Origin of the sequence: Pseudomonas sp. MM213 (genome assembly GCF_020423045.1) — a bacterium.
GTDB lineage: Bacteria > Pseudomonadota > Gammaproteobacteria > Pseudomonadales > Pseudomonadaceae > Aquipseudomonas > Aquipseudomonas migulae.
The window spans coordinates 5,211,209-5,268,879 of the sequence record NZ_CP081943.1 but is presented as its reverse complement, the minus strand read 5'-3'; the positions used below and the strand labels follow the sequence as shown (position 1 = coordinate 5,268,879).

Sequence of the window (57,671 nt, the reverse complement as noted above, 5' to 3'; positions counted from 1 at the left end):
CGCTGGGCGACTTCGACAATCGCACGCTCGGCGTTGCCGTAGAGCAGGATATCGGCGCAGGCGTCGATCAGAATCGAGTTGCGCACCCGGTCCTGCCAGTAGTCGTAGTGGGCGATGCGGCGCAGGGAAGCTTCAATACCGCCGAGCACGATCGGCACGTTCTTGTAGGCTTCCTTGCAGCGCTGGCTGTAAACCAGGCTCGCGCGATCCGGACGTTTGCCCGCCAGGCCACCGGGGGTGTAGGCGTCGTCGGAGCGGATCTTCTTGTCGGCGGTATAGCGGTTGATCATCGAGTCCATGTTGCCGGCCGCGACACCGAAAAACAGGTTCGGCTCGCCGAGCTTCATGAAGTCGTCTTTGGACTGCCAGTTCGGCTGGGCAATGATCCCGACGCGGAAGCCCTGGGACTCCAGCAGCCGGCCGATGATCGCCATGCCGAACGACGGATGGTCAACGTAGGCATCACCGGTGACGATGATGATGTCGCATGAATCCCAGCCGAGCTGATCCATCTCCTCCCTGCTCATTGGCAGGAATGGCGCTGGACCGAAGCATTCGGCCCAGTACTTGGGATAGTCAAATAACGGCTTGGCTGTTTGCATGACGATGACCGGTGTTGAGATGAAAAATCGCGGGCGCGGAATATAGCACAAAAAATGACCAATTCCGACGGTTATGGTCGGAAATTGGTGGCGACCTCATTCGCAGGCAAGCCTCGCTCCTACAGAGGAATGTGATCCCCTGTAGGAGCGAGGCTTGCCCGCGAATGAGGCCCTGACAGGCGCTACATAATTTACTCGTCGTCGAAGTTGTAGCTACCCGGCGCCAGGTTTTCGAAGCGGGTGTACTTACCGATGAACGCCAGTCGCGACGTGCCGATCGGGCCGTTCCGCTGCTTGCCGATAATGATTTCGGCGATGCCTTTGTGTTCGGTTTCCGGGTGATAAACCTCATCCCGGTAAACGAACATGATGACGTCGGCATCCTGCTCGATCGCTCCGGATTCCCGGAGGTCGGAGTTGATCGGCCGTTTGTTCGGTCGCTGCTCCAGGGAGCGGTTGAGCTGGGACAGCGCCACCACCGGGCAATTGAATTCCTTGGCCAGGGCCTTCAAGGAACGCGAGATCTCGGAAATCTCGTTGGTCCGGTTGTCACCACCGGAACCCGGAATCTGCATCAATTGCAGGTAGTCGATCATGATCAGGGCGACATCGCCATGCTCACGCACCAGACGCCGGGTCCGCGCGCGCATTTCCGACGGGCTGATACCCGCCGTATCGTCGATGAACAGCTTGCGGTCGTTGAGCAGGTTGACCGCCGATGTCAGGCGCGGCCAATCGTCGTCGTCCAGGCGACCGGCACGGACCTTGGTCTGATCGATACGACCGAGGGACGACAACATACGCATGATCAGCGATTCGCCTGGCATCTCGAGCGAGTAAACCAGTACGCACTTGTCGCTGCGCAACACGGCGTTTTCCACCAGGTTCATCGCAAAGGTGGTTTTACCCATCGACGGACGGCCAGCGACGATGATCAAGTCGGCCGGCTGCAGGCCGCTGGTCTTCTCGTCGAGGTCGGTGTAACCGGTGGACAAGCCAGTGATGGCGTTATCGGTGTTGAACAAGGTGTCGATGCGGTCGATGGCCTTGGTCAACAGGTCATTCACGCTCACCGGGCCGCCGGTTTTAGGCCGGGCCTCGGCGATCTGGAAGATCTGCCGCTCGGCTTCGTCGAGAATCTCTTCAGCAGTGCGACCTTCCGGGTTGAAGGCGCTGTCGGCAATCTCGGTGGCGATGCCGATCAACTGCCGCAACGTCGCTCGCGCGCGGACGATCTGCGCATACGCCTTGATGTTGGCGACGGACGGCGTGTTTTTCGCCAGTTCACCGAGGTAACCGAGGCCACCGACCTGCGAGGTCTGACCTTCCTTGTCCAATTGCTCGGCAAGGGTCACGACGTCGATCGGGGAGTTCTGGTCGGCGAGTTTGGCGATCGCGCGGAAAATCAGGCGGTGGTCATGTCGATAGAAATCGCCGTCGGAGACTTGATCGAGCACGCGCTCCCAGGCGTTGTTGTCCAGCATCAAACCACCGAGCACGGCCTGTTCGGCCTCGATGGAATGCGGCGGCACCTTCAGGGAAGCGGTTTGCAGATCGTATTGCTCGGGAGCGGAGATATCGTTCATGGCCACTTGAATAGTTGTGAAAATCAGGAACTGCAGAAAGACAAAGGGCACGACCTGTAAACAGGATCGTGCCCGATGTTACCGGCAAGCACCCGAGGGTGCCAGCCGACAAGTGCTGCTTAAGCTGCTACCACGACAACGCGTACGGTGGCTTCAACTTCGGCGTGCAGGTGCACGGCTACGTCGAATTCGCCTACGTTGCGGATGGTGCCGTTCGGTAGACGAACTTCGCTTTTTGCAACTTCAACGCCAGAGGCGGTCAGTGCATCAGCGATGTCGTGAGTACCGATCGAACCGAACAGCTTGCCTTCGTCACCAGCGGTGGCAGTGATAGTCACTTCCAGCTCAGCCAGTTGGGCGGCACGGCTTTCAGCCGAAGTTTTACGGTCTGCTGCGGCTTTTTCCAGCTCAGCACGACGCTCTTCGAACGCAGCCAGGTTGGCTGGGGTCGCGGCGGTAGCTTTGCCGTAAGGCAGCAGGTAGTTACGACCGTAACCAGCCTTAACGTTTACTTTGTCACCCAGGTTGCCCAGGTTGGTGACTTTTTCCAGAAGGATCAGTTGCATGTGAAAATCCTCTTAACTTTTAACCTTCACCGTTCGCGCTATCGACGTCTTTCGGCGTCGAACGACCGCGAAAATCAATCAGGCTGTCGACGATGGCCAAGACCACCAGCAACGGATAGATCAGCTGCATGAACAGCAACAGCGTGACGTACAACCCCACCAGCCAGAATCTGGCCAGTCGCTTTTGCGCCACCAGCCCGTGAATCAGGGCCAGCCCGGCGAACACCAGCGGTACACTGCACAACGGCGTCAACATGGCCATCTGCGGACCGATGTTCGGCCCCAGAAGCATGAACGCCAGCAGTAACATCGCCAGCCCCAGCGGGAATCGGATGGCGCGAAATTCGCGACCAAAACCACCCGGGTTGTACAACAACGCCTGCCAGTAGCGCCCGACAATCAGGCTCAGCACACTGACGATTTGCAACAAGGCCGCAATCAGGCCAGTCAGGACCGGTGCAATCAGGGACGCAAAATGCGCTTGCTCGTCTACCGACAACTTCTGGTAGACATCACCGAGTAGCGACGGCATGACCTTTATCAAGGCCTGCGCCAGCATCTCGATTTGGGGAGCAAAAACTGTCCCCAGCACCACTGCAAACACCACTCCCATCGCTATGCTGACCAGCAGCACGCGGTTCCAGGACTCGCTTGCGCGCAAAACCAACGCAAGGCTCGAAGACCCCAGCAGCACCAGAAGTGCCCGTGGGTCATCGGAGTAAAGCCACCAGATCAACGCCGGCAGCAGCCCCAGAGCAAGTACGCCAAGGGCGTCCTTCAATCCGCGCCGCAGGAGCACAAGGCATCCGGCGGCAGCACCCAACCAATACAACAACGGCAATGTTGCGCATCCAGCCACTACGAGAGTGGCCTGCATACGGCCGCGCATGATGAACTCAGCTATGGCACGCATGCATTCAATCCTTTGCTACGTGTCGACTGCCCGGTCTCAGCGGCCGTGGCTGTCGGTGTAGGCCAGCAGGGCCAGGAAGCGGGCGCGCTTGATAGCGGTGGCCAGCTGACGCTGATAACGAGCTTTGGTACCGGTGATGCGGCTTGGAACGATTTTGCCGGTCTCGGATACGTAGGCTTTCAGAGTGTTGAGATCTTTGTAATCGATCTCTTTCACGTCTTCAGCGGTGAAGCGGCAGAATTTACGACGACGGAAGAAACGTGCCATGTAATAGGCTCCTCAAAAGGTCCGTGGATTACTCGTCAGCGTTATCGCTGTTGTCGCTGTCATCACCATCAACGCCTTCGGCGTCGGAGTGCTCAGGACGGTCGCGACGCTCACGGCGCTCACTGCGGTTTTCTTCAGCCTTGAGCATCTCGGATTGGCCGGTAACGGCTTCTTCGCGACGGATGACCAGGTTACGGATCACTGCATCGTTGTAGCGGAAGTTGTCTTCCAGCTCGGCCAGGGCCTTGCCAGTGCACTCAACGTTCAGCATCACGTAGTGAGCCTTGTGAACATTGTTGATTGCGTAGGCCAGTTGACGACGGCCCCAATCTTCCAGACGGTGGATTTTGCCGCCGTCTTCTTCGATCAGCTTGGTGTAACGCTCAACCATGCCGCCGACTTGCTCGCTTTGATCCGGGTGGACCAAAAAGATGATTTCGTAATGACGCATGAATGCTCCTTACGGGTTGTAGCCTGCCGCTCAAAAGCGGTCAGACAAGGAGTGAATGACACTTATGGACTTGCTTGCGATAGACACATGCGTGCCTGCCGTCACAGCAAGGGGCGCAATTGTAGAGAAGGGACAGAAGAGGTGCAAGGCAATTGGTGATTATTTGAACAGCTGGCTCAGTCACCCTTTTTTGGGCACGTCACAAAACACTGTGGGAGCGAGCCTGCTCGCGATGAGGGCGCAACATTCAATACTTATGCTGAATGTTACAACGCCATCGCGAGCAGGCTCGCTCCCACAGGGATTACATGCGAATCAGGACTTTTTGGCGGATCCGGCGGCTTTTACGCTGCGCTGGCGCTGCGCTTCAAACAGGCAGACACCGGTGGCCACGGACACATTGAGACTGCTGACGCTGCCGGCCATCGGCAGGTGCACCAGGTAGTCGCAAAGATCGCGGGTCAGGCGACGCATGCCGCTGCCTTCCGCGCCCATGATCAGGATGGTCGGCCCGGTCATGTCTTGCTGATACAGGCTCTGCTCGGCTTCGCCCGCCGTACCGACAACCCACAAGCCGCGCTGCTTGAGCTTTTCAAGCGTACGCGCCAGGTTGGTCACGGCGACCAACGGAATCACTTCCGCCGCGCCACACGCAACCTTTCGTACCGTTGGAGTCAGCGTGGCCGACTTGTCTTTCGGCACGATCACCGCTAGCGCACCGGCCGCATCGGCCGAACGCAGGCAAGCGCCAAGGTTGTGCGGATCGGTCACGCCGTCGAGCACCAGCAACAGCGGTGCGCCATCAGTGCGATCGAGCAGCTCGTCGAGCATTGCCTCGCCCCAGACCTGGCTCGGACTCACGTCCGCCACCACGCCCTGGTGCACGCCTTCAACCCAGGCATCCAGCTCGCGACGTTCGGCATTGCCGACGGCCACGCGGTTTTCGGCCGCGAGCGCGATCAGCGTCTGAACCCGCGGATCACTGCGGCCTTCCGCCAGCCAGATCTGCTTGACGCGTTTCGGGTGGTGACGCAGCAATGCTTCTACCGCATGCACGCCGTAGATTTTTTCCAACTGACTCATGACTTGGCCTTAGGTTTACGCGCCCCGCCGCTTTTGGCTGGGGCCGAGCCCGCTTTTGGCGGGCCTTTACGGTGTTTGCTTGGCTTGCTGCCGGTGGCCTTGTCAGGCGCCGACCGCCCGGTCTTTCCCCCAGACGCCGCTTTACCACCGCTTTTCGCTTCAGACAGCAACGCCTGCTTCAGTTCACGGCTTTTGCGCAGCTCGGCGTTTTTCGCCGCGGCATCGCTCGGGCGATAGGCCTCGACAGCCTTTTCCTTAGCAGGACGACGGCCGGTTTTCGCCGGCGCCGGTTCTGCGGCGGTTTTGGCCGCAGGAGCAGCCGTTTCATGCCCGCGCTTCTTGCGGCCGATCGGCGCGCTGATGGTTTTTTCAGCCATCTCGAAGTCGATCTTGCGCTCGTCGAGGTCGACGCGCATCACGCGCACTTCAACGGTGTCGCCAAGGCGGAAGCTACGACCGGTGCGCTCACCGGCGAGGCGGTGATGCACAGGATCGAAGTGGTAGTAATCGCCCGGCAGCGCGGTGACGTGCACCAGGCCTTCGACGTAGATATCGGTCAGCTCGACGAACAGGCCAAAACCGGTGACGGCGGTGATCACACCCGGGAACGACTCGCCCACGCGGTCTTTCATGAACTCGCACTTGAGCCAGTTCACTACGTCGCGGGTCGCTTCGTCGGCACGGCGCTCGCTCATCGAGCACTGCTCGCCGAGTTGCTCCAGCGCGGCTTCGTCGTACGGATAGATGCGCGCCTTCGGAATGGTCATCGCACCGGCACGGCGAACGTGCGGGGTGTCCATTTTCGAATGAATGACGCTGCGGATCGCCCGGTGCGTGAGCAAGTCCGGGTAGCGGCGGATCGGCGAAGTGAAGTGGGTATAGGCTTCGTAATTCAGGCCGAAGTGACCCTGGTTATCAGCGCTGTACACCGCCTGACTCAGCGAACGCAGCATGACGGTCTGGATCAGGTGGAAATCCGGACGGTCCTTGATGCTTGCCAGCAAGGCCTGGTAATCCTTCGGCGACGGGCCGTCCTTGCCTTTGTGCAGGGACAGGCCGAGCTCGCCAAGGAAGGCGCGCAGTTTTTCCAGACGCTCCGGTGGCGGACCATCGTGGACGCGATACAGCGCAGGAATTTCGTGCTTCTTCAGGAATTCGGCAGTGGCCACGTTGGCCGCCAGCATGCATTCCTCGATCAGCTTGTGTGCATCGTTGCGCACGGTCGGACGGATTTCGGCAATCTTGCGCTCGGAACCGAAGATGATCCGGGTTTCCTGCGTTTCGAAATCGATCGCGCCACGCACATGACGGGCCGCCAGCAGCACCTTGTACAGCGAATACAGCTGCTTGAGGTGTGGCAGAACGTCGGTGTATTCGCCGCGAAGCTGGCGAGCCTCGGTAACTTTCGGCGTCTCCAGCATGGTGCTGACCTTGTTATAGGTCAGACGGGCATGAGAGTGAATCACTGCTTCGTAGAAGCAGTAGTCGGTCATCTCGCCGGATTTGGAGATGGTCATCTCGCAGACCATGGCCAGACGATCGACATGTGGATTCAGCGAGCACAGGCCGTTGGACAGCTGCTCAGGCAGCATCGGCACTACGCGCTCCGGGAAGTAAACGGAGTTGCCGCGAACCTGGGATTCGTTGTCCAGCGCGGAACCGATTTTCACGTAGCTGGAAACGTCGGCAATCGCCACGTACAACTTCCAGCCACCGGAGAACAGGCGCAGCTTGCCCGGTTTGGCTTCGCAGTAGACCGCGTCATCGAAGTCGCGCGCATCTTCACCGTCGATGGTCACGAACGGCAGATGGCGCAGGTCGATGCGCTTCTCTTTGTCTTTTTCTTCAACTTCCGGCTTGAGCTTGGCGGCTTCTTTCAAGACCGCTTCAGGCCAGACGTGCGGAATATCGTAGGTGCGCAGGGCGACATCGATTTCCATGCCCGGCGCCATGTAGTTGCCCACGACTTCGACCACGTCGCCTTGCGGCTGGAAGCGTGGCGTCGGCCAGTGAGTGATCTTCACTTCGACGAACTGACCGACTTTGGCGTTGGCATTGCGGCCCGGCGTCACCAGCACTTCTTGCTGGATCTTCGGATTGTCCGCCACCACGAAGCCGATACCGCCCTCTTCGAAGTAACGACCGACGATGGTTTCGTGAGCGCGCGAGACCACTTCGACAATCATGCCTTCGCGACGACCGCGACGGTCCAGACCGGAAACACGGGCCAGCGCACGGTCGCCATCGAACACCAGACGCATTTGCGCCGGGCTCATGAACAGGTCGTCACTGCCGTCGTCCGGGACCAGGAAGCCGAAGCCGTCACGGTGACCGCTGATGCGGCCCAGGATCAGGTCGAGCTTGTCCACCGGCGCATACGTGCCACGACGGGTATAGATGAGTTGAGCGTCGCGCTCCATGGCGCGCAGGCGGCGGCGCAGGGCTTCGATCTGGTCTTCTGTGATCAGACCAAACTCTTCGACCAGTTGCTCGCGGTTAGCAGGCGAACCCCGATCAGCAAGGTGCTGAAGGATCAGTTCGCGGCTAGGAATAGGGTTTTCATATTTTTCCGCTTCACGAGCGGCCTCGGGATCGAGGGACTGCCAATCGGCCATTAGAGAGTTTTCACCTTGTCTATATGCGGGTTAGTTTGGCATAGGCGTAATGAAACGGGAAATTTCAGGCTACGAGAGCCCATCTAAAGCCCTTTATCGACAGCGCAAAGCTGATTTAAATGCCGCTGGTAAAATTTTCCAGGTTTTTTTGACGCTGGGGGTTTACAGTTAAAAAGACGCTCCGTATAGTGCGCGCCATCGACGACGGAGACGTTGCCGATACTGCCCAGATGGTGAAATTGGTAGACACGCCAGCTTCAGGTGCTGGTGACCGCAAGGTCGTGGAAGTTCGAGTCTTCTTCTGGGCACCAATTCAGAGCTTGAGATTAGATCAATTTCAAGGCTCGCACAAAAACCCGCGAAAGCGGGTTTTTTGCATTCTACGGTTCTGATTTATTAAAACCAAATCAGGGGTTTACAGATCAAACTGCTCTCCGTATAGTGCGCCACATCAACAGCGGCAACGCTGAAGATTATGCCCAGATGGTGAAATTGGTAGACACGCCAGCTTCAGGTGCTGGTGACCTTACGGTCGTGGAAGTTCGAGTCTTCTTCTGGGCACCAATTCAAATTTCAGAGCTTGCTCTGGAATTTCACAAAAACCCGCGAAAGCGGGTTTTTGCGTTTCTGGCATTCGAAAAACCACACCCCCCTGTAGGGGCGAGCCTGCTCGCGATGAACTCACAGGCGCCGCGTTTGGCCTGACAGCAAGCGTCATCATTCACGTCCATCGCGAGCAGGCTCGCTCCTACAGGAGTTTGACCACCCTCCGCAAGGCGCACTTGAGAAACAATATCGTTTATCATTGTTTCAAGTTTTTGCAATGCGACAGTGAGGAACCCTGCGAATGACGTTTCGAAATACCCTGCGCCGCGGCCTGACCATCACCCTGCTCGGCCTGGCACTCGCTACTCCCCTCACCCAGGCTGCTGATACAGTTTCCCTGACACTCTACAACGGTCAACACAAGGAAGTCGGCGACGCCGTCGCCAAAGCTTTCGAAGCCAAGACCGGCATCCACGTCAACGTGCGCAAAGGCAGCAGCAACCAGCTTGCCAGCCAGATCGTCGAAGAAGGCGATCGCTCCCCGGCCGATGTGATCTACACCGAAGAATCGCCACCGCTGAACAAACTCGGCGAGCAAGGCCTGCTGGCGCAAACTGATGCCGCCACCCTCGCCGTTCTGCCGAAAGACTACGTCGCCGGCAATGGCACCTGGATCGGCATCACCGCACGAGTCCGCGTGGTTGCGTTCAACCCCAAACTGATCGATGAAAAAGACCTGCCTAAATCGGTGATGGAATTCTCCGACCCGAAATGGCAAGGCAAGGTTGGCTTCGTGCCCACCAGCGGCGCGTTCCAGGAACAGGCCGTGGCAATCATCAAAGTGCACGGCATGGATGCAGCCGAAGAATGGCTGACTGGCTTGCGCGCATTCGGCAAGACCTACAGCAACAACATGGTCGCTTTGAAAGCCGTGGAGAACGGCGAAGTCGCGACCGTGCTGGTGAACAACTACTACTGGTTCGCCCTGCAACGCGAAAAAGGCCAGCTCGACTCGAAACTGCATTACTTCACCGGCGGCGACGTCGGCGGGCTAATCACCGTTTCCAGTGCAGCCGTGCTGAAGTCCAGCAAACATCCAAAAGAAGCCCAGCAATTCCTCGCCTACATGGCCAGCGAAGAAGGTCAGCGCGTGATCACCCAGACCACCGCCGAATACCCGCTGCACAAGGGCATGGAATCGGACCGCGGCCTCAAGCCGTTCAGCGAGCTTGAAGCACCGAAAGTCACGCCAGCCGACCTCGGCAACGCCGAAGAAGCCCTGGACCTGGAACGCGACGTTGGCTTGAACTGATGAGCGCACCGCTCTCTGCCCCAGCCATGCGCGAAAGCTACGTGCCACGGCGCAAGCGGCCGTCGATCTGGCTGCTGCTGCCGGTTTTGCTGTTGGTACTGCTCAGCGTGTTGCCGCTGGTGTATGTCGGGCTCAAGACCTGGCAGGCCGGTTGGGCCCAAGCACTGCATTTGCTGTGGCGGCCCTACGTGTTTGGCTTGCTGCGCAACACCCTGGAGCTGATGGTCGGCGTAACGGTCGCCTGTGGCGTGATCGGTTTGTCGCTGGCCTGGCTGCTGGAACGCAGCAATCTGCCAGGCCGTCGATTGTGGGGCGTGATCCTGTGCTTGCCGTTTGCGGTGCCGGCGTTTGTCAGCAGCTTTACCTGGGTCTCGCTGAGCGCGCACTTCGAGGGTTTGGGCGGGGCGATTCTGGTAATGACCCTGTCCAAGTACCCGCTGATTTTTCTGCCGGTGGCGGCGACCCTGCGCAATCTCGATCCCTCGCTTGAAGAGTCCGCGCGCACGCTCGGGCAGAATCGCTGGGGTGTGTTTTTCAGGATCACCCTGCCACTGCTGTGGCCGTCGCTGCTCGCCGGTTCACTGCTGATTGCACTGCACATGCTCGTTGAGTTCGGCGCGTTGTCGATTATTGGCTTGCAGACGTTCACTACGGCGATCTATCAGCAATTCGAACTGGAATTCAGCAATGCCAATGCGGCGATGCTTTCCGCCGTGCTGCTCGCGCTGTGCCTGATGCTGTTGTGGCTTGAGCTGCGAGCCCGTGGCAAGGGTCGGCACGTGCGCACCGGCCAGGGCGCGGCGCGGCAGGCGGAACAGGTGCAGCTGGGACCCTGGGGGGCTGTTGGGCAGATTTACTGTCTGGCACTGGCGATCATCGGCAGCGGCATTCCACTGGGGATGCTGGTGTACTGGCTGGCGGTAGGTTCGTCGGCAGCGTTTCCGGTGGCGGCGATCAGCGAGGCGCTGCTGTCGTCCCTTGCGCTTTCGCTGGGTGGCGCCGCGCTGTGCCTGGTGCTGGCGGTGCCGGTGGGCTTGTTGGTCGTGCGCTACAAAGGCCAACTGGCGATCTGGGCCGAGCGCTTGCCGTACCTGTTGCATGCGCTGCCAGGCCTGGTGATTGCGCTGACGCTGGTGTATTTCGCCCTGCACTATGTACCGGCGCTGTACCAAACGTCGGCGTTGCTGCTGATCGCTTATGCGCTGCTGTTTCTACCATTGGCGCAGGCACCGATTCGCACGGCACTGAACAAGGCTGCTCCGCAGCTGGAAGAGGCGGCTCGCACGCTGGGCGCCTCGTCGTTCAGCGCGTTTTGCCGGGTGACGCTGCCGATCATCTTCCCGGCGCTGGGCGCGGCGTTTGCGCTGGTGTTTCTGGATGCGATGAAGGAACTGACAGCGACGCTGCTACTGAGTCCGACCGGGCTCAATACGCTGGCGACAGAGGTTTGGGCGCATACCGCGAATGTGGAGTTTGCGGCGGCGGCGCCTTATGCGGCGTTGTTGATTCTGGTGTCGGGGTTGCCGGTTTACCTGTTAACAACCCGGATGTATTTGAGCCGCTGAAAAGCTTCGCGGGCAAGCCTCGCTCCTACAAGGATTGTGCAACCCCTGTAGGAGCGAGGCTTGCCCGCGAAGACGTCATACCTGCCAATACAAATTTTAAGCCCTGAACTGCCCCAGGCTCGCCTTCAACTGCGCCGCCAGGCCATCCAGCACCTTGCCGCTGGCCGTGGTTTCCACCACCGCCTGAGCCGCCTTCTCAGCCTGTGCATGAATGGTTTCAACCCGACCCCGCACCGCTTGCGCACCTTGCGCCTGATGGGCCGCTGCTTGCGTCGCCAGACCAATTGCCGCATGCACCTGCTCGACCGACACCTGCACCGATTGCTGCAACTGCGCACTGTCACGCAACACCAGCAAACCCTCGCTGGCCTGACGCCCGGCCTGGCCGATCACTTCCACCGCCTCACGCGCACCTTGCTGCAACGCCACGATGTGCGCCTGAATGTCGCCCGTGGAACTCTGGGTCTTGCTCGCCAGTGCCCGTACTTCGTCCGCTACTACGGCAAAGCCGCGACCGGTCTCACCGGCACGCGCCGCCTCGATGGCAGCGTTCAGTGCCAGCAGGTTGGTTTGCTCGGCGATCCCGTGAATCACGGTCAGCACCACTTCAATCTGCTCACTTTGCTGCGCCAGTCGTTCGATGACTTTCGCGCCGGTATCGACTTGCCCAGCCAACGCTTCGATCAGGCTGCCGACCTTCGCCGAGGTCCGGGTGTTTTCATCGGTGGCCGAACGGATATCCACCACTTGCTTCAAGGCTGCCTGCATGGCGTGGCTTTCAGATTGGGCCTCATCAGCCATTTGCGACAAGGCGCGCAAACTTTCGGCCACTTCGTCACGCTGCATGCCCGCCGCCGCATCGGCACCGGCGTTACGCAGGGTCATGGCGCCGATTTCCACGCCGGTACGCTGGGCCACATCGCCCGCTTCGCGCACGATCGGCTGCAACTTATCCACAAAGCGATTGACCGCCGAGGCCATGTCGCCGATTTCGTCCTTGCTGTTGATCTGCACGCGTTTGGTCAGGTCGCCCTCGCCCGCCGCCAGGTCGTCCATCGCGGCAATCAGCAGCTTCAAGCGATTGACTACGCGCCGCCCCAAAACCACCGCCAGCAACAGCAGCACACCGCAACCGACCAGTGCCAGGCCCATACCGATGCGCCAGCGCAAGGTCGCCGCGGCTTCCTGCACGGTGCTGGTGGTGTTGGCTTTCATTTCCGAGGCGGTGGACTGAGCAGACGTCAGACGCGCCCGCATCGCCGTGGCGCTATCAGCCGCCGCGCCTTTGAGACTGTCGCCGACCAGTTGATCACTGCTGGAGATCAGTGCAGAGAAACGCTTGTCCAGCGCCACCAGATCGGTTTCCACCGAGGCGGTGGAGACGCCCATCAAGACTTTGCCGATTTCCACGCCATTAGGGTTGATCGAGGCTTCGACGTAGTAGACCGATGGATCGTTCTTCGCCGCATCCAGCACTTTATCCAGCGCACGCTCGCCCTGACCTTTCTCCAGAAGAGCCTTGTTGATCGGGTTTTCGCGGTTGAGGTAGCGCGTCAGGTGTTGCCCCGTTGCGTCGTCATAGATCACGAACAGCACGTTGGGATTGCGCTGGGCCCGGCGGGCGAATTCGGACAGGGTGGGAACGTCACTGTCCCACATGGCGCGGGGCGCGACGGAAGCAAGAAGCTGCGCCATATCATTGGCGGAGTCCTTCAGGTCCTTTTCCAGGGTCGCACGCAGCTGCACCTGCTCGTCCTTCAGCCGCGAGGACAAACCGGCCGTGAGGCGCTGACGCGTGCTGGTGGAGAGGTTGTCGAGGCTCGACGTGACTTCGCGTCCCGCCTGCTCCAGCTCGCCGGAAAGTTTTTGACTGTCGGCACCCAGGCGCACACCTAAATCAGCTTCCAGCGCAGTCACTGTGCTCCGCGTCAGAGCAACAGCCACCAGCACCTGCACCAAAAGGGCGATACCAAGGGTAACGAACACAGGCCGCAATAGACGGCTTTGTAACAATGAGAGAACCGCCGACACTTGATATCCCTCTGCATTGACGCCATTAAATTGATGGCACGCCAGAAGACGCGCTCTTAATGAAGATCACAGCAAAGGTCATGCCGTCCAACAGGCATAAACGACAAAGGGCCCGATTAAGGGCCCTTTGTTTTTTACATCAACGACTTATTAAGCGAACGGGTGACGCAGAACGATGGTTTCGTTGCGGTCCGGGCCCGTCGAAATAATGTCGATCGGCGCACCGATCAGCTCTTCGACGCGTTTGATGTAGGCGCGTGCGTTAGCTGGCAGCTCTTCCAGGGCTTTGGCACCCACGGTCGACTCGGTCCAGCCCGGCACTTCTTCGTACACAGGCTGCAGACCCACGTAGCTATCAGCGTCAGTCGGGGCAACAGCGTTACCTTCGGCATCTTTGTAGCCGACGCAGATGTTGATGGTTTCCAGACCGTCGAGTACGTCCAGCTTGGTCAGGCAGATGCCCGAGATGCTGTTCACATCGATAGCGCGACGCAGGATAACAGCGTCAAACCAGCCACAACGACGGGCACGGCCGGTAGTCGCACCGAACTCGTGACCTTGTTTGGCCAGGTGTGCACCGACTTCGTCGAACAGTTCAGTCGGGAACGGACCCGAACCTACACGCGTGGTGTAAGCCTTGGTGATGCCCAGGATGTAGTCGAGGAACATCGGGCCAACACCCGAACCGGTAGCAACGCCGCCAGCGGTGGTGTTAGAGCTGGTCACGTACGGGTAGGTACCGTGGTCGATGTCCAGCAACGAACCTTGGGCGCCTTCAAACATGATGTCTTTGCCGGCGCGACGCAGGTCGTGCAGCTCGGCCGTCACGTCCAGCATCAGCGGCTTGAGCAGCTCAGCGTATTCTTTGCATTCGGCCAGGGTCTTTTCGAACTCGATGGCCGGCTCTTTGTAGTAACCCACCAGCATGAAGTTGTGGTAATCCACCAGTTCACGCAGCTTGTCTTCAAAGCGCGGCATGTTGAGCAGGTCGCCGACACGCAGGCCACGACGCGCAACCTTGTCTTCGTAGGCTGGGCCGATGCCGCGACCGGTCGTACCGATCTTCAGCTCGCCACGGGCCTTTTCACGGGCCTGGTCCAGCGCAACGTGGAAGGACAGGATCAGCGGGCAGGACGGGCTGATACGCAGACGCTCACGCACCGGTACGCCTTTCTCTTCCAGCTTGATGATTTCCCGCAGCAGAGCGTCAGGTGCAACCACCACGCCGTTACCGATCAGGCACTGCACGCCTTCGCGCAGCACGCCCGACGGGATCAGGTGCAAGACGGTTTTTTCGCCATCGATCACCAGGGTGTGACCAGCGTTGTGGCCACCCTGATAGCGCACTACGGCGGCAGCATGTTCGGTCAGCAGATCAACGATCTTGCCTTTGCCCTCATCACCCCATTGGGTGCCCAGGACTACGACATTCTTACCCATAACACTTGTCCTCATTCGCGCAAACTTGGTGCCGGCCAAGGGCCGGCAGGAAAACTCAAGAAGCCAGTGGCGATACTTGCCAAAGCCCGTTCTGCTGAATCAATTGCCGGTCGCAGTCCGCTTCACGGGCGGCGGCCAAAGGTTGCCCAGGCAATGCCTGAACGACACGCTGACCCTCACTGCGCAACTGGCAAACCTGCTGCCAGAGTGCTGCATCCGTACTGTCAGGCATCCAGATACCGCCAGACGGTAGCTCGATTTCAGCACGCCCCAGGGTCACCAGGGTTTTCAAATCGGTAGAGAAGCCGGTTGCCGGACGAGCGCGACCGAAGTCAGCGCCGATGTCGTCGTAACGACCGCCCTGAGCGATGGACTGACCAACGCCCGGCACGAACACCGCGAACACCACACCGGTGTGGTAGTGGTAGCCGCGCAACTCGCCCAGGTCGAAATACAGCGGCAGTTCCGGGAAACGCACGGACAAACGCTCGGCAATCGCCAGCAAATCGTCCAGTGCCGCCAAAACCGGCGCCGGCGCATTCGCCAGACGCTCGCGAGCAGCGCTCAACACTTCACGGCCGCCACACAAATCGACCAACGCACGCAGCATGCCCGACAGATCGGCAGGCAAACCTTCGGTCAAGGTAATGACCTCGTCGATGGCCTTGCGTTGCAACGCATCGAACAACTGTTGTTCAACTTCACCGGACAAACCGGCCGCGCGGGCCAGGCCACGGTAGATGCCGACATGACCGAGGTCCATGTGCACTTCCGGCACGTCGGCCAGTTGCAGCATGGCCAGCATCAGGCTGATGACTTCCACGTCGCTGCTCGGGCTGGCATCGCCGTACAACTCGGCGCCCAGTTGAATCGGGCTGCGCGAGGACGACAAGGCGCGTGGCTGAGCGTGCAGCACGCTGCCGGCATAGCACAGACGGCTCGGACCTTCGCGACGCAGGGTATGCGCATCGATGCGCGCCACTTGCGGCGTGATGTCGGCACGGAAACCCATCTGCCGGCCCGATTGCGGGTCGATGACCTTGAAGGTACGCAGATCGAGGTCCTGGCCCGCGCCGGTCAGCAAGGATTCCAGGTACTCGATATGGGGAGTCACGACAAACTCGTAACCCCAGCTCTGGAACAGATCCAACACCTGACGACGCGCGACTTCAATGCGCGCCGCTTCCGGTGGCAGTACTTCTTCGATGCCATCTGGCAGCAGCCAGCGGTCTACCGTTGCCATTACGCCATTCCCCTATGGTCCGGGCGGCAAGCCTATGGGCGAGCCTTGAGTGAAGCAGAAAATGATCGGCTTTGTTTACAAGCCACCCATAAACAACGCGGCGAAAAGCCTGAAAATAAGCTTCGCCAATCACTTTCCTCGAAAAACCTGTCGAGTCATTCAACTCGGGCGCCTGCATAAACAACAGCAATCAAACGTGCAGACGCAAAAAAGCCGGGAATTTCCCGGCTGCCGCATCATACACACGTTTTCCCAAAGGATCACCCCGCCCGAGGCTTTAGCCGCCAGGCGGGGGATGATTCAGGTCAACGTCGTATCAAGGCTTGGCTTTTTCCAGGTAACGGAAGAAGTCGCTGCTTGGGTCCAGGACCATGACGTCGGATTTGTTCGCGAAGCTTTCACGGTAGGCACGCAGGCTACGGTAGAAACCGTAGAACTCCTGATCCTGGCCGTAGGCCTTGGAGTAGATCGCAGCGGCCTGGGCATCGCCATCACCGCGAACCTCTTCGGACTCACGATAGGCTTCAGCCAGCAGCACGCGGCGTTGACGATCGGCGTCGGCACGAATGCCTTCTGCCAGCTCGTTACCCTTGGCGCGGTGCTCGCGAGCTTCACGCTCACGCTCGGAGCTCATACGCTCGAACACACTGCGGTTTACTTCTTTCGGCAGATCGATGGCCTTGACCCGAACATCGACCACTTCGATGCCCAGCTCTTTTTCCGCCATCTTGTTCAGCGAAGCGGTGATATCGGTCATCAGCGCATCGCGCTCACCCGACACCACTTCGTGCAGCGTGCGTTTACCAAACTGGTCACGCAGGCCCGATTCCAGACGACGGGAAAGACGTTCGTCAGCAATCTGCTTGAGGCCGGAAGTCGCGGTGTAGTAACGCTCAGCGTCCTTCACGCGCCACTTGGCGTAGGCATCGACCATGACTGCTTTCTTTTCCAGCGTCAGGAAGCGTTGTGTCGGTGCATCCAGCGTCATCAGGCGCGAGTCGAACTTGCGCACCTGGTTAACGTAAGGCACTTTCACATGCAGGCCCGGCTGAACATCGGTCTGAACCACGCGACCGAACTGCAGCAACACCGCACGCTCGGTCTGAGCCACGATGTAGAAGCAGTTCCAGGCTGCGATCGCCACGACGACGCCGACAATAAGGGCGATCAGCGATTTATTGCTCATCAGCGACTCTCCCTGGTACGTGCAGGCTGTTGCTGCAGATCAGCTGCCGCACGTGCATTCGCTTCATTGCTGGTGGCTGCCGCACCGGTCACCGAAGTGCTGGTGTTGCGACCACTTTCGACCATCTTGTCCAGCGGCAAGTACAGCAGATTGCTCTGGCCATTCTTGTTGCCGGTCACGAGAACCTTGCTGGTGCTGCTGAAGACTTCCTGCATGGTGTCCAGGTACAGACGCTGGCGGGTGACTTCAGGTGCCTTGCGGTACTCGGCGACCAGTTTGGTGAAGCGATCGGCCTCACCCTTGGCGCGCGAGACGGTTTCGTCACGGTAGCCGTTGGCATCTTCGATGATGCGCTGGGCCTGACCACGGGCTTCCGGTACGACGCCGTTGGCATAGGTTTCAGCCTGGTTGCGCGAACGCTGCTCGTCTTCACGGGCGCGGATCACGTCATCGAAGGCTTCCTGTACTTCACGCGGTGCCGCTGCGCTCTGTACGTTGACCTGGGTGACGGTGATGCCGGTGCGATAGGTATCCATGAAGCGTTGCAGACGCTCCTTGATCTCGCTGGCCATCAATTCACGACCTTCGGTCAGCACCTGGTCCATCGCGGTGGAACCCACCACATGGCGCAAGGCACTTTCGGTCGCGTGCTGCAGGCTGATTTCCGGCTGATCGACGCTCAGCACGAAGTCTTGCAGGTTGCTGATCTTGTACTGCACGGTCAGCGGTACTTCGACGATGTTTTCGTCTTCAGTCAGCATTTGACCCTGCTTGGTGTACGCACGCTCACGCGTGACGTTTTCCAGGTACTTGCGATCGATCGGCGGGAAATAGATGTTCAGACCCGGGCCGACGGTTTCGTAGTACTTGCCGAAGCGCAGCACCACGGCTTGCTCCTGCTCGTCGACTACATAGACCGCGCTGTACAGCCACACGGCCGCCAACACGACCAGGCCGATGCCGAGCAGGCCGCCAAAGCCGCCACTCTTGCCCGGACCACCGCCGTCATCACCGCGTTTCTTACCACCACCGAACAACCCATTCAGGCTTTCCTGCAGCTTTCGGAAGGCCTCGTCGAGATCCGGTGGTCCCTTGCGGTCGCCGTTATTGCGACGCTTGCCACCCCAAGGATCCTGATTATTCGAGTTGCCACCCGGCTCATTCCAAGCCATAGCGCTCTCCATCTGATAAAGCAAAGACGCACCCACGGCGCGCCGACCAATGCTACAGAATGCCTGTCACCGCGGCACAACCGCTTTCTCAGGCTTTTATTGCAAAGTGTGTTGTTCGATGAACTCTGTCGGCACAACGCCTTCACGGCTGACCAGCCGATTGAGCTCCGAGCGTGGCAATCGAACGGCCAGCAAGCTGACACCTTCTTCGTCGTGTTCTTCTTTCTGCACCGCTCCGAGTTCGAAGAACTGCGCACGCAGTCGAGCGAATCGTTGCGGCAAGCGCAAGGTACCGATAAACATCTCACTGCCCAGCAACTCGGCAATGGCTTGTTCGAGCAATTCCAGACCACTGCCATCACGCGCCGACAACCAGACCCGTTGAGGCTTGCCGCTTTCGTCGCGCTGGATCTGTGGTTCAACGCCTTCAAGCAAATCGAGTTTGTTATAGACCTCGAGGATCGGCAAGTCCTGGGCACCAATCTCGCCCAGCACCACCATCACCTGCTCGATCTGCAACATGCGATCCGGTTCGGCCGCATCGATCACGTGCAACAGCAGGTCGGAGTTGCTCGACTCTTCGAGCGTAGACCGAAATGCCTCGACCAGCTTGTGGGGCAAGTGACGAATGAAACCCACGGTGTCGGCCAGGACAATCGGCCCCAGGTCGGCCAGTTCCAGACGGCGCAAGGTCGGGTCCAGCGTGGCAAACAACTGGTCAGCCGCGTACACGTCGGATTTCGTCACGTTATTGAAGAGCGTGGATTTGCCGGCGTTGGTATACCCCACCAGAGACACGGTAGGGATATCCGCACGCGTACGGCCACGTCGCGACTGTTCGCGCTGGCTGCGCACTTTTTCCAGTCGGCCCTTGATCTGTCGCAGGCGAACCCGCAGCAAGCGACGGTCGGTCTCCAGCTGGGTTTCACCCGGGCCACGCATGCCGATACCGCCACCTTGACGCTCAAGGTGAGTCCAGCCACGAACCAGCCGGGTGCTCATGTGGTCAAGCTGGGCCAGTTCTACCTGGAGCTTGCCTTCATGGGTACGGGCGCGCTGGGCGAAAATATCGAGAATCAGACCGGTGCGGTCGATCACGCGACACTCGAAAACACGTTCGAGGTTACGTTCCTGACTGGGCGTAAGCGTGTGATTGAAGATCACCAGATCGGCTTCTTCGGCATGGACCAGGTCGCGCAGTTCCTCGACCTTGCCGCTACCGATCAGGAATTTGGCGGTTGGCCGATGACGCGGCACGTTAAAAAACGCAACGGTCTCGGCGCCGGCCGAATTAGCCAATTCCTGAAACTCCTGCGGATCTTCGCGCGCCTCAGGGTCCTGTCCATCCAAGTGAACGAGGATCACTCGCTCACCACCACCGTGGCGCTCAAAGAACAAAGGAGACTCCTATCAGGCGTTACCTGGCTCAGCGTCGCCTGCTTCGGATTCGGTTGCGCTAGGCAGACGAATTGGACGAACCGGCACCACTGTAGAGATAGCGTGTTTGTAAACCATCTGGCTGACGGTGTTCTTCAGAAGGATAACGAACTGGTCGAAAGACTCGATCGTGCCTTGCAGTTTGATCCCGTTGACCAGGTAGATGGACACCCCAACTTTCTCTTTACGTAAAGTATTCAAGTAAGGGTCTTGTAGCGAATGCCCTTTTGACATGTGCCGCACTCCTTTAAGGATTCAATATAAAAAATAGGTAAACAGATGGCTTGTGGCCGTCACACCCCCAAGGATAGACGGCAATTGCAAGGACTCAGCTCAATATGGAGATGGTCCCCAGGTATTTCAAGGCGCGCGGCAGATTGTCGCAATCCAGGCTGTCCAACCAGTGTAAATCAGCCCAACTGCGCAGCCAGGTGAACTGACGTTTTGCCAATTGGCGCGTGGCAATGATTCCACGCTCCTGCATCTCGGCTTGCGTCAGCTTGCCATCCAGGTAGTCCCAGACTTGTCGGTAGCCTACTGCACGTATAGACGGCAACCCGGAATGCAGGTCACTTCGCTTACGCAGGGCTACGACCTCGTCGATGAATCCCTGTTCCAACATTAAAGTGAATCTTTGCTTAATTCGCTCATGCAGTACCTGACGATTTGCCGGAGCAATGGCCAAGTTCGCGACAGTATAGGGCAATTGTTGCAGTCCCGAAGCGGCTGCTTCAGTACTTTGCGCAGATTGTCTCAGTCTAAGCTCGGTCATGCTCTGACCGCTGACACGATAAACTTCCAGCGCTCGACTGAGTCGCTGCGGATCGTTCGGGTGAATACGCGCTGCCGATTCCGGGTCGATGATCGCCAATTGGTCGTGCAGGGCTTGCCAGCCAAGGCGTGCAGCTTCTTCTTCGATCTGCGCGCGCACTTCAGGATCGGCCGCCGGCATGTCCGCCAGGCCTTCGACCAAAGCCTTGTAATAGAGCATTGTGCCGCCCACCAGCAGCGGAATTTTGCCCCGCGCGGTGATGTCGGCCATCGCTTCGAGGGCGTCACGGCGGAAATCTGCGGCGGAATAGCTCTCTGCCGGATCGAGAATATCGATCAGACGATGGGGAAATTCGGCCAGAATCTCTTTCGAGGGCTTGGCGGTGCCGATGTCCATGCCGCGATAGACCAGCGCCGAATCGACACTGATCAGCTCGCAAGGCAGGACTTTGGTCAGCTCGATGGCCAGGTCGGTCTTGCCCGCTGCGGTCGGGCCCATCAGGAAAATCGCAGGAGGGAGCTGGCTCATCAACGACCGCGCAGGAACAGTTTGTCCAGATCGTCCAGGCCCAATTGGGTCCAGGTCGGTCGGCCATGGTTGCATTGACCGCTGCGCTCGGTGTTTTCCATGTCACGCAGCAGACCGTTCATTTCCGGCAGGGCCAGACGCCGATTCGCCCGAATCGCGCCGTGGCAGGCCATGGTGCCAAGCAATTCGTTCAGGTGCGCCTGAATCCGGTCACTGGTGCCATATTCCATCAGATCCGCCAGCACGTCGCTAACCAATCGATTGGCTTCCGCCTGCTTGAGCAAAGCCGGAATCTGTCGAATGGCCAGTGTTTCCGGGCCGAGACGCTGCAACTCAAAGCCCAGACGCTGGAACCACGCGACGTTTTCTTCGGCGCAATCGCCTTCGCGCTCGCTCACCGCCAACGATTCCGGAACCAACAGCGGTTGACCGCTCAGGCCTTCGCTGGCCATGGCGACTTTCAGGCGTTCGTACATGATCCGCTCATGAGCGGCGTGCATGTCCACCAATACCAGGCCTTGGGCGTTTTCCGAAAGGATGTAGATGCCCTTGAGTTGCGCCAATGCGTAACCCAACGGTGGAATATCGTCCTGACCGGCCGGCAGCGCGACAGCATTGGCTTCCGGCAGCGGCGCAAAAAACTCACGGTAAGCCGCCTGGGCTTCAGCCACAGGCACGCCGGACTGAGGACGCGGCGTGTATTGATACTGATAACCGGCACCAGCGCCCGAGCCCGCCGGCGTGTTGAACGACGGTTGCGCTTGAGGCTGCTCCAGCAGCGCATTGGCCGCCAGGCGCATTTCGCCTTGCGGACCGAATTCACCGGCCTCGAGGCCGCTCGGACGAACGATGGCGGTCGCCACCGGTGCCGCCAGATGATCATCCGGTCGCACATCGCCCAAGGCACGGTGCAAGGTGCCGTAGAGGAAATCGTGGACCATGCGCCCGTCACGGAAGCGCACTTCGTGTTTGGTCGGGTGCACATTGACGTCGACACCGGCCGGATCGACTTCGAAAAACAGCACGAAAGTCGGGTGCCGACCATTGAACAGCACGTCGCGATAGGCCTGGCGCACCGCGTGGGCCACCAGTTTGTCGCGAACGGCGCGGCCGTTGACGAAGAAATACTGCAAGTCCGCCTGGCTGCGGTTGAAGGTCGGCAAGCCCACCCAGCCCCACAAATGCAGGCCGTTGCGCTCGATTTCGATCGGCAGCGCCTGCTCCAGGAACCCCGAACCGCAGATCGCCGCCACACGCCGGGCGCGGGCCGCGTCGTCATGGGCTTCATGCAGACTGAGGATGGTTTTGCCGTTGTGGCGCAAATGGAACGCCACGTCGAAGCGCGCCAGGGCCAGACGCTTGATCACTTCTTGCAGGTGATCGAATTCGGTTTTTTCGGTTTTGAGAAACTTGCGCCGCGCCGGGGTGTTGAAGAACAGATCCCGCACTTCCACGGAGGTGCCCACCGGATGAGCGGCTGGCTGCACGCGGGGCGCCATGTCCCGACCTTCGGTTTCGACCTGCCAGGCCTGATCGGCATCGCGGGTGCGGGACGTCAGGGTCAAGCGCGCCACGGAGCTGATCGAGGCGAGTGCCTCACCACGGAACCCGAGGCTCATCACCTGTTCGAGGTCTTCCAGGTTGCGGATCTTGCTGGTGGCGTGACGGGCCAGGGCCAGCGGCAGGTCATCGGCAGAAATGCCGCTGCCATCGTCGCGCACCCGCAGCAGCTTGACGCCGCCCTGCTCGACATCGACGTCAATGCGCTTGGCGCCGGAATCGAGGCTGTTTTCCAGCAACTCCTTGATCACCGAAGCCGGGCGCTCGACCACCTCGCCGGCGGCAATCTGGTTCGCCAATCGCGGGCTGAGCAGCTCGATACGAGCGCTGTTGATCACGGCCTGATTCATTCTTTGGATGCCAGTTCGGTGCCGGGAATGGTCAGGGTCTGACCGATTTTCAGCTCGTCGGTTTTCAGGTTGTTGGCGCTGCGCAAGGTGGCCGGGGACACCTGATAACGCACAGCGATCATCGCCAGGGTTTCACCCGGGTTCACCCGGTGATCACGCGGCCCCTGGGCAATTTTCCCGGAATCGCGCAGCCAGGCGATGTAAGTACCCGGTGGCGGATTCTGCTGGAAGAACTGGCGTACGCCGCTGCTGATCGAGCGAGCCAGCGCTTGCTGGTGGCTGGACGCCGCGAGTTTCGAGGCTTCGTTGGCGTTGGAGATGAACCCGGTTTCCACCAGGATCGACGGGATGTCCGGCGACTTCAACACCATGAACCCGGCTTGTTCCACGCGCTGTTTGTGCAGAGGTGTAACACGACCGATATTGCTCAGAACCTTCTGCCCGACGTTCAGGCTGGACGTCAGCGAGGCGGTCATCGACAAGTCGAGCAGAACGCCTGCGAGCATGCGGTCCTTGTCGTCGAGGCTGACGTTGCCGGCACCACCGATCAAGTCGGAGCGGTTTTCACTGTCGGCCAGCCAACGGGCTGTTTCCGACGTGGCGCCGCGATCCGACAGGGCGAACACCGAGGCACCGAACGCAGCAGCCGAAGGCGCGGCATCGGCGTGGATCGAAACGAACAGGTCAGCGCCCTTCTTACGGGCGATTTCGGTACGGCCGCGCAACGGAATGAAGTAGTCGCCGGTACGGGTCAGTTCGGCGCGGAAGCCTTTCATGCCGTTGACCTGACGCTGCAGTTCGCGAGCGATGGCCAGCACCACGTCTTTTTCACGCTGGCCGCGAGAGCCAGAGGCGCCCGGGTCTTCGCCGCCGTGACCTGCGTCGATCACGACAATGATGTCGCGCTTGCCGGCCGGCGCGGGCGGCAGTTTGACCGGGGGATCGACCGGGGTGACCGGTACCGGCGCGACGGTCGCAACGTTGGTCGGCGCAGGAATCGGCGCGGCGTCGGCGGCGTTATCGAACAGATCGACCACCAGGCGGTTGCCGTACTGGGCGTTCGGCGCCAGGGTGAAGCTCTTCGGCGTGACGGCTTTTTTCAGGTCGATGACCACCCGCAGGTCGGTCGGCGTGCGTTGGGCCGAGCGCATGGCGGTGATCGGGGTGTTGGCGGTGGACACGTTCAGCGGCGCACCGAGGGTGGCGCCATTGATGTCGATCACCAGTCGGTCCGGGGCTGTCAGGGTAAAAACGCTGTGTTGCACCGGCCCGGTCAGGTCGAACACCAACCGTGTGTTGTCCGGCGCCCGCCACAGACGGACGCTGCTGACCTTCGTTTCGGCCACAGCGTCGACGGTCACCGCCAAAAACAACATCCCTACGGCAGCTACCATCGCGCGAAAGCGCATACCTGACCCCATCATTTAATTGATTTCCAATGCCAAAGCGGCACACCACGACTCGCCACGCGAGCCCTGGGACAAAATTTTCAGCGAACGCCCGCTGTCTTGCGGGCTAATGGTAATGGTCAGGTCGGGCTTTGGCAAAAAGCCTGCACCTTTATCGGGCCACTCGATCAGGCACAAGGCATCGTCTTCGAAATAGTCGCGGATGCCGAGGTACTCCAGTTCTTCAGGGTCGACCAAACGATAGAGATCGAAATGGAAGGCGCGGATGTCGCCAATCTCGTAGGGCTCGACCAGGGTGAACGTCGGACTTTTTACCGCGCCCTCATGCCCCAACCCCCGGATGATGCCGCGGGACAACGTGGTTTTCCCCGCCCCCAGATCCCCTTCCAGAAAAATCAGACCGTGCCCTTCGGTGGTTTTCGCGATGCGGGCGCCAAACGCGGTCATCGCTTCTTCATCAGCCAGGTACAGGGTTACTTCAGACACGGTGCTTGCTCCTCCAACAACTGACGAATGGCTGGAATCAGATCACTGGCCGCCAGCCCACGGCCCGATTTACCTTGTTGCGCACCGGCATTGGCGTGCAGCCAGACTCCGAGGCAGGCCGCATCGAACGCGTCCATGCCCTGGGCCAGCAACGCGCCGACCAGACCGGCCAGCACATCGCCCAGACCGGCAGCGGCCATGGCCGGATGGCCTTGATGACACACCGCCAAGCGGCCGTCGGGACTGGCGACAAGACTGCCGGCGCCTTTCAGAATCACTACAGCTGTATATTTTTTGCTCAATGCGTGAGCAGCGGACGGACGGTCGGCCTGAACCTCAGCGGTACTGATCCCGAGCAACCGTGCCGCTTCCCCCGGATGCGGCGTGATCACGCAGTCCTTGGGCAGGTTCACCAGTTCGTCAGCCAGCATATTCAACGCATCGGCGTCCCAGACTTGTGGAAGCGGCGCATTGGCCGCCGCCGACAGCAGACTGCGTCCCCACGAAGCCTGCCCCAAGCCCGGACCGACCACCAGCACGGAAACCTTTTGCAGCAAACCCATCAGCTGATTCGCCGAGGAAGTGCCCAGCACCATCACCTCGGGAATTCTGGCCAGTGCGGCCGGCACGTGCTCGCTGCGAGTGGCCACCGACACCATGCCGGCGCCACTGCGCAGCGCACTTTGTGCACTCAGCAAAATGGCACCGCCGAAACCGCGATCACCGCCGATCAGCAAGACATGGCCGAATTTGCCTTTATGCGCGGTCGGCGCACGCCCCGCCAGACGCGGCAAGTTACCGGCCGTCAGACGATGAGCACTGATGGCGATCCCGCTCAAAGACTCAGGCGAAGCTTGCAGATCATTAAAGACCCACTCGCCCACCACGTCCGCCGCCTCGCCCGTGAACAGGCCCAGTTTCAAACCAATGAAGGTCACGGTCAGGTCCGCCCGGACAGCCGCGCCGAGCACGCTTCCCGTATCCGCACAAAGGCCCGACGGAATATCCACCGCCGCAACCGCCAGGCCGCTGGCATTGATCGCCGCGATGACACTGGCGTAAGGCTCGCGCACCTTGCCTGTCAGGCCGGTGCCGAGCAAGGCGTCCAGTACAACGCCACGCAACTCCGACTGTGCACTCCAGGCTTGAACGGCGACGCCTTCGGACAGGGCCTCGGCGTGGGCCAAGGCAGCATCGCCCTGCAAACGCTGGGGATCACCGACCGCCAGCACGCGTACATGCCAACCGGCGCGCTTGGCCAACACCGCAACCAGATAACCGTCACCGGCGTTGTTGCCGTGGCCAGCGGCCACCGTCAGTTCGTTGGCCGTCGGCCAGTGCCGGACCAGCGCACGCCAGGTTGCCCGCGCCGCCCGCTGCATCAATTCGAAGCCCGGCGTACCGGCCGCAATCAGGCTCGCATCGAGCGCTCGCACTTGCGCGGCGCTGTACAGCACGTCGGGTAAATCATCTTTAGTGTGCGGCATGCGTCTTCGGGCTCCGATGTCTGGCAGAATTATACGCACCTCAGCTCCGGTTTCTCTCGCCTCATGCCCGCTATTACCACAGACCTGCCCGCCCTCGCCCAATCCATCAAGGACTGGGGCCGCGAGCTGGGCTTTCAGCAAGTCGGCATCAGCGGCCTGGATCTGGCCGAGCATGAGCAGCACCTGGCGCGCTGGCTCGAAGCCGGCTACCACGGCGAAATGGACTACATGGGCGCCCATGGCAGCAAACGCTCACACCCGGAAGAGCTGGTGCCCGGCACGCTTCGGGTGGTGTCCCTGCGCATGGATTACCTGCCGGGCGACACCCAAATGGCGCAATTGCTGGCACAACCGGAAAAAGCCTACGTGTCGCGTTATGCCTTGGGCCGCGATTACCACAAGTTGATCCGTAAACGCGTGCAACAACTGGCAGAAAAGATTCAGGCGGTCATCGGCCCGTTCGGCTACCGCGCGTTTGTCGACAGTGCACCGGTGCTGGAAAAAGCCATCGCCGAAAAGGCCGGCCTTGGATGGATCGGCAAAAACACGCTGGTCTTGAATCGCAAGGCCGGCAGTTACTTCTTTCTCAGTGAGCTCTTTGTCGATCTGCCGCTGCCGGAAGACCCTCCGCACGCCACCGAACATTGCGGCCGCTGCACCGCGTGCCTCGACATCTGCCCGACCAACGCCTTTGTTGGCCCTTATGTTCTAGACGCCCGACGCTGTATTTCCTACCTGACCATCGAACTGAAAAGCGCGATCCCGGAAGATTTGCGGCCATTGATCGGCAATCGGGTGTTCGGCTGCGATGACTGCCAGATCGTCTGCCCGTGGAACCGTTTTGCCCGTCCGTCCGGTGAAAGCGACTTCAAGCCACGGCACAACCTGGACAATGCTGAACTGGCTGAGCTGTTCATGTGGGATGAAGACCGGTTTCTGAGCAGCACCGAAGGCTCGCCGCTGCGTCGGGCGGGTTATGAGCGCTGGTTGCGTAATCTGGCGGTGGGCCTGGGGAATGCGCCTTCAACGATTCCGGTGCTGGAAGCATTGAAGGCGCGAAGGGAATACCCCTCGGAGTTGGTGAGAGAGCATGTGGAGTGGGCATTGCGTCAGCATGAACTGCGCAACGCCTGATTTTGCACCCCACCCGGCGTCAACCTCCTTTTTGCGTATGACCAAACTTGAACATGGTCGCTGTCCGAGTGTCTTTGTTCACATAGAAAAACAGACGCATTCCCTGGTTGAGCCTGATCTCGGTGTAACCGCTGTCATTGAAGTATCCGGGCTCAAGGAGTTGCTTGGGGTTGGGGGATTTGAACGGCACCATTTCGTTGTAGTAGGTTTTTCCGCCTAGCAGTTCGGCTGCCTGGCCCGGTGTCATCCCCTCATCCTTGATCGCGTCCTTGAACCGGAAAAACTTTGCCCTGCTCGCATCATCCAGTGACTCAAAACCCGGAATGTTGCGCTGCGCGTTGTAAGTCTTGTAAACCCACTTTGCGGAGGATGCCTCTGCGGACTGAGTAGATGATCCAGCCCTTGCGCTTCTTCCGCTCATCCCGCTGGTCATTGCCTTGGCCGCCCCTCGCGCATCACCGCTCAAACCCGACCGAAACGCTCCCGCGACCTTGCCGGCGCCCTGAGCGGCCGCCCCTGCCCCCGCCGCGAAAGACGCCAGCCCCAACCCCAGGCTCACGTAGCCGAGGACATCACCCAGCTCCGATTGCGGCATCACTTCGTGGGCAATCTCGCTCGCAATGCCGGCGATCCCGGAAGCCAGCGCCAACGTCAGGCTCGCGACCGCCAGCGGCGTGGTTGTGCCGAAGGTCAGGATGCTGGTCGCGATACTGAACAACGAAAGGCCAACGCCCAAGGCTGATTGCCAGGAAACATGCCCGGTCGGATCAACCCGATTGATCGGGTCACCGAGGCAGTAAGCGTATGGGTTCAATCCACCCGCGCCAAACGGGCTCAAGCTGTCCGGGCTGAGGAAGCGCATCAACGTCGGGCTGTAGGCCCGGTAACCATTGCCCGGCAAATAGAGCCCGGTCAACGGATCAAGCTGCTCAGCGCTGAATCCTGCCTGACTGAATATCCCGCCTTCGGCAGGACGATATCCGTAGGGGTTGTAGGCAACTTCGTCGCGTTGAGTGCCGGACTCGGCGATCAAAACGCTTTGCTGCAGGTCTGTGCCAAACAGCGTCAATCCAGCGCCCGCGCCCTGTTGCTGCTCCCCCAGCAATAAACCGGACTGGCGCCCACAGGTACGACGGTCAGCACCGCTGATCTCGTTGATCACCCGCCCATCATGATAGAAGCGCTGGGCGTCCGGCGCGCCGGGTTGTGCAAGCTCCACCAGACGATCGCGCGCATCGTAGCGATAGCCGCGCATCACCGCCCCGGATGCCGCAGCGATTTGCGTCAATCGCCCCAGTGCGTCGTAGCTCAGCGCACGAGCCTGATCGTCCTGGATCATCTGGCCGTTGGCGTCATATTGCAGCGTAACCGGCGCCGGATAATCCGCGTGAGAGTGCTGAACCTCGATCAGTTGCGTGGGATCGACAGCGCTGTAGGTGAAGGTCGTGGTGTTGCTGCCACCGGGAAAATTGCTTTGCAGACTGACGATGTTATCCAGCGCATCGTAAACGTAGGTCTGCTTGATAATTTCCTTGCCGAAAGGATCGCGTGGCCGCAGCGTTCCGCTACAGGTGTAGTGGCCCAGTCGACCTCGGACGTCGTAGTCGAAGCGTTCGTCGCGCAGCACGTCTTCACCGATGCCCAGTACCTTCTGCGTCAGCTTGCCAGCGAGGTCGTAACTCGATTTCAGGGTCTGAGTAGCAGCGCCCTTGACCTCAAAGCTGCGCGAAATTTCTCGCCCCTGATCGTCGTAGACCAGGCGGGTCGTCATGGAACGCTTGGCCTGCGTATCCTGCGAGTCGACCCGCTCCAGCAGGCCCACAGCGTTGTAGATGAAATCGGCCTTGAGCGAATTCTGCTCAAACGACTTTGCCCGCCCCCATTCGTCGTACTCCGTCTTGTGTGACTGACCGAGCACATCGACGCAAGTCAGTGGCCGGCCACCGAACGTGTACGTGTACGACGCCGTCCGGTCCACGCCAGCGTGCGCAGTGGTTTCACTTTTCAGGCGTCCGGAGGGGTGATACTCGAAACGCGTTTCCCACTCTTGCTCGACACAACTGGCTAACTGACCGTGCAGCGGATTGTAGGTAAATTCGGCGTCCAGTCCGGTCGCCTTGCGTTGCGTCACGCGCCCGCCGAAATCACGCGCATAAACGAACTCGACTTTTTCACCGCTGGCGCTTTTCTGCCAGATCGGTTGCGTGAATCCTGCCGCGTAGCCCGCAGTGACCGCGCGTCCACCCACGGTACTTTCGCTCAAGCGGCCCAAGCCATCGAAGGTCTGCCGCCCAAGGCTTTGGCCCGCCACTTTCACTTCAGTGGCAAGCGACGCCTGGCTGTGCAGCGCGTAGTCGGTCTGCACGGTGTTCCCGTCGGGCAAGACGCTGCGCCGCAACCGATTGAACACGTCGTACTCATAGGTGGTGGTGTTGCCGACAGGATCGGTCTGGCTGATGGCTCGGCCGATGCCGTCATAGCCATGAACGATTGCGCCTTGGGTTTCACCCGCAATATTGAACGACTCGATACGATCAGGCTTGCCGAAAACATTGAGGCCGGTGACAGACTTGCCCATGCCCTCAAGCCAGCGAGTTTCAGTGCGGGCCACAGGGTCGATTGTGCAATGCTCCTTGCGCCCGTCAGCGTGAAGCGTGGTCTTGACCTGCCCCCAGCCATCGAAGACAAACCCGGTCTTGACCGGCCGGGCAACCCCGTCCCACCAGTCAGAATGCGTTTGCTCCACTAACTGCCCCAGCGCATCGTGGCGCGCTGTATAGATAACGAACAACTGGGTCCTGGCCACTTCGTCCGGGTTATCGCAATCCTGCTCTTCGACTGCGACGACGCGCCCGAGGCCGTCGTACACGACTTTTTGCTGAACGCCGGCCACATCCGTCGTGAGCATCGTCGCCGGTGCTTTATTGCTGGCCGCCTGATAAACCATGCGGCGGGTGGCGGCGTTGGCCGTGCCCGGCGAAAACGTTTCGCTCAGGGGCCGGCCAATGGCGTCGAACGTGTAGGCAACCGCTCCCTGGTCTTCGCCGCGCTCGCCCAGCTTCATGCCGTTGAGCGATGAGAGTGTCTGAGCCGCGGTTTTGACGGTGCCATCGAACCCCTTGAGGGTGCTCTGAATTTCAAGCCGGTTGTTGTCGAGCACATAGGAAAACTCGGTAACCGTCGCCAAGGCGTTTTGCGTGACGGTTTGTTTTTGCAGCAAGCCATGGCGCAGCGGGTCATCAGGCTGATTGACGTAAACCCGTTGCGTTTTCGAACGCAGAATTTCAGCGTCTGCGTTCAGCTCATAAAAGCTCTCCTCGACAGGCAGCACGGCGGTCACCGGCGAACCTTGCAACGAGGCGTGCAAGGCATAGCGATAACGCATCACCGTCGAGGCGGCGCTTGGTTTATCCGATGCTTGCGATGCCGGGATGATGGTTCTCTGCTTCTCGAACCGGACAAACCCCAATGGGTCGGCAGGGCACCCCTCCGCTCCGGCAGCGGGATAAAATTCGGACAGGATCGTTACCCCATCCGGTCCGACCTGTTTGAGCAGGTTGCCTGCCCCATCGAATTCGGTGTGGGTAAGCTCTTCGCGCGATGTACCGGCGGTGCGGTTTTCGTAGCGTAACGTCTGGACTTTGGGCAATCGAAACTGCGCAGGTTGCTCGAGAAAGCTCTTGCCAGAATCGATGTGGTACACCGTGGACCGGGTGGTGATCATCTGCTGACAGGTCGTCACCTGCGAAACCAGCAGATGATATTTGTTGTAGGTGCGCACCGTGGAGCTGTGGACCTTTGTGCCCGCCATCAGTTTTTCGGTCGAAGAATACTCATAGCCCGACGAGCTTTTGTAGAGCGTGTCACCGTCCGGGGACCAACGCCTGCCTTCGTCATCGAAGCCCTGAAAGTTCTTCTGCGAGAACTCATAATTTTTTGTGATCGCGGGCTGATTCTGCCGTGGGAATACGGTGTGGGAGATCACATAAGGCATGGAGCGAATCGGCGAACCGGGCGGGAATTGATGCCCCGCTTCCTGATACCCGATTATCTCTCGCGCCCCTAACGGCGAATCGACCTGGGTCAGGCACTGGAGATTGCCGAAAGGCTCATAGGTCAGAAACCAGGACCCGCCTACGGGCAAATCAATGAAGGCCACCGCGTTGTTAGCGAGCGACAACACAAAGCTGGCTTCACATTCGGTGCCGGGGTATTGCGTCAGCGTAACCTTGCCCCTGGTACGGGAAATGCTCAGCAACGTACGTTGTGAGTCCTTCACAGCAACCAGCGCCGGATGCCCGTTCAGGGCGGTGTAGTCGAGCGTGATTGCAGCGCCATTGGCGCCAACAATCCTCATCGGCACCGCGACATCGCTGCCCTCAAAGATCTTCAGCTCTTCACGCATACCATTTTTATGGATGACGTCAAAACGCCCTGGTCCAGACCGTTCGACCTTGAGCGTCTCAAGCTTCAACTCATCGAAGACCAGGTGGGTGGCTGTCTGCTTCGTCTTGAAACTTCCGCCACCGGACAAACCGAGTATTTCATTGCCCGCGTCGTAACGGGTCATTGCCATCGACCAACCGCTGCCGAAACCGCTGTCGATACTGTTGAGTGGGCTGTAGGACAAGCTGATTGGCAAAGAAGGACCGTTCAAGTCTGCGGACTTGATGTCACCCAACATCAACGAACAGGTGTAAATACCGGTACGGGGATCGACCCCGCCGGCGAGAAACTCATCAAAATTAAACGCATTGGAATAGACGTTCGCCACTTCAGTGACTGTCATTATCAGATACCCTTTGAACTCATGAATATTGAAGAGTCACGCGACAATAAAAGCCGCGCCACACGCTTTAATCAAAGCTTCGAATCAATTGACTCTCAGCCTCTTCTCAAAATAAATTCGTCATTTGGAATATCTATTTCTATCGACAGACTGTGCGCATTACCAAACTCATCGAAAGCAGTAAAGTAAAAGGGTGAAACCCTTACATCCTCACTACGAACATAAGCGGGAGGAATTCCTTTGATGACGGTCAACTCCCCGGCACGCTGATTGACTTCAACTTTTCGCGCCCCGGAAACATAGACATCCAGCTCCGTTGCCCGAGCAGGAGCCATTACCCCCATGAAAGACCTTGGCGCATCCCGCCCCAGAATCAATCCGGTGTCACAGAATAAAACAGGGTAGGTGCCGCCGACTTCATACTGACGACTTTCCCAACGCAACAATTTTACTTGCTTGCCGTCTGAATAAAGCCCCAAGTGGTATCGAAACAACAGATCGCCCTCAAACGAGCCGCGGAGTTCATGCGACTGCCACGTAAATTTCTCTACACCATAAACAGGGCTTTTTTCCGCATGAATCACAACGCTTCTGGAAATCTTCCGGCCATCCGGATTCAGGGTGTTATTGCTTCGGTAAACCTTGCCCTGCACCGTCACTTCAGCCGCGACTTGTGCTTGACCGTCGATTGACGATGAAACCCAGAACTCGACGGGCGTGCCGCTGCTGCTCCCTGCGCTGCCGGATTGAACGCCTCCGGGCATGTCATGGGTGTACCCGTTTTCGTAACGACTGGCATTCCAGCCAGTCAGCGGCAGATTCTGATACACCTCCCCTTCCAATGGCTGACCATTGTGGAAATGAATCAGCTTTGCGGAGAATTGAAGCGGGGAAAGGTCGATTTCAACCGCATCACCATTTTCATCTACCGCTTCGACGAATACCCAGACGCGAACTTGCATCCGCCCATTGGCATACACTTTTTTTGATTCGACACCGGGGGCTTCGAAGCGGACCTCCAGTCTTGATAATCCGGATATGGATGGTTTGTTACTTTCTACCGAAGCAGTCAAGCCTTGAACATTACTCATGACGCATTCCTTGCTGGTTATTAATCGATTCAACGGGTCGTATCACCGATTAATAACAAGAAAAAATCAGCGCCTCAATGCAGTAATTGCCACAAACTTAAACATGCAACTTTCCACCCAGACAATCACTTACAAAGCATTACAGCAGACTCAGTCCGGATCACCCTCATCAACTCCGCTGTCGTCCGAATCAGGCGCTTCCTGCCAATCAATTTCTTCATCCAGCGCACCGTCAAATTGAATAATTATCTTTTTATCAAGACTTGAGCTCTCAATATAATTCTCAATACGCGACCTGCAGGCCTCACTCAACGGATTACCCAACAAGTTGTAATTAACCTCTCGAGCATCTGCAACTTCAAACAGCTCATCCGGCAATGTGGTGATCTGATTGAATCTCAGATCGGCAAATGCCAGTTGTTCAAGATCGAACAATCCGACAGGCACCTCCATCAAACCTGTGCTTTTCAAGTAAAGACTGTCCAGCCTGCTCATGTAACGAACATCGGGAGTCAACCCAAGCCGGTTGTTATCGAGGTGCAACAGCGTCAAACCCTCCATATGTGCAAGGCCGTCGACTGCTGCCTCATTCAGTTCGATAGCACAGTCATCAAGGGTCAGCGTCTCCAGTGCCCTCATCTGATAGATTTCCAAGGGCAAAGTCTCCAGCGCGAAGCCTGACAATGTCAGGTACCGCACACCCGGGAAGCTGGCGAGAAAGGAATGCCCGCCCAACCCGGCGCTGCTGCTCAAAGACAATTCACGAACATGGCTGAAGTCTGCCGACAACACCGGTAACTCACCGAGTATCTCCAGATCGTAATCAAGCGTGGTCGATGTGTAGCGGTTGGCCGTCGTCAGTCTGCGACTCCAATTCGCCTGCAACTCCTGCGCGAACAGGTTTCTGCCCTGGCGCTGAATAGAGATTTCATTCTCTGTGAGTATCGATCCCGTGGCCGGATGACGGGACGGCACGTCATGGCTCCACATCTCCAATTCATTGACCAACGTCACGTACTCGTTCTCCAGGCGCGCAACGGCCAACACCGGCTCCCCGATCAATCGCTCGCTGCGTAGCGTCGTCATTTCTTCCTCGGAGAGCGTCGGGTACAGCGCTTGAAGCCGCTGCCCTACGGAACGCGCCGGCTCCGGCACAAAATCGCCACCGCCCAACAGATAGCCGGAACGCCCCACGGCCAGCCCCATGGGCGAACGAGCACCCGCCTCCAATGGCGGCTGTCCCAGCAAGGCCCTGGCTTGCGAGCGAGGCATCAGTGTTTGTTGCCTGACCGCCTGCCGGAGCCCCGCGCCCTGCCCGACATGAGGCAAACCCAACGCCCGGCGCTGAGCATCGGGAAGGGCATGCTGGACGGCGCCGTAGAGATCGTCGAATGCGTGCAGCTCCTTGCCGAAGCCATCGTAGGCCTGGTACTGGCCATTCTGTCTGACCAGGATTTTGCGAATCGGGGCCTCGGGACCACCGATACTGTCCACCAATGCACCGTCAAAATCGCCGTCACGCACTTCGATGCGCACCTCTGGCGACCAGCCGTTCAGGCTTTCGAGCCTATGCAGCGCCAACCTGTCGGAGTCCGGATTTGCACTCGCCTCCAGATAAAGCCCTTCGTACGCCCTGCTGAGGCGTACTTCCCGTAGATAGAACAGCGCTTCATGCGCCATTCGCCGGGTGATTCCGAGGTTGCGCTGCATGTGCAGACGATCGGCAGCCTCTGCATGACGCCATAATTCTTCAGCGATGGTTTTGGGCAGATCAGGAAAAATCCGGCGTATCTGCCGGGTGTTTTCATCACTGCTCAGCTCAAAGTGGCGTTCACTTGCCTCGAACAAACTGGCGCGACTTTCCTGTGCCCAAACCGCGATTCTGAGTCGCAGCCGGGCAGCCCGCACGTCGATTCCTGGCAATGAATCGCCAAACGCAGGGCTTTCACCCAGCAGTTTTTTCAGCTGCGCATCCTCAAGTGTTTCAACCACGCTTCGAACCACATCGCCGCTTCGCAGCTGGCTGTCCCGCAGGCTGACGCCCCGAGATTGCAGCAGTTGCACCTGCATCTGCGGATCGGCTTTCAAATACACCCGCGAATCGGTGCTTTGCATCTGCGCGATGAACGCCTGAATCTGCTGATCGAGTTTGAACCGCCGGATGGTGTCTTCGAGCAAGGCTGGAGGGCGCCGGGTATGAACGTGCATGTCGCGCAGCACCGCCTCGTCGATGCCGCTCACCGCCAGAATGCGTCCAGCCGTGACATCCGAAAACTCGGCCACCGAATGCCCCAGGCGCCGAAACAGTTGCGCGCGCCGCCACTCCATGGGGCGCTCAACCTCATGCGCCCACGCTCCTGCGCCGTTGTGGGCAAGTTGTGGTTTGTAGGCATCCGGCCTGTCCGGGTGGCGAATGCGATAGACATCCCCGTCAGCCTCGGGCACCACTTCATAGGTTTTCCCATCAAGAGGCAGCACGCTCGCGCCCTGATGCCGATGCAAACCGAGCGCATCGGCCCGGGAGTCGGCCGGCAAGCGCACTGCACACTCATATGCACTCAGATCGGGATTCCACAATCGTTGCTGACCTGCCCCCATATCAACGACTTTCAAACGGCTGACGAAAGCGCCGGGGGCGACGGACAGCAGTTTGCCGACGGCCAGGCCGCCCAAGGCAAACGCGCCTAACTGGGCGACCGTTTCAGCAATGGACAGCAAATGCGCCGACGCTTCGATCAACTGCCCTTCGGCCCAATCAAGGATGCCGGTAAACGTGTCGTCCAGCAGTTGGTACAGGGTATAGGCCAACATCAGTTCGCCCAGAAACGGCACGAACGGGATCGCCGCCAGCGCCGCGACCTTCAGCACAACGGTGGCGACTTTTTCCAGGCGGTCCCATTGTTCCCAGCGCGACTTGCGGTCTTCGTCTGCGGTAGACACGGCCATGACGCGGGCGTCATTGAGGATCTGGTTCAACCTGGATTGGTACAGCCAGGTCCACAATTGCGGGCCCACGCGTTGTGTTTGCATCCGGAGGTTGGGGCGCACATCGGGGGCTGCGGCGTTGAGCAAACTAAGCAACGTGGCGAAAAAGGTGCCTCGTTGGTCGTGAGCGACAAACCGGGCAAAAAAACGCTGGTAATCGGTAGAGCGCAATTGCCGGGTCAGTTCGTCCACGAGTTCGCGGGAGGAGGCATAGGTTTTCAGCGGGTGCTCTGGGTCATCGGGGATGTAGGCAATCACCGGTTCAACTTCGCGAGAATGTTCTGGATCCGCCGAGAACAGCACGATGCCGGTCAACGCCGTTCCCAAGAGGCTCAGTTGATACAAGCGCAGCGCTTTTGCGTCAGGCAACGGTGTTTTTTGCTCTGTGAGCAGGCCCGGCAACAGCGTCTGCTCAGCGTGCCCGATGTCCCCTTTCATTCGCGCCAGGAGTGTCGCCACCCTGAATCGATCCTGCTGACTGGCAATGACTTTGTTTGCCAGCATCGCTCTGGCCGCAGCATCCGCAGGTAATAACAGCGCCTCAAGTTGCTGGTTATAGCGCCCTCCGATATCAAGTTGTCGGCACAGCGAGGCAAATGCCGCGACAGACAAGCGACTATTAATCTGAAGAATATCGAACTGTCCGGCCGCATCGGGCTCAGTGATAAAACATGAAGCGCTGTCAAAGTAACGCGCTGCCGTCTCCTTCATTTCGAAGTTATGCAAGGCAGCATCCAGAAGTGAAATCGTCGTCACTTCATAGCGGACCAGTAAGTCTTTGGGGACATAGAGTCGCAGGTACGTTTTCCTGACATCCAGTTCTATCTCGAACTGACTTTTCAGGGCCTCAACCAGCAACGGCTCGGCAAATGCGCGAACGTCGGCAAGGCCTTCAAACAGGCGGTCCACCCGGGTTTGCGAAACCCAGCTACGTTGAGTCGCCTGCTTCAAGGCCTCATGACTGGCGGCGGATGCCGAGCGGTACCAGTCCGGAAAAACAACTCCGGCGCTTTTCAATGCCAGGCGTCTTTCGGCAGGCGCACGAATCAACCAGTCGGGAATCGACTTTATTATCAACGTTTGATGCGCGTCGGGCTGCGCGTTTGTCGAGTCTGAATCAGACATGCAAGTAACCTTTTTAAACAGTGGAAAACCACAGCTTATTTAATTACTCGCCTGACAAACGCTACATATATACCGCAACTTTATAGGTTATTCGTGCCGTTCTTGACGAATGTAAGCATTGCCGCTCATTGCTCGTCGTTATAAACGAACTTTGGCATTTCCCAGTGAAAACGAATCGCCAACAACCGCAGCAAGAAGCCACCAAACAGGGTGATGAGAATTGCCTGTTCACCGGGCAGTTGCAGATAGATGCACAGCATGTAGCACCACGCCGCCGCGAAGGAGACGCTGGCGTAGAGCTCGCGGCGGAAGATCAGCGGGATGTCGTTGCAGAAGATGTCGCGCAGGATGCCGCCGAACACCCCGGTGATCACGCCGCTGACCGACGCCACCAGCATGCCGTGGCCCATTTCCAGCGCGGTCATGCAGCCGATCAGGGTGAACGCCACCAGCCCCACGGCGTCGAGCACCAAAAACAGTGAGCGCAGGTGGCGCATCCAGCGTGCAGTGAAAACTGTGACCATGGCCGCAACCGAGGTCAGCACCAGGTATTCCGGGTGTTTGACCCAGGTCAGCGGGTAGTGACCGAGCAGCACGTCGCGCACCGAACCGCCGCCCAACGCCGTGATGCAGGCGATCAGCACCACGCCAAACCAGTCCATGCCGCGACGGCCGGCAGACAGTGCGCCGGTCATGGCTTCGGCGGTGATGGCGATCAGGTAAAGCATCAGCAACATGGTGGCGGTCCTTGCAGGAAGGCGCGCAGTCTAGCCATTTAGATGCAGCACCAAAAGGGGGCGATCACGGAGATCGGCCGCGTCACTCCCTTCGCGGGCAAGCCTCGCTCCTACGGGCACAACGCGCCCCTGTAGGAGCGAGGCTTGCCCGCGAAGGCGCCGGAACAGGCACCGCCTGATCAGAATTTGATGAAATGCTTGCGGTAGTGCTGCAGCTCGGCGATGGATTCGCGGATGTCGTCCAGCGCCAGGTGGGTGCTACCCTTTTTGAAGCTGTCGCGCACGTCCGGCGCCCAGCGTGCGGCCAACTCTTTCAGAGTCGAGACGTCGAGGTTGCGGTAGTGGAAGAAGCTTTCCAGGGATTTCATGTGCGTATAAAGGAAGCGGCGATCCTGGCAGATGCTGTTGCCACAGATCGGCGACTTGCCCTTCGGCACCCACTTCTCCAGGAAAGCGATGGTCTCGGCTTCCGCTTCGGCCATGCTGATGCGGCTGTCGCGCACGCGCTGGGTCAGGCCCGAGCCGCCGTGTTGACGGGTGTTCCACTCGTCCATGCCGGCGAGGATTTCATCGCTGTGGTGAATCGCGATCACCGGGCCTTCGGCCAAGGTGTTCAGATCACTGTCGGTGACGATGGTGGCCATCTCGATGATGACGTCGGTATCAGGGTTCAGACCGGTCATTTCCAGGTCGATCCAGATCAGATTCTGCGGGTTTTGCATGTGTCGGCTCCTAGGCAATGCTGCGCAGTTTAGCCTAGGGAGGTGGCCGGGCGTGCTAAACTCGCGGCCGTTTTACCTAATCGCTGCATTCTTGATACGGAACACCCATGGCCAAACGCCAACTCAATCGTCGTCAAAACTGGCGCATCGAAAAGATTCAGGGCGAACGCGCTGCCCGCGCCGCCAAACGCGAGTCCTCGGCTGTCGAGGCACTTGAGGGTGGCGACCTGGGTCCGGAACAGACCGGCCTGGTGATCGCACACTTCGGTGTGCAGGTCGAAGTCGAAGCACTCGATGGCGATTTGGCCGGCCAGGTGTTCCGCTGCCACTTGCGCGCCAACCTGCCGGCGCTGGTGACCGGCGATCAGGTGGTCTGGCGTGCCGGCAACCAGGGCATCGGGGTGATCGTGGCGCAACTGCCGCGCAAAACCGAACTCTGCCGCCCGGACAGTCGTGGCCAGCTCAAGCCGGTGGCCGCCAACGTCGACATGATCGTCATCGTCTTCGCGCCGCTGCCCGAGCCTCACGCCAATTTGATCGACCGCTATCTGGTCGCTGCGGAGCACGCCGGCATCCGACCGCTGCTGCTGCTGAACAAATTCGACCTGATCGACGAGCAGAACGCCCCGGCGCTGAATGCCTTGCTCGCGGTTTACCGCACGCTGGGTTATCCGGTGCTGGAAGTGTCGGCGCACCACGGCAATGGCATGGAGCAACTTCAGGAACAACTGGACGGACGCATCAGCGTATTCGTCGGCCAGTCCGGCGTCGGCAAGTCGTCGCTGGTCAACAGCCTGCTGCCGGAAGTCGAAACCCGCGTCGGCCCGTTGTCCGAGCTGTCCGGCCAGGGCACTCACACCACCACGACCGCGCGGCTGTTCCACTTCCCCGGTGGTGGTGAGTTGATCGACTCCCCGGGTATCCGCGAATTCGGCCTGGGCCACGTCAGCCGTTCCGACGTCGAAGCCGGCTTCATCGAGTTCAACGACCTGATCGGCACCTGCCGCTTCCGTGACTGCAAGCACGACCGCGAACCGGGTTGCGCCTTGCTCAAGGCGCTGGAAGAGGGCCGCGTACAGCAGCAACGGATGAACAGCTATCGCTCGATCATCGCGAGTTTGCCGGAGAGCAGCTACTAAGCCGCTTCCCGCAGACACAAAAAAGCCGCGATCATCTCGCGGCTTTCTCGTTTTCAGCGTGCGGCTTTTTCCAGCGTCCAGCCCAGCACATCCAAGGCATCACAGCCGTCCTGGATCAACATGTGTGCGGCGTTGGTTTCACGGAATCCCGGGAAACACAGACAACGCAATACCTGTAGGAGCCGGCTTGCTGGCGATGGTCGTCAACGATAACGCATGCTGTCTGAATCAACGCGGCGCACTTGCGTCCATCGCCAGCAAGCCGGCTCCTACAAGGGACCGCGCTCAAACTGAAAATGAAGTGACCTCCAAACCAAAGCAAAAAAAAGCCGACATCGCTGTCGGCTTTTTTGTGGGTCACTGTTTCGGCGGTTCAGCCGGTTTCGGTGCCGGGTCATCGAACAGATTCAAACGCTCGCGAAGCTCATGCGCCGGCAACGGTTCTTTATCCGCCGGCAATGCATTCGGATCGGCCGGCACTTCACCCGGGCCGCCCTGCCCTTGTGTCGGCTCCGGAGTCGGTTCCACGCCTTGCGAACCTTCGATGGCACGCTGGGCTTTTTTGGTCAGCACGATGATGTCGATGCGGCGGTTGACCGGGTTGAGCGGGTTCTCGCGATCGAACAATGCCGACGAGGCATAACCGACCACGCGTGCGATCTGCTGCTCCGGATAACTGCCCGCCACCAGCGCACGACGTGCAGCGTTGGCACGGTTGGCTGAAAGCTCCCAGTTGCCGAAATCACCCTGGCCACTGTACGGCTTGGCGTCGGTGTGGCCGCTGATGCTGATCTTGTTCGGCACCGCTTTGATGGTGTCGGCCATGGCCAGCAGGATGTCTTCGAAGTACGGTTTCAGACGCGCACTGCCGGAGTCGAACATCGGGCGGTTTTCGGCGTCCACGATCTGGATGCGCAAACCATCCGGCGTGATCTCGAACAGAATCTGGTCCTTGAATTTCTTCAGTTGCGGATTCTCTTCGACCTTGTTCTGCAGTTCCTGCAGCAACAGTTCGAGGCGTTCCTTCTCCACCATCTCGGCCATGCCTTCGACCTGCTCGGCGTCGACAGTCACCTTGTCCGGCTGCGGCTGGGATTTCACCTCGGGGTTGAGGGTGTTTTCCGGCGCCAGGGTCGGCGTGCCGCCCAGATCGATGATGTACGGCGTACCGCTTTCGGAAAAGCCGATCGGGTCTTTGAAGTAACCGGCGATGGCGAGCTTCTGTTCCGGTGTCGCGGTGGACAGCAGCCACAACACCAGGAAGAACGCCATCATCGCCGTCGCGAAGTCGGCGAAGGCGATTTTCCAGGCGCCCCCGTGATGCCCGCCGGCGATGCGCTTGACGCGCTTGATAATAATCGGCTGATTATTTTCCATGACTTAGCGACCGCGAACCGCTTGTTCCAGCTCAGCGAAGCTAGGACGGTGCGCCGGGTACAGAACCTTGCGTCCGAACTCTACCGCCAGCGATGGCGGCATGCCGGAAGCCGAAGCCACCAGCGAGGCCTTGATGGCTTCATAGACGTTCAGTTCTTCCTTGGCGTCGTGAGCCAGGGAGTGGGCCAGCGGGCCGAAGAAACCGTACGCCGCGAGAATACCGAAGAAGGTACCGACCAGTGCCGCACCCACGTGCAGACCGATGGACTTCTGGTCGCCTTCGCCCAGGGACGCCATGGTCACCACGATACCCAATACCGCCGCGACGATACCGAAACCGGGCATGGCGTCGGCGATGCCGTTCACCGCGTGGGACGGGTGCTCGAGGTCTTCCTTGAGGTTGTAGAGTTCCATGTCGAACAGGCCTTCCAGCTCATGGGGAGCCATGTTGCCGGAGGACATGATGCGCAGGTAATCGCAGATGAACGCGGTCATGCGCTCGTCTTTGAGCACCGACGGGTACTTGGCGAAGATCGGGCTCGCGGCGGCATCTTCAATGTCGCCTTCGATGGCCATCATGCCTTCGCGGCGACTCTTGTTGAGGATCTCGTAGATCAGCCCCAACACTTCAAGATAGTAGCCGTGATTGAAACGCGATCCGAACATGCTCAAGGACTTCTTGAGCACGTGCAGGGTCATGTAACCGGGGTTGGCCTGGAGGAATGCACCAAGGGCCGCGCCACCGATGATCATCACCTCGAAGGGTTGAATCAGGGCGGCAATCTTGCCGTGGGAAAGCACGTATCCGCCGAGCACGCTCGCGAATACGACGATGATGCCGATTATTTTAGCCATAGGTAGGAGAGCACTTACTGAGTCGGGTTCAAGGTCATATTCGGAAGTTAAAAAATCTCTTCTTCTACTTATCGGCAAAACTGCGCCAGACTATAGCCAGTTCAGGCGAAAAGCCAATTTGGCCCACTTCGGGCATAGGTAATGCAGACGATGATCGCGTCCAACCATGGCTAACGAAACGAACGTTCCAACTCCAAAACCAAACACGCTCCAAGGCTGGGTAAAGCTTCTGGACGGCGTGCACCTGCCCGTTCCGCAAGGCAGTCATGACCGGGTCTGCAAGGCCATCGGCGATAACCGCAGCTCGTTGCGCGATATCGCCGAGCTGATGCAGGACAGCCCCGCCCTGGCCTTGAGCGTGATTCGTGAAGCCAACCGGCACACCCACGGCAGCATGACCGAGCCTGCGGAAAACCTTGAGGTGGCGATCAATCGCCTCGGTTTGAAGCGCACCGAAGAACTGCTCGCACGGCTGCCCGCGATGCCGGAATCGGACATTCCCGTGGCCCTGCGCCAGTTGCAGATGATCAGCCAGCACGCGACGCAACAGGCCAACGGCTTTTTCGCCGCTCGCCTGGCGCGGCTGTGGCAGGACATCCACTGGGGCAGCCTGCTGTTTTTATCGCCGTTGTGGCCATTGGCGTTGACCCATCCGCAATTGCTCGAAGAATGGGAGCTGCGGGTCATCCATAAGGGCGAGTCCGCACGTAAAGTCGAGAAACAATTATTCGGCGTACGCCTGCTGGAAATCGGTCAGGCCCTGGTGGAAATCTGGCACCTGCCGAACTGGGTGCAGCAGGGTTACAAGCTGTTACTCAATGAGCAACGGGAACTGGTGAAAGTCCTGCGCATCGCGCGCGACAGCGATCATCCATTGCGCCAGCAGAACCGTCTCGATGACGATCCGACGTTGCGCCGCTGGCTCAATCAGCCGGCCAACACGGTGTTGCTGGCCAACGGTCTGGCGCTGTCGGCACAGCACGCCTGGGACTGTCCGCACAGTGAACGCTGGCAGTACCTGACCAGCCTTTACCTGCAAATGCCGATGGACGAGGTGCAGCAGCAACTTCACCAGCAGGCCGCCAACAGTGCGCGCCAGCACGCCATGCCAGACCTCTGGCACCCCGCCGTCGCGCTGCTCTGGCCGCAGGGCATGAACCGTGTGCACGCCGGTTTGCTGCCAGCCCCGGCGCCGACCGCCGAGGACCTGGCCAAGTGGCGCAAACAATGCGCCGAGCTGCTGGTGGAGCCGAGTCGTTTCACCAATGCCATGCACTTGACCAACTCGGCCCGCGATGCACTGGTTGCATGCGGCATGCGCCGGGTGATGATCCTGATGGCCGACCGCACGCACGCCAATCTGCGCGTGCACCAGATTGCCGGGTTGCCGAAAGAAACGGCTGGCCTGAATTTCGTGGTCAGCCAAAGCACCGTGCTGCAACGCCTGCTCTCGCAACAAGCCCAGGTACGCCTGACCCCGGCCAACAACGCACAATTTTCGGCACTGCTGCCGGCCAGCCTGCGCTCGCAGTTCGGTGGCGAACACCTGCTGTTGCGCTCGCTGGTCAACAACGGCCGCGTGATCATGATCGTGGTGGCGGACCAGGGCGGCGGGCCGTTCTCCGAAATTACCGTGCAAGCCTTTGGCAAAACCGCGCAGTGCATCGAGAAAGCCCTGCACACCTTTAGCCATCGCGGCCAATGACCCGCTACAATCCTCCCCTTTGTGCTCTGGAGACCTCACATGTCTGACTTCTCTGGCTTGCCGCTGGTGATCGAACCGAGCGACTTGCTCTCTCGACTAGATGCCCGCGATCTGATTCTGGTGGACCTGACCAGCAGCGCCCGCTATGCCGAAGGGCATATTCCCGGCGCGCGCTTTGTCGATCCGAAACGCACGCAACTCGGCCAGCCACCGGCGCCGGGCCTGATGCCGCCGCAAGCGGCTCTCGAAGCGTTGTTCGGTGAACTGGGCCACAACCCCGATGCGGTCTACGTTGTGTATGACGACGAAGGCGGCGGTTGGGCCGGGCGTTTTATCTGGCTGCTGGATGTCATCGGCCACCACAAGTATCACTATGTCGACGGCGGCCTGACGGCGTGGCTGGCGGAAGGCTCGCCGATGTCGATCCAGATCCCGCCCGCGGTCGGCGGCCCGGTTGCGTTGACCCTGCACGACGAACCCACCGCCACCCGCGAATACCTGCAAAGCCGTCTCGGCGCCGCCGACCTGGCGATCTGGGATGCGCGCGGGCCGCTGGAGTACTCCGGCGAGAAAGTCCTGGCGGCCAAGGGCGGACACATTCCCGGCGCGGTCAATTTCGAATGGACCGCGGGCATGGACCGGACGCGCAACCTGCGCATCCGCACGGACATGCCGCAGATCCTCGAACAACTCGGGATCAGCAAAGACAAAGAAGTGATTACCCACTGCCAGACTCACCACCGTTCTGGCTTCACCTATCTGGTGGCCAAGTCCCTCGGTTATCCGCGGGTCAAAGGCTACGCCGGCTCTTGGGGCGAATGGGGTAACCATCCCGATACGCCTGTAGAGATTTAAGGTTTTTAAGGACAGTTAATGAATAAGCGTTTGTTTATCCTCAGCCAATACCTGCTGCCCCACCACTTGCTCTCGCGACTGGCCGGCTGCATCGCCGAATGCCGTGTGCGCTGGTTCAAGAATGCGTTCACCGCGTGGTTCGCCAAGCGTTATCAGGTGGACATGTCCCAGGCCCTGGTCGAAGACCTGACCGCCTATGAGCACTTCAATGCATTCTTCACCCGCGCCCTGAAAGACGGCGCTCGCCCGCTGGACGAAACCCCGGGCGCCATCCTCAGCCCGGCCGACGGCGCGGTCAGCCAGCTCGGCCCGATCGAGCACGGCCGCGTGTTCCAGGCCAAGGGCCACAGCTTCAGCGTGCTGGAACTGCTGGGCGGTGACGCGGCCAACGCCGCGCCGTTCATGGGCGGTGATTTCGCGACGATTTACCTGTCGCCGAAGGACTACCACCGCGTGCACATGCCGCTGGCCGGCACGCTGCGCGAGATGGTCTACATTCCGGGGCGGATTTTCTCGGTCAACCAGACCACTGCGGAAAACGTTCCGGAACTGTTCGCCCGTAACGAGCGTGTGGCGTGCATTTTCGACACCGAGCGCGGGCCGATGGCCGTGGTGCTGGTGGGCGCGATGATCGTGGCGTCGATCGAAACCGTGTGGGCTGGCCTGGTGACCCCACCGAAACGCGAGCTGAAAACCTTCCGCTACGACGAAGCTGCCCGTGCACCGATCCACCTGGAGAAAGGTGCGGAACTGGGTCGTTTCAAACTGGGTTCGACGGCTGTTGTGCTGTTCGGCCCGGATCAAGTGCAGTGGGCTGAAGAACTGGCGGCCGGTTCGCCGGTGCAGATGGGCCAGGGCATGGGCCTGCCGAAAGCCTGATCCACCGCTGCTCTACTGTAGGAGCGAAGCTTGCTCGCGAAGGTCGTCAATGCCAACCGGGATCTGTCTGATGATCCGCGGCGTCCTCCGGCTCTTCGCGAGCAAGCTTCGCTCCTACAGAGAACAGGCATTGCAATGCGCGCGCCCTAGTCATAGCTGCTAAAGTCTGGTCATTCACTGCCCATTTCCCGGTTGGAGTTTGTCCACCGCATGAATGAGACCAGTCCCCACCTTCTGCTGAGCGCCCCTGTCCCCGCACAGTTGCGCCTGTCGTTCTGCGAAGCCACCCCGCGCGACCTCAAGCGCTGGATCGCCAACCTGCCCAAAGCCAACATCGGCGAAACCGCACGCCAGCTCTATCAAGGCTTGAGCGAACTGAACCAGCTGCTGACACCCAGCGACAATCGCCTGCAATTGCTCGAACTGCTAAGGCCCGAGGTGTATTACGTCTGCAAACACCTGGAGCGGCATTTCCTGCACCAGTCGATTGCCCTCGACGAGCGTTCAAGCAAGATCGCCAACCTCTGCCAGGCGCTGCAAAGCCACTTGGCGATCGGCTACAAACAGATCGTCGTGCGCATCACGCCGCGCTTCAGCAAGGACCGTGCGCCACTGCTGGCCCAGGCGTTGCAACGGGCGATGCATTGCCTCAACGGGTCACTGATCCGCGCCACCCAACTCTATTGCCCGGTGCCGGAAGGCGTGTGGCTGGAGCTGCACCAGCTATATCGAATCGCCTTTAGCCTACGGCTGCAGCATCTGAACCTGCGCGATGAATTGGCGAGCCAGACGCAAAACCTGAGCATTGAACAGTCGTATGTAGTCGCCCTGCTAGTGGGCGCCGCACGTTGCAATCAACTGCGCCAGAACCAGATCGCGCGGCTCGCCGAAGTGCTGGAGCCGTGGAGCAAACTGATCAAGCTGCAACCGGAAACACCGGCCGATGGATTGTTTGCCATCGCCCCGGAACTCGACATCGGACCGCGTTACCGCTCGAAATTCCGGCCCGGGCAACAGGAGCGTTTGTTGGGGTTCGATCCGCAGCCGCTGGTCGCAGCCATCGACACCCATTTGGAAAAAAACGACGGCGAGTCGCCACTCCCGGTGCCGGCAGGCCTGAGCCTGGATACGCTGCAACACCTGAGTGCCGCGTGGGGGCAGGCGGTCGAGCGCAGTTTCCAGCGCACCGCCAGTCAAGGCACCTTGACCTTGTGCGTGGGCATGAGCGCGCTGCACTTCTATCTGGGCGGGCAGCGCCCGTTCAGCGAAATCCTGAAACACCCCGGCGCCCGCCGTGCGCAGTTCACGGCGATATCGCCCGCGCTCCGGGAAAAGGACCAATGGAGCCATGCCTTCGACGCAGCGCCCCACGGCACCGCCGACACGTTGCTGCCCTACGAAGAAATCGAATACCGGCAGCTGCAGAATGACGACAGTCACGAAGCCAGCAACCGCCACTTTCCGACGTACGCCCTGCCCGTGATCAATCACAGCCCGGGGGGTTATTGCCTGGCCTGGCCTGACGCAGTGCCGGCCGAGCTACAGGCTGGCGAGATGGTCGGCATCGAGGACACGGCGGTCGCAGGCTGGAGCATTGCGGTGGTGCGCTGGATCCGCCAGGTTCGCGGCGGCGGCACGCAGATGGGCATCGAGCAAGTCGCGCCATACGCCGAACCTTGCGGCCTGCAACTGGTGCGCACCCGGGACGACCACAGCCACTACCTGCGCGGCCTGTTGCTGCCGGCCATCAGCGCGATAGATTTGCCGGCCACCCTGCTCGCTCCACGCCTGCCGTTCCAGGAAGGCCACAAGGTGCTGATCAACACCAACGGCGAGGAGCGCCGGGCCGGACTGGATCGGCGGGTGTCGAGTACCAACAGCTTCAATCAGTTTGCGTATCGGTCGTTGGAAGCGGCCAGAAACGACAACGCCGCGGGGAGCGGCGTGGTTGGTGTCGAGGAGGAGTTTGATTCGTTGTGGCAGACGCTTTGAGGGCCCGACGTTAAATCGGCGGTGACGCCTTCGCGGGCAAGCCTCGCTCCTACAGGGGGTACGCAATTACCTGTAGGAGCGAGGCTTGCCCGCGAAGAGGCCCTATCAGTCAATACAAGACTCAGAGCTGCCCGTCACGATCCCGAAAACCCAGCAAATACAGCACGCCATCCAGCCCCAACGTGGAGATCGCCTGCTTCGCCGATTGCTTGACCAGCGGCTTGGCGCGGAATGCCACGCCCAGCCCGGCAATCGCCAGCATCGGCAAATCGTTGGCGCCGTCGCCGACCGCAATGGTCTGCTCCAGACGCAAGCCTTCCTTGTGCGCCAGCTCCTTCAGCAGATCCGCCTTGCGCTGCGCATCGACAATCGGCTCGACCGCCACGCCGGTGACCTTACCATCGACCACTTCCAGCTCGTTGGCGAACACGTAGTCGATGCCCAGCTTGGCCTGCAATTGCTTGGCGAAGTAGGTGAAGCCGCCCGACAGAATCGCGGTCTTGTAGCCCAGACGCTTGAGTTCGGCGAACAGGGTTTCGGCGCCTTCGGTCAGGCGCAGCGAGGCACCGATCGAATCCAGCACGCTGACATCCAGCCCTTTGAGCAACGCCAGGCGCTCCTTGAAGCTGGCACGGAAATCCAGCTCGCCGGCCATCGCCCGCTCGGTAATCTCCGAAACCTGATCGCCCACACCGGCCGCCTTGGCCAGTTCGTCGATGACTTCGGCTTCGATCAGCGTCGAGTCCATGTCAAACACCGCCAGACGACGGTTGCGGCGGAACAGCGAATCTTCCTGGAAGGCGATGTCGACGTTCAATTCCTGGGCGACGCTGAGGAATTCCGCTCGCAGCGCTTGCGGATCCGCCGCTTCGCCACGCACGGAAAACTCGATGCAGCCCTTGCCTTTATCGGCCGGGGTATCCAGCGGCATGCGCCCGGACAGGCGATCGATGTGGTCGATGTTCAGGCCATATTTGGCGGTGATCGAACTCACGGCCTGCAATTGCCCGGCAGTCACTTTGCGGGTCAATAGCGTCACGATGTGGCGTTTTTTGCCCTGATTACCGACCCATTGCTGGTAATCCTCTTCGGACACCGGCGTGAAACGCACCTGTTGGTCAAGCTCATAGCCCTTGAACAGGATGTCCTTGAGCACCGACTTGCCTTGCTCGGTGTCAGGAATTTCAACCAGGATGCCGAACGACAAGGTGTCGTGGATCACCGCCTGACCGATGTCGAGAATGTTCACACCACCCTGGGCCAGAACGCCGGTAATGGCCGCGGTCAGACCCGGACGGTCCTCACCAGTGATGTTTATCAGGACGATTTCGCGCAAGGCGCACCCCCGCAGGTGGAAAAAAACCGCATTCTACCCACTTTCAGTGACCATCGGGCACCGTGAGCGCTTTGCCGGTCTAGGGCCTGTCGCTATACTGCGCGTCAACTTCACGGACAAAAGAGCCGAGCTCAAGTGAACCGGCCCACGCCAGTTAAAACCGATAACTTCTTTCTGCTGATCTTCCGTGCACTGCGCCACCGCCGTGTACCGATTGCATTGCGCATCGCCAGCCATAACGTGATCCTGGTCGCTCTGGCCCTGGTGATCTACGCCTGCGTGATGGGTTTGCAGTTCAAGCAGGCCATGCACGAGCAGGCAGATGCGCTGGGCGAAAGCCTGACCACGCAGACCGCCACGTCCGCCACGGAGCTGTTGGTGTCCAACGACATCCTCAGCCTCAACGTGCTGCTCAACAACCTGACCAAGAACAAGCTGGTGGCCCACGCCGCCATTTATAGCGTGGACAACCGCATCCTCGCCGAAGCCGGTCAGCGTCCCAAGCACGGCCTGCTGGGCGAAGCCGAGGGCATGTACCAGAGCAAGATCACCTTCCAGGACGTGACCGCCGGGCAACTGCGCATCAGCCTGGACATGGATCAATTCCAGCAGCCGATGACCATCAGCCTGCAAAGCATGGGCATCTTGAGTGCAATTCTGTTGGCACTGTCCCTGGCCTTGAGCCTGCGCCTGGGTCGGCACATCTCCACGCCGCTGCTGCAATTGCGCGTGTGGCTGCGCAACATCGACGAATACACCCCGGCCACCGACCGCCAGGATGAAATCGGCGACCTGGCTCGCCAGCTGCACGCCAACTTCGCGCCGGAACCGGCCGAGCCTGAACCCGCACCGGAACCTGAGTTCGACGACGTCGATTACGACGATGACGCCGAGCCGTCCTTCGAAGTGCGCAACCTGCGCGACCCGAGTTTCGACGAGACCAAGCCTGTCGCCAGCCTCAAACCTGCGCCACGGCACATCGTCAGCACCGTCGAAGACGAAGATGACGACGATGCGTTCGCCGATTTGCGTGACGAATCGACAGTCGCGAAACCAGTAGCCAGAGCGCCGGTATCGAACGTGCCGCAACACAGCGCAGTGCTGGCCGTGCAACTGGGCGCCCAGGATCAATTGCGCCGCCTGCCACGGGCGCGCCTGGAAGAACTGCTCAAACGTTATCGCGATTGCCTCGATCAGGCAGCCTCGCTCTATGAGGGCGAACTGCACAGCCTGAACGATGGCAGCACGCTGATGGTGTTCCACACCGAGGACAGCGGCGACGACTACCTGACCAACGCCATCTGCTGCGGCGAGTTGCTGCGAGCCCTGGGCCATCAGTTGCAGATCGAAGTCGCCGACAGCGGCATCACCCTGCAATTGCAGCTGGGCGTGACCTTGGGTGATGAGCTGTTCGGTCTGAGCCAGATCGACCTGTTGCTGACCGAAACCGCCCAGGACGCCCTGGCCCTGTCGCAACACAGCCGCAATCTGCTGCTGGTGGAGCGCAAGATCAGTGACGACGCGCTGATTCGCCAGCGCGCGCGGATCCGCCCGATTGCCAGCCCTGAGGGTGCGTGCTGCGTGGAGCGGTTGATGGAGCCTTATCCGTCGATGCTGGAGCGGCAGTTGGCGCGGATGCATGAGCGTCGGGCGTAAGCAGCCTTAAGCCCGGATGTGAAGAAGCCCGCAGACAAGTGATTGTCTGCGGGCTTTTTTGTTGCCTGCCCTGATGCCTTCGCGGGCAAGCCTCGCTCCTACAGGTTTCGAGTGGTTCGCGCGATTTGTGTACGAAGCAATACATGTAGGAGCGAGGCTTGCCCGCGAAGAGGCCGAGACAGGCACTAAAGATTCCCAACAGGCAGAAACAACAAAGCCCGCATCTCTGCGGGCTCTGTTTGAAATCTATCCAGACCTTAGAACCTGAACACTTCCATATCCGTACGAATCGGCGCAGCCATCGGGATCTTCGGCTGTTTCTCTTGCTCTGTCGCCGGAGCCACAGGCTTGGCCGCCGGTTTTTTTGGCGCTTCTGCAATCGGTGGCTGATTGGCCAATGGCTTGAGCGCGATCGACAGCTGTTCGGCGAGCTTCTGCAACAACACACCCTGAGCCTGAACCTGCGCCGCTGTACCGCCCGCGTGCTGTTCTTGCAGATGAACGATGCGGTTATCGCGAACCTGCCCGCGACGGTCGATCAAACGCCATTGAGCATCGAGGATCGCCGGTTGCGACTCGCCCGAGTCCAGGCGCGTGATGGTCAGCAGTACCTGAACATCCGGTGTGAAGCCCACGCTCGCCGGCGCCAGCACCACACGCTGACTGTCCAGATGACCCGCTACCTGACGCAGCAACAGTTGATCGATGTCGGAAGAAAGGCTGCCGGCCCAACGACCATCGGTCGAGGCCTGAAGACTGCCATCCGGCTGACGCTGCAACAGCGTTTCACGCTGCAGGTAATCGGCAACCGTAACCGGGCCGAGCAATACCGCCATGCCCGCGCTTTGCGCAGGCTGAGCCGGACTTCCGCTGTCCAGCTGATACAGCGACACCGGTTGGTGAACGCTGCAACCCGCCAGGCCAAGAACGCCAGCGAGCATCAAAATAAAAGGAAGGCGCAGAGCAGTCATCGTCCCATCCAGGTGGTTACCACAAGGCACACCACAGTGAAAATACTCAATAAATATGAAGAACGCTCGGCCACGCCGGCGCTTGGAAAGGCCATATCATCCGTGAATATGCGTCCCGACTCCAGCGGCAAAGCGTCGATCTACGCGTTAAATCGTAGATCGAGCGCTCTAGCGCGGTTAATTGAGGTTTTCGACGAGCAGCGCATCTACCCTCTGGAAGCCCCGTGGAAGTTTGTTGCCACGACGTCCACGCTCACCTTTGTAGTGTTCGAGGTCGTCCGCTTTCAGTGACAAGGTACGCTTTCCGGCCTGCAGCACCAAGGTGGCTCCATCCGGCAGCACAGCAATGTCCGTGACATATTCTTCGCGACTGGCCACACGCTCACCGGAAATCCCGATGATCTTGTTGCCTTTGCCCTTACCTAATTGTGGCAGATCGCTGATTTTGAAGATCAGCAAGCGACCTTCGGTGGTCACCGACGCCAGCCAGTTGTTCTCACGATCCGCCACCGGGCGCGGCAGAATGACCTTCGAGTTGTTCGGCAAGCTCAGCAGCGCCTTGCCCGCCTTGTTCTTGGCCTGGAAGTCCTCGCCCTTGACCACGAAACCGTAACCGGCATCGGAGGCTATCACGTACAGCGAATCGTCTTCCGGCATCAGCACGCATTCAAACGTGGCGCCTGGCGGTGGCGTCAGACGACCGGTCAACGGTTCGCCCTGGCCACGGGCCGAAGGCAAGGTGTGCGAGGCCACCGAATAGCTGCGACCGGTGGAGTCGATGAACACCGCAAACTGGTTGGAGCGCCCGGCCGCCAAGGCCTTGAAACCGTCCCCGGCCTTGTAGGAAAGCCCGGTGGCGTCAATTTCGTGCCCTTTGGCGGAGCGGACCCAGCCTTTTTCCGACAGCACTACGGACACTTTCTCGTTCGGCAGCAGATCGTGCTCGGTCAAGGCCTTGGCCTCGGCGCGTTCGACGATTGGCGAACGACGGTCGTCGCCGTAGGTTTCGGCATCCTTGATCAGCTCGGTGCGCACCAGCTTTTTCAGCTTGGCTTCGCTGCCCAGCAGGGCTTGCAGCTTGGCTTGTTCCTTGAGCAGTTCATCCTGCTCGGAGCGCAGCTTCATTTCTTCCAGTCGCGCCAACTGACGCAAACGGGTGTCCAGAATGTACTCGGCCTGGATTTCGCTCAGGGCGAAACGCGCGATCAGGGCGGCTTTCGGGTGCTCCTCGGTGCGGATGATGTGGATCACTTCATCCAGGTTGAGGTAGGCAATCAACAAACCGTCCAACAGGTGCAGGCGACGCTCAACCTTGTCGAGGCGGAATTGCAGGCGACGACGCACGGTTTGAACGCGGAACTCCAGCCATTCAACCAGCAACGCACGCAGGTTCTTCAGCTGCGGCTTGCCATCCAGGCCGATGATGTTGATGTTGACCCGGTAGCTCGACTCCAGCTCGGTGCTGGCGAACAGGTGCTGCATCAGCGCGTCGTGGTCGAAGTTTTTCCGTGCGCCCGGAATGATCACGATCCGGCACGGGTTCTCGTGGTCGGATTCGTCACGCAGGTCAGCGATCTGCGGGGCCTTGGACGGTTTGGCCTGCATCATCGCCGCGATCTGTTCCAGCACCTTGGCGCCCGATACCTGATGCGGCAGCGCGGTGACGATGATGTCGCCGTCTTCGATGTGGTACACGGCACGCATGCGCACCGAGCCCTTGCCGGTTTCGTACATTTTCAGCAGGTCGGCACGCGGCGTGATGATTTCCGCTTCGGTCGGGTAATCCGGACCCTGAATGTGTTCGCAGAGCTGTTCGACCGTGGCTTTTGGCTCATCGAGCAAACGCACGCAGGCGGTCGCGACTTCGCGCAGGTTGTGCGGCGGAACGTCGGTGGCCATGCCCACGGCAATGCCGGTGGTGCCGTTGAGCAGGATGTTCGGCAAACGTGCCGGCAACACCAATGGCTCGTCGAGTGTGCCGTCGAAGTTCGGGCCCCAGTCCGCAGTGCCCTGGCCCAGTTCACTGAGCAGCACTTCGGAATAACGCGACAGCCGCGCTTCGGTGTATCGCATGGCGGCGAAGGACTTGGGATCATCCGGCGCGCCCCAGTTACCCTGGCCGTCGACCAGCGTGTAGCGGTAGCTGAACGGCTGGGCCATCAGGACCATGGCTTCGTAGCAGGCCGAATCGCCGTGCGGGTGGAATTTACCGAGCACGTCACCGACGGTACGCGCCGACTTCTTGTGCTTGGAATCGGCGTCCAGCCCCAACTCGCTCATCGCGTAGACGATGCGGCGCTGTACCGGTTTCAGGCCGTCGCCGATATGCGGCAAGGCACGGTCCATGATCACGTACATGGAGTAGTTGAGGTAGGCATTTTCGGTGAAGTCAGCCAGTGACCGGCGCTCTACACCGTCCAGGCTGAGATCAAGGGAGTCGCTCATGCGGGCCTCATCGGTTCGTTGTCTGGCGCAGCAGCATGGTGCCACCGCGCTGGGTAAATTCAAGTTTGTTCAGCGCGCTCATACCGAGCAGCACTTGCTTGCCATCCAGGCCTGGCACGACGATGGCGCGCACATCACGCAGCACAATGTCGCCCAGTTGCAGCCGGTCGACACGGGTTCGATAACCCTCGGTGCGACCGTTGGCGGTGCTCAGGGTCACCCCGAAGCCTTGTTCAAGTTTCAGCCGTTCGGCCATTTCTGCCGGGATCGCCACATCGGTCGCCCCGGTATCCAGCATGAAATCCACCGACTGGCCGTTGATCTGGCCGCTGGCGACGAAGTGCCCCTGGGTGTTGCTGGCCAGTTTCACTTCGATAAAACCTTCGCCCTGTTCCGAGCTGACGACGACGTTGGGATTTTGCTGCCGCTCCTCCCATTGGCCGAAAAACCGTGTCGCCAGAAATAGCGCTGCGCACCAGGCCAGCACCATGAACACCCGACCGGCGCGTTTTCCAGGTGTTTGCGGCGTCATGGCTTGGCACTCCAGCCACCTTCCGGCGCGGCAAAGCGCCAGACGACCGGGCGATACTCGCCATCAGCACGGGCACCGTCGTTGTTATCAATGCCGACCCAGGCGCCATCGGCGTCGACGATCAGCGCTTCCGTCAGGCCATAGCCCTGTGGATAACGACGGTTCTCCTGCAATGCCTCGTCGGCAAACGACCAGCAACGCTCGACCTTGGCCGTCACCGCGTCACGGCGACAAATCTCGAACGCGTTGCGCTCAAGGGTGAACAGCTTGCCGTTGAACAACGACAGATCGGCGAAATCCCGCGACACGGCTCTGGCCTTGGGAAATTTCGCCGGCTGCATTTCCATCCCGGCTTCGCTCAGCAGCACGCAGCCGCCGTCGCAATCCCAGACCGTTTGCTGACGCTTGATCAACAGCAGTCCTCGGCGCTCACGCTCGGCGGCCAACCATAACTGGTCGCCCTCCGGATTGATCGCCAGGCCCTCGAACAATGCATTGAAGTGCAACAACATGCCGCTGGCCCGCGCCTCGCGAACCAGCATCGGCGAAATCTTCAGCCAGGACGTCGGCCCAACGGGCGGTACTTGCAGAATCGCCGCATGGGACTCGCTGACGATGTAGCGATTGCCGGCGCTGTCGCAGGTGATGCCTTCAAAATCCAGGTCCCCGCCGCGCGCGAACGACGCCACCCAGGTTCGCGAACGCAAACCCCAGGGCAAATCGCTGTCCGGCACCGGCGGCACACCGATGCGCACGGTTTCAGCCTGCCAGACCGTGTCGCCGGTTTCGAGCCGGTAGATCTGATCGTCGTCGCGATCGGAAACGGCCCACAGATTCTTGCCACACTGGGCCAGCCCCGACAGGTTGCCGCCGCGCATGCCCTCCACGGGATGCTCGGACAACAGGCGCAACTCCGGTGCCGGCTCGGCAAACGCCGAAGCCGAGGTCAGAAGTAACGCACACGCCAGGGCAAAGCCAACCCGCATCAGCCAAGAACCTCGGCCAGGTTGCCTTTGGATTCCAGCCAGGATTTACGATCACCGGCGCGTTTCTTCGCCAGCAACATGTCCATCATTTCCGAAGTCGCTTCGAAATCTTCCAGGGTCAGTTGCACCAGACGCCGGGTGTTCGGGTCCATGGTGGTTTCGCGCAGTTGCGGCGGGTTCATTTCACCCAGACCTTTGAATCGGGTGACCTGCGGTTTGCCGCGCTTCTTCTCGGCCACCAGACGGTCGAGAATGCCGTCACGCTCAGCTTCGTCGAGGGCGTAGTAGATTTCTTTGCCCAAATCTATTCGGTACAGCGGCGGCATCGCGACGTAGACGTGACCGGCATCCACCAACGGGCGGAAATGCTGGACGAACAGCGCACACAGCAACGTGGCGATGTGCAGACCGTCGGAGTCGGCGTCGGCGAGGATGCAGATCTTGCCGTAACGCAGCTGGCTCATGTCCGCCGCACCCGGATCGACACCGATGGCCACGGCAATGTTGTGCACTTCCTGGCTGGCCAGCACTTCGCTGCCGTCGACTTCCCAGGTGTTCAGGATCTTGCCGCGCAACGGCAGGATCGCTTGAAACTCTTTGTCCCGCGCTTGTTTGGCGGAACCGCCGGCGGAGTCACCTTCCACCAGGAACAGCTCGGAACGCATCGGGTCCTGCCCGGCGCAGTCGGCGAGCTTGCCTGGCAGTGCCGGGCCTTGGGTGATGCGCTTGCGCTCGACCTTCTTGCTGGCCTTCAGACGACGGCCGGCGTTGTTGATCGCCAGCTCCGCCAGGAGCATGCCGGTTTCCGGGTGAGCGTTGAGCCACAGGCTGAACGCATCCTTGACCACACCGGAGACGAACGCCGCCGCTTCGCGGGACGACAGACGCTCTTTGGTCTGGCCGGAGAATTGCGGCTCCTGCATTTTCATCGACAGGACGAAGGCGATGCGTTCCCAGACGTCTTCCGGCGCCAGCTTCACGCCGCGTGGCAGCAGGCTGCGGAATTCGCAGAACTCGCGCATGGCATCAAGCAAGCCCTGACGCAAACCGTTGACGTGCGTACCGCCCTGGGCCGTCGGGATCAGGTTGACGTAGCTTTCCTGCACGCTGTCGCCACCTTCCGGCAACCACAGCAGCGCCCAGTCGACCGCTTCTTTGTTACCGGCCAGGCTGCCGCAGAACGGCTCGTCCGGCAGGCGCTCGAATTCGCTGACCGCGTCCACCAGGTAGGAGCGCAGGCCGTCTTCGTAATGCCATTCGACTTTCTCGCCGGTGGCCTTGTCTTCAAAACTGACCAGCAGCCCCGGGCACAGAACGGCCTTGGCCTTGAGCACGTGCTTGAGGCGGCTGATGGAGAATTTCGGTGAGTCGAAGTACTTCGGGTCTGGCGCGAAGAACACGCTGGTGCCGGTGTTGCGCTTGCCAACGGTGCCGACCACTTCCAGCTCGGTCTTCTTGTAACCGTCGGCGAAGGTCATCTGGTATTCGTTGCCGTCGCGCTTCACGCGCACCCGGACTTCGGTCGACAAGGCGTTGACCACCGAAATACCCACCCCGTGCAGACCGCCGGAGAACTGGTAGTTCTTGTTGGAAAACTTGCCGCCCGCATGAAGCTTGGTGAGGATCAGTTCGACGCCCGACACACCCTCTTCCGGGTGAATGTCCACCGGCATGCCACGGCCGTCATCGCTGACTTCCAGGGAGTGATCGGCGTGCAGGATGACCTGCACCGACGTCGCATGCCCGGCCAAGG

The 57,671-nt window shown here is 59.9% G+C and carries 42 protein-coding genes and 2 tRNA genes (2 of these 44 running past the window's edge); 11 read left to right on the top strand and 33 right to left on the bottom strand.

Annotation, left to right across the window (positions count from 1 at the left end; genetic code table 11):
* The 8 genes from K5R88_RS23985 to rnr form a co-directional block, all read right to left on the bottom strand.
* Window positions 1-602, bottom strand: the 5' end (the start) of a protein-coding gene (locus K5R88_RS23985; RefSeq protein ID WP_192226931.1) for a YgiQ family radical SAM protein. Its footprint begins 1,702 nt before the window's first position; the window shows 602 of its 2,304 coding nt (coding positions 1-602); its start codon is at window positions 600-602; its stop codon lies beyond the left edge, outside the window.
* A gap of 191 nt (window positions 603-793) precedes the next feature.
* Window positions 794-2,188 (bottom strand): replicative DNA helicase, encoded by a 1,395-nt coding sequence (dnaB, locus tag K5R88_RS23980; RefSeq protein ID WP_008035349.1) that lies wholly within the window; start codon window positions 2,186-2,188, stop codon window positions 794-796.
* 119 nt (window positions 2,189-2,307) lie between these two features.
* The gene (gene rplI, locus K5R88_RS23975; RefSeq protein WP_008035347.1) at window positions 2,308-2,754 is read right to left on the bottom strand and encodes a 50S ribosomal protein L9; all 447 of its coding nucleotides are present in this window, start codon (window positions 2,752-2,754) and stop codon (window positions 2,308-2,310) included.
* Window positions 2,755-2,773: 19 nt separating this feature from the next.
* Complete coding sequence (locus tag K5R88_RS23970; protein ID WP_008035345.1) at window positions 2,774-3,667, bottom strand: hypothetical protein; 894 nt, start codon at window positions 3,665-3,667, stop codon at window positions 2,774-2,776.
* 36 nt (window positions 3,668-3,703) lie between these two features.
* Window positions 3,704-3,934 carry a 30S ribosomal protein S18 gene (gene rpsR, locus K5R88_RS23965; protein WP_002551829.1) on the bottom strand — a complete coding sequence of 77 codons (231 nt, stop codon included), beginning with the start codon at window positions 3,932-3,934 and terminating at the stop codon, window positions 3,704-3,706.
* 28 nt (window positions 3,935-3,962) lie between these two features.
* Window positions 3,963-4,385: a 30S ribosomal protein S6 gene (gene rpsF, locus K5R88_RS23960; protein WP_008035342.1), complete on the bottom strand. Its 423-nt coding sequence runs from the start codon at window positions 4,383-4,385 to the stop codon at window positions 3,963-3,965.
* A gap of 315 nt (window positions 4,386-4,700) precedes the next feature.
* Window positions 4,701-5,468, bottom strand: coding sequence for a 23S rRNA (guanosine(2251)-2'-O)-methyltransferase RlmB (gene rlmB / locus K5R88_RS23955; protein ID WP_008035339.1), 768 nt, complete (start codon window positions 5,466-5,468; stop codon window positions 4,701-4,703).
* Window positions 5,465-8,083, bottom strand: a complete 2,619-nt coding sequence (rnr, locus tag K5R88_RS23950; RefSeq protein ID WP_223451150.1) for a ribonuclease R — start codon at window positions 8,081-8,083, stop codon at window positions 5,465-5,467. Before rnr ends, rlmB begins: the two co-directional genes overlap by 4 nt.
* 224 nt (window positions 8,084-8,307) lie before the next feature.
* Between rnr and K5R88_RS23945 the strand changes: the two genes are divergently transcribed.
* The 4 genes from K5R88_RS23945 to K5R88_RS23930 all read left to right on the top strand — a co-directional run bounded on the left by K5R88_RS23945 (window position 8,308) and on the right by K5R88_RS23930 (window position 11,506).
* Window positions 8,308-8,394: transfer RNA gene (locus tag K5R88_RS23945), tRNA-Leu, on the top strand.
* Window positions 8,395-8,560: 166 nt separating this feature from the next.
* Window positions 8,561-8,647: transfer RNA gene (locus K5R88_RS23940), tRNA-Leu, on the top strand.
* A 283-nt stretch (window positions 8,648-8,930) separates the two neighbouring features.
* Window positions 8,931-9,941 carry an iron ABC transporter substrate-binding protein gene (locus K5R88_RS23935; RefSeq protein ID WP_226298484.1) on the top strand — a complete coding sequence of 337 codons (1,011 nt, stop codon included), beginning with the start codon at window positions 8,931-8,933 and terminating at the stop codon, window positions 9,939-9,941.
* Window positions 9,941-11,506 (top strand): ABC transporter permease, encoded by a 1,566-nt coding sequence (locus tag K5R88_RS23930; protein ID WP_226298483.1) that lies wholly within the window; start codon window positions 9,941-9,943, stop codon window positions 11,504-11,506. Before K5R88_RS23935 ends, K5R88_RS23930 begins: the two co-directional genes overlap by 1 nt.
* Window positions 11,507-11,602: 96 nt before the next feature.
* On the opposite strand, the gene K5R88_RS23925 is transcribed toward K5R88_RS23930, so the two are convergent.
* From K5R88_RS23925 to K5R88_RS23870, 12 genes are all read right to left on the bottom strand, one after another.
* Window positions 11,603-13,537: a methyl-accepting chemotaxis protein gene (locus K5R88_RS23925; protein ID WP_192226926.1), complete on the bottom strand. Its 1,935-nt coding sequence runs from the start codon at window positions 13,535-13,537 to the stop codon at window positions 11,603-11,605.
* Window positions 13,538-13,687: 150 nt separating this feature from the next.
* Window positions 13,688-14,977 (bottom strand): adenylosuccinate synthase, encoded by a 1,290-nt coding sequence (locus K5R88_RS23920; RefSeq protein WP_008035326.1) that lies wholly within the window; start codon window positions 14,975-14,977, stop codon window positions 13,688-13,690.
* A gap of 55 nt (window positions 14,978-15,032) precedes the next feature.
* Window positions 15,033-16,220 carry an ATP phosphoribosyltransferase regulatory subunit gene (locus K5R88_RS23915; protein ID WP_008035324.1) on the bottom strand — a complete coding sequence of 396 codons (1,188 nt, stop codon included), beginning with the start codon at window positions 16,218-16,220 and terminating at the stop codon, window positions 15,033-15,035.
* A gap of 316 nt (window positions 16,221-16,536) precedes the next feature.
* Entirely contained in the window at window positions 16,537-17,406 is an 870-nt protein-coding gene (gene hflC, locus K5R88_RS23910) for a protease modulator HflC (RefSeq protein WP_008035323.1), read from the bottom strand.
* Entirely contained in the window at window positions 17,406-18,578 is a 1,173-nt protein-coding gene (gene hflK, locus K5R88_RS23905; RefSeq protein WP_008035322.1) for an FtsH protease activity modulator HflK, read from the bottom strand. The genes hflC and hflK overlap by 1 nt, the downstream gene beginning before the upstream one ends.
* 96 nt (window positions 18,579-18,674) lie before the next feature.
* Window positions 18,675-19,976, bottom strand: a complete 1,302-nt coding sequence (gene hflX, locus K5R88_RS23900; protein ID WP_008035321.1) for a ribosome rescue GTPase HflX — start codon at window positions 19,974-19,976, stop codon at window positions 18,675-18,677.
* A gap of 12 nt (window positions 19,977-19,988) precedes the next feature.
* Window positions 19,989-20,249 carry an RNA chaperone Hfq gene (gene hfq / locus K5R88_RS23895; RefSeq protein WP_007902656.1) on the bottom strand — a complete coding sequence of 87 codons (261 nt, stop codon included), beginning with the start codon at window positions 20,247-20,249 and terminating at the stop codon, window positions 19,989-19,991.
* 94 nt (window positions 20,250-20,343) lie between these two features.
* The gene (gene miaA / locus K5R88_RS23890; RefSeq protein ID WP_008035319.1) at window positions 20,344-21,315 is read right to left on the bottom strand and encodes a tRNA (adenosine(37)-N6)-dimethylallyltransferase MiaA; all 972 of its coding nucleotides are present in this window, start codon (window positions 21,313-21,315) and stop codon (window positions 20,344-20,346) included.
* Window positions 21,315-23,225 (bottom strand): DNA mismatch repair endonuclease MutL, encoded by a 1,911-nt coding sequence (mutL, locus tag K5R88_RS23885; RefSeq protein WP_442963900.1) that lies wholly within the window; start codon window positions 23,223-23,225, stop codon window positions 21,315-21,317. The genes miaA and mutL overlap by 1 nt, the downstream gene beginning before the upstream one ends.
* The gene (locus K5R88_RS23880) at window positions 23,222-24,601 is read right to left on the bottom strand and encodes an N-acetylmuramoyl-L-alanine amidase (RefSeq protein WP_442963916.1); all 1,380 of its coding nucleotides are present in this window, start codon (window positions 24,599-24,601) and stop codon (window positions 23,222-23,224) included. The genes mutL and K5R88_RS23880 overlap by 4 nt, the downstream gene beginning before the upstream one ends.
* A gap of 48 nt (window positions 24,602-24,649) precedes the next feature.
* The gene (tsaE, locus tag K5R88_RS23875; protein ID WP_008035315.1) at window positions 24,650-25,120 is read right to left on the bottom strand and encodes a tRNA (adenosine(37)-N6)-threonylcarbamoyltransferase complex ATPase subunit type 1 TsaE; all 471 of its coding nucleotides are present in this window, start codon (window positions 25,118-25,120) and stop codon (window positions 24,650-24,652) included.
* Window positions 25,108-26,607 carry an NAD(P)H-hydrate dehydratase gene (locus K5R88_RS23870; RefSeq protein WP_226298482.1) on the bottom strand — a complete coding sequence of 500 codons (1,500 nt, stop codon included), beginning with the start codon at window positions 26,605-26,607 and terminating at the stop codon, window positions 25,108-25,110. The genes tsaE and K5R88_RS23870 overlap by 13 nt, the downstream gene beginning before the upstream one ends.
* Before the next feature lie 63 nt (window positions 26,608-26,670).
* Here K5R88_RS23870 and queG point away from each other — a divergent pair, with 63 nt between their 5' ends.
* Complete coding sequence (gene queG / locus K5R88_RS23865) at window positions 26,671-27,741, top strand: tRNA epoxyqueuosine(34) reductase QueG (RefSeq protein WP_008043118.1); 1,071 nt, start codon at window positions 26,671-26,673, stop codon at window positions 27,739-27,741.
* 19 nt (window positions 27,742-27,760) lie between these two features.
* Here queG and K5R88_RS23860 read toward each other — a convergent pair whose 3' ends face one another.
* The 5 genes from K5R88_RS23860 to orn form a co-directional block, all read right to left on the bottom strand.
* On the bottom strand, window positions 27,761-32,530 hold the full coding sequence (locus tag K5R88_RS23860; RefSeq protein WP_226298481.1) for an RHS repeat domain-containing protein: 4,770 nt from the start codon (window positions 32,528-32,530) through the stop codon (window positions 27,761-27,763).
* A gap of 95 nt (window positions 32,531-32,625) precedes the next feature.
* On the bottom strand, window positions 32,626-33,621 hold the full coding sequence (locus K5R88_RS23855) for a hypothetical protein (protein ID WP_226298480.1): 996 nt from the start codon (window positions 33,619-33,621) through the stop codon (window positions 32,626-32,628).
* A gap of 150 nt (window positions 33,622-33,771) precedes the next feature.
* The gene (locus K5R88_RS23850; protein WP_226298479.1) at window positions 33,772-37,731 is read right to left on the bottom strand and encodes a dermonecrotic toxin domain-containing protein; all 3,960 of its coding nucleotides are present in this window, start codon (window positions 37,729-37,731) and stop codon (window positions 33,772-33,774) included.
* 125 nt (window positions 37,732-37,856) lie between these two features.
* Window positions 37,857-38,468 (bottom strand): trimeric intracellular cation channel family protein, encoded by a 612-nt coding sequence (locus K5R88_RS23845; protein ID WP_008035291.1) that lies wholly within the window; start codon window positions 38,466-38,468, stop codon window positions 37,857-37,859.
* A gap of 179 nt (window positions 38,469-38,647) precedes the next feature.
* Window positions 38,648-39,190 (bottom strand): oligoribonuclease, encoded by a 543-nt coding sequence (gene orn, locus K5R88_RS23840; protein WP_008035288.1) that lies wholly within the window; start codon window positions 39,188-39,190, stop codon window positions 38,648-38,650.
* A gap of 107 nt (window positions 39,191-39,297) precedes the next feature.
* On the opposite strand from orn, the gene rsgA reads away from it, so the two are divergent.
* Entirely contained in the window at window positions 39,298-40,329 is a 1,032-nt protein-coding gene (gene rsgA, locus K5R88_RS23835; RefSeq protein WP_008035286.1) for a small ribosomal subunit biogenesis GTPase RsgA, read from the top strand.
* A gap of 357 nt (window positions 40,330-40,686) precedes the next feature.
* On the opposite strand, the gene motB is transcribed toward rsgA, so the two are convergent.
* Window positions 40,687-41,706 carry a flagellar motor protein MotB gene (gene motB / locus K5R88_RS23830; RefSeq protein WP_223451140.1) on the bottom strand — a complete coding sequence of 340 codons (1,020 nt, stop codon included), beginning with the start codon at window positions 41,704-41,706 and terminating at the stop codon, window positions 40,687-40,689.
* 3 nt (window positions 41,707-41,709) lie between these two features.
* Entirely contained in the window at window positions 41,710-42,561 is an 852-nt protein-coding gene (gene motA / locus K5R88_RS23825) for a flagellar motor stator protein MotA (protein WP_008027935.1), read from the bottom strand.
* A 166-nt stretch (window positions 42,562-42,727) separates the two neighbouring features.
* On the opposite strand from motA, the gene K5R88_RS23820 reads away from it, so the two are divergent.
* The 4 genes from K5R88_RS23820 to K5R88_RS23805 all read left to right on the top strand — a co-directional run bounded on the left by K5R88_RS23820 (window position 42,728) and on the right by K5R88_RS23805 (window position 47,992).
* Entirely contained in the window at window positions 42,728-44,266 is a 1,539-nt protein-coding gene (locus K5R88_RS23820; protein WP_008040419.1) for an HDOD domain-containing protein, read from the top strand.
* Window positions 44,267-44,305: 39 nt separating this feature from the next.
* The gene (locus tag K5R88_RS23815; protein WP_008040417.1) at window positions 44,306-45,121 is read left to right on the top strand and encodes a rhodanese-like domain-containing protein; all 816 of its coding nucleotides are present in this window, start codon (window positions 44,306-44,308) and stop codon (window positions 45,119-45,121) included.
* Between the two features lie 18 nt (window positions 45,122-45,139).
* The gene (asd, locus tag K5R88_RS23810; protein WP_008040415.1) at window positions 45,140-46,000 is read left to right on the top strand and encodes an archaetidylserine decarboxylase; all 861 of its coding nucleotides are present in this window, start codon (window positions 45,140-45,142) and stop codon (window positions 45,998-46,000) included.
* 210 nt (window positions 46,001-46,210) lie between these two features.
* Window positions 46,211-47,992: a molecular chaperone gene (locus tag K5R88_RS23805; RefSeq protein WP_226298478.1), complete on the top strand. Its 1,782-nt coding sequence runs from the start codon at window positions 46,211-46,213 to the stop codon at window positions 47,990-47,992.
* Window positions 47,993-48,113: 121 nt separating this feature from the next.
* On the opposite strand, the gene serB is transcribed toward K5R88_RS23805, so the two are convergent.
* Window positions 48,114-49,328 (bottom strand): phosphoserine phosphatase SerB, encoded by a 1,215-nt coding sequence (gene serB / locus K5R88_RS23800; RefSeq protein WP_008027919.1) that lies wholly within the window; start codon window positions 49,326-49,328, stop codon window positions 48,114-48,116.
* A gap of 135 nt (window positions 49,329-49,463) precedes the next feature.
* Here serB and K5R88_RS23795 point away from each other — a divergent pair, with 135 nt between their 5' ends.
* Entirely contained in the window at window positions 49,464-50,984 is a 1,521-nt protein-coding gene (locus tag K5R88_RS23795) for an AhpA/YtjB family protein (protein ID WP_226298477.1), read from the top strand.
* A gap of 257 nt (window positions 50,985-51,241) precedes the next feature.
* Here the strand turns inward: K5R88_RS23795 and K5R88_RS23790 are convergent, their stop codons facing one another.
* From K5R88_RS23790 to parE, 5 genes are all read right to left on the bottom strand, one after another.
* Complete coding sequence (locus tag K5R88_RS23790; protein WP_008027916.1) at window positions 51,242-51,955, bottom strand: PqiC family protein; 714 nt, start codon at window positions 51,953-51,955, stop codon at window positions 51,242-51,244.
* Between the two features lie 177 nt (window positions 51,956-52,132).
* Entirely contained in the window at window positions 52,133-54,400 is a 2,268-nt protein-coding gene (gene parC / locus K5R88_RS23785; RefSeq protein ID WP_008027914.1) for a DNA topoisomerase IV subunit A, read from the bottom strand.
* Window positions 54,401-54,407: 7 nt separating this feature from the next.
* On the bottom strand, window positions 54,408-54,932 hold the full coding sequence (locus K5R88_RS23780; RefSeq protein WP_008027912.1) for a retropepsin-like aspartic protease family protein: 525 nt from the start codon (window positions 54,930-54,932) through the stop codon (window positions 54,408-54,410).
* A complete protein-coding gene (locus tag K5R88_RS23775; RefSeq protein ID WP_008027910.1) occupies window positions 54,929-55,918 on the bottom strand; it encodes an esterase-like activity of phytase family protein in 990 nt (329 codons plus the stop codon). Before K5R88_RS23775 ends, K5R88_RS23780 begins: the two co-directional genes overlap by 4 nt.
* On the bottom strand, window positions 55,918-57,671 hold the 3' portion of the coding sequence (gene parE / locus K5R88_RS23770) for a DNA topoisomerase IV subunit B (RefSeq protein WP_008027908.1). It continues 151 nt past the right edge of the window; only the last 1,754 of its 1,905 coding nucleotides appear in the window; its start codon lies off the right edge, out of view — the gene reads right to left on this strand; it ends in the stop codon at window positions 55,918-55,920. The genes K5R88_RS23775 and parE overlap by 1 nt, the downstream gene beginning before the upstream one ends.

What these genes read in the sequence shown, in the direction of transcription:
- dnaB (WP_008035349.1), bottom strand. Translation starts at nt 2,188, where the DNA reads ATGAACGATATCTCCGCTCCCGAGCAATACGATCTGCAAACCGCTTCC.
- rplI (WP_008035347.1), bottom strand. Translation starts at nt 2,754, where the DNA reads ATGCAACTGATCCTTCTGGAAAAAGTCACCAACCTGGGCAACCTGGGT.
- K5R88_RS23970 (WP_008035345.1), bottom strand. Translation starts at nt 3,667, where the DNA reads ATGCGTGCCATAGCTGAGTTCATCATGCGCGGCCGTATGCAGGCCACT.
- rpsR (WP_002551829.1), bottom strand. Translation starts at nt 3,934, where the DNA reads ATGGCACGTTTCTTCCGTCGTCGTAAATTCTGCCGCTTCACCGCTGAA.
- rpsF (WP_008035342.1), bottom strand. Translation starts at nt 4,385, where the DNA reads ATGCGTCATTACGAAATCATCTTTTTGGTCCACCCGGATCAAAGCGAG.
- rlmB (WP_008035339.1), bottom strand. Translation starts at nt 5,468, where the DNA reads ATGAGTCAGTTGGAAAAAATCTACGGCGTGCATGCGGTAGAAGCATTG.
- rnr (WP_223451150.1), bottom strand. Translation starts at nt 8,083, where the DNA reads ATGGCCGATTGGCAGTCCCTCGATCCCGAGGCCGCTCGTGAAGCGGAA.
- K5R88_RS23935 (WP_226298484.1), top strand. Translation starts at nt 8,931, where the DNA reads ATGACGTTTCGAAATACCCTGCGCCGCGGCCTGACCATCACCCTGCTC.
- K5R88_RS23930 (WP_226298483.1), top strand. Translation starts at nt 9,941, where the DNA reads ATGAGCGCACCGCTCTCTGCCCCAGCCATGCGCGAAAGCTACGTGCCA.
- K5R88_RS23920 (WP_008035326.1), bottom strand. Translation starts at nt 14,977, where the DNA reads ATGGGTAAGAATGTCGTAGTCCTGGGCACCCAATGGGGTGATGAGGGC.
- K5R88_RS23915 (WP_008035324.1), bottom strand. Translation starts at nt 16,220, where the DNA reads ATGGCAACGGTAGACCGCTGGCTGCTGCCAGATGGCATCGAAGAAGTA.
- hflC (WP_008035323.1), bottom strand. Translation starts at nt 17,406, where the DNA reads ATGAGCAATAAATCGCTGATCGCCCTTATTGTCGGCGTCGTCGTGGCG.
- hflK (WP_008035322.1), bottom strand. Translation starts at nt 18,578, where the DNA reads ATGGCTTGGAATGAGCCGGGTGGCAACTCGAATAATCAGGATCCTTGG.
- hfq (WP_007902656.1), bottom strand. Translation starts at nt 20,249, where the DNA reads ATGTCAAAAGGGCATTCGCTACAAGACCCTTACTTGAATACTTTACGT.
- miaA (WP_008035319.1), bottom strand. Translation starts at nt 21,315, where the DNA reads ATGAGCCAGCTCCCTCCTGCGATTTTCCTGATGGGCCCGACCGCAGCG.
- mutL (WP_442963900.1), bottom strand. Translation starts at nt 23,225, where the DNA reads ATGAATCAGGCCGTGATCAACAGCGCTCGTATCGAGCTGCTCAGCCCG.
- K5R88_RS23880 (WP_442963916.1), bottom strand. Translation starts at nt 24,601, where the DNA reads ATGTTGTTTTTGGCGGTGACCGTCGACGCTGTGGCCGAAACGAAGGTC.
- K5R88_RS23870 (WP_226298482.1), bottom strand. Translation starts at nt 26,607, where the DNA reads ATGCCGCACACTAAAGATGATTTACCCGACGTGCTGTACAGCGCCGCG.
- queG (WP_008043118.1), top strand. Translation starts at nt 26,671, where the DNA reads ATGCCCGCTATTACCACAGACCTGCCCGCCCTCGCCCAATCCATCAAG.
- K5R88_RS23860 (WP_226298481.1), bottom strand. Translation starts at nt 32,530, where the DNA reads ATGACAGTCACTGAAGTGGCGAACGTCTATTCCAATGCGTTTAATTTT.
- K5R88_RS23855 (WP_226298480.1), bottom strand. Translation starts at nt 33,621, where the DNA reads ATGAGTAATGTTCAAGGCTTGACTGCTTCGGTAGAAAGTAACAAACCA.
- K5R88_RS23850 (WP_226298479.1), bottom strand. Translation starts at nt 37,731, where the DNA reads ATGTCTGATTCAGACTCGACAAACGCGCAGCCCGACGCGCATCAAACG.
- K5R88_RS23845 (WP_008035291.1), bottom strand. Translation starts at nt 38,468, where the DNA reads ATGTTGCTGATGCTTTACCTGATCGCCATCACCGCCGAAGCCATGACC.
- orn (WP_008035288.1), bottom strand. Translation starts at nt 39,190, where the DNA reads ATGCAAAACCCGCAGAATCTGATCTGGATCGACCTGGAAATGACCGGT.
- rsgA (WP_008035286.1), top strand. Translation starts at nt 39,298, where the DNA reads ATGGCCAAACGCCAACTCAATCGTCGTCAAAACTGGCGCATCGAAAAG.
- motB (WP_223451140.1), bottom strand. Translation starts at nt 41,706, where the DNA reads ATGGAAAATAATCAGCCGATTATTATCAAGCGCGTCAAGCGCATCGCC.
- motA (WP_008027935.1), bottom strand. Translation starts at nt 42,561, where the DNA reads ATGGCTAAAATAATCGGCATCATCGTCGTATTCGCGAGCGTGCTCGGC.
- K5R88_RS23820 (WP_008040419.1), top strand. Translation starts at nt 42,728, where the DNA reads ATGGCTAACGAAACGAACGTTCCAACTCCAAAACCAAACACGCTCCAA.
- K5R88_RS23815 (WP_008040417.1), top strand. Translation starts at nt 44,306, where the DNA reads ATGTCTGACTTCTCTGGCTTGCCGCTGGTGATCGAACCGAGCGACTTG.
- asd (WP_008040415.1), top strand. Translation starts at nt 45,140, where the DNA reads ATGAATAAGCGTTTGTTTATCCTCAGCCAATACCTGCTGCCCCACCAC.
- K5R88_RS23805 (WP_226298478.1), top strand. Translation starts at nt 46,211, where the DNA reads ATGAATGAGACCAGTCCCCACCTTCTGCTGAGCGCCCCTGTCCCCGCA.
- K5R88_RS23790 (WP_008027916.1), bottom strand. Translation starts at nt 51,955, where the DNA reads ATGACTGCTCTGCGCCTTCCTTTTATTTTGATGCTCGCTGGCGTTCTT.
- parC (WP_008027914.1), bottom strand. Translation starts at nt 54,400, where the DNA reads ATGAGCGACTCCCTTGATCTCAGCCTGGACGGTGTAGAGCGCCGGTCA.
- K5R88_RS23780 (WP_008027912.1), bottom strand. Translation starts at nt 54,932, where the DNA reads ATGACGCCGCAAACACCTGGAAAACGCGCCGGTCGGGTGTTCATGGTG.
- K5R88_RS23775 (WP_008027910.1), bottom strand. Translation starts at nt 55,918, where the DNA reads ATGCGGGTTGGCTTTGCCCTGGCGTGTGCGTTACTTCTGACCTCGGCT.